Genomic DNA, 56,907 nt, shown 5'->3' on the forward strand with positions numbered 1-56,907 from the left:
CTAAACGAGCGCGCGCAGGCGGCCTCCCTGGCCCAGGCGGCGAAGCAGGCCGGGCTGGACCTGCCGCGCGCGGTGGCGCTGGAGACCCTGCAGCGCGTGCACCAGGAGGGCGCTTTCGCCAACCTCATCCTGCCGCGGGCGCTGCGGGAGCAGAAGCTCAGCGGCCGCGACGCCGCCTTTGCCACCGAGGTCGCCTACGGCACGCTGCGCGCCGAGGGCGTGGTGGACGCGGTCATCGCGCGGTGCTCGAGCCGAGAGCTTTCGGCCATTGCTCCGGCCGTGCTGGATGCCCTGCGGATGGGTGTCTACCAGGTGCTTTACACCCGGGTCGAGGACCACGCCGCTGTGGATACCACCGTGCGTTTGGTTGAGGCGGCCGGGGAGACCAAGGCCAAGGGCTTTGCCAACGGCATCATGCGCTCGGTGACCCGCCGCAGCCGCGAGGACTGGATCAACCTGCTGGCCCCAGACGATGAGGTTGCCCGCCTGGCCTTCGAGCACGCCCACCCGGAGTGGATTGCCCGCTCCTTTGCCCGCGTGGTCGGTCGCGAGGAGCTACCCGCCGCACTGGCCGCGGACTCCGAGCGGCCCGTGGTGCACCTGGTGGCGCGCCCCGGGGAAATCACCGCCGAGGAACTCGCGCTGATGACCGGCTGCGAGCAGGGGCGCTACTCGCCTTATGCGGTCTACTTGGAGCACGGCGACCCGGCTGACCTGGAGCCGGTCAAGGAGCGCATGGCCGCCGTCCAAGACGAGGGCTCCCAGCTCATTGCCCGTGCCGTGGTCGAGGCCGAGGTCAGCGGCGAGGATCATGGCCGCTGGCTGGACCTGTGCGCCGGCCCGGGCGGCAAGGCCGCGCTCATGGGCGCGCTCGCGCGCATCGAGGGCGCGAAGGTGGACGCCGTCGAGGTCAGCGAGCACCGTGCCAAGCTCATCGACCGCACCGCCGGGGATCTGCCGGTACGCGTCCACGTGGCCGACGGCCGCGACCCGGGCCTCGAGCCCGGCTACGACCGCGTGCTGGTCGACGCGCCCTGTTCCGGTCTGGGCGCCCTGCGCCGCCGCCCGGAGGCGCGCTGGCGCAAGGAGGAGGCCGACCTGGCTGAGCTTAGCCGCCTGCAGTTCGAGCTGCTGCGCTCCGGGCTGGAGCTGCTGCGCCCGGGCGGGATCCTCATCTACTCCACGTGCTCGCCGGACCTGCGCGAGACCCGCGCAATCGTAGACAAGGCCGTCGCGCAGCTGGGCGCCGTGGAGGAGGACGCGCACGCGCTCCTGCCGGAGGCAATGACCGACGTGGGCGAGGAGAAGTCCGTCCAGATGTGGCCGCACCGGCACGGCACGGACGCGATGTTTTTCGCGGCCCTGCGCCGCAAGGACACGTAGGATAGTAGACATGTCAGCACCGATCATTTCGCCGTCCATCCTGGCCGCGGATTTCTCGCGGCTCGGCCAGCAGATCGCCGCTATTTCCAACGCGGATTGGATCCACGTGGACATCATGGATGGCCACTTCGTCCCCAACCTGTCCTTTGGCCCGGGTATCACCTCCACGGTCAACGGCCTGACCGGCCAGCACCTGGACGTGCACCTGATGATCGAGCACCCCGAGAAGTGGGCGCAGACCTATATCGAGGCCGGCGCCGACTGCGTGATCTTCCACGTCGAGGCCATGGAGAGCACGGCCGCCGTGGTGGAGCTGGCGCGCGATCTGCGCAGCCAGGGGGTAATGGCCGGCATTTCCATCAAGCCGGACACTCCCATCGAACCCTGGCTGGAGATCTTGGAGGATATCGACCTGGTCCTGGTCATGAGCGTCGAGCCCGGCTTCGGTGGACAGAAGTTCATGCCGGAGATGTTGGACAAGGCCCGTGTGCTCCGCGCGGCTATCGACGAGCGCGGCCTGGTGACCCTCATCGAGATAGACGGCGGCATCGACGCCACGACCATCTCGGAGGCCGCCGCGGCCGGGGTTGATGCCTTCGTGGCCGGCTCCGCCGTCTTCAAGCACGCCGATCCGGGCCAGGCCGTCGACGACCTGCGTGCGGCCGCCACCCAAGCCGCCGCCTCTTAATAAGACAGCCACCTACCGCGTACCCATTCATCTACCACGCACGCAGCCGCCGGGCTGGGCCGCAAAAAGGCGAAGAACACAGACTTTTTGGAAAGGAATCGCATGCCAGAAGGACTCGCAGCGGGCATCGGGCGCGCCATTGAACGAGCAATCGAATTGGGCGCCGACGTGAGGGGGACTACCAGCCCGAACCCGCCGGTGGGCGCGGTCGTGCTCGGCCCGAACGGCGAGGTTGTGGGCGAGGGAGCCACGCAGCCGGCCGGCAGCGACCACGCGGAGGTCGTGGCCCTGCGCGCGGCCGGGGAGGCCGCCGCGGGCAGCACCGTGGTCGTGACCCTGGAACCGTGCAACCACACCGGGCGGACCGGGCCGTGCGCGCAGGCGCTCATCGATGCCCAGGTGGCGCGGGTTATCTACCTGCACGCGGACCCGAGCGGCGCGGCCGGCGGGGCAGAGGCCCTGCGCCAGCACGGCATCGAGGTGGAAAAGCAAGACGTGCCAGCGGCCCTGCGCACCCGGGACGCCGTGGTCCCGTGGCTGACCGCCGTGCGCCTGGGGCGCCCGCACGTGACCGTGAAATTCGCGCAGACCCTGGACGGCTACACCGCGGCGGCCGACGGCACGAGCCAGTGGATCACGGGCACCGCCGCCCGCGAGTACGCGCACCGGGACCGCGCCCACCGCGACGCGATCGTGGTCGGCACCGGCACGGCGCTCGCGGATAACCCCTCACTGACCGCGCGGCGGGCCGACGGCAGCCTGTATGAGCACCAGCCGCGACGCGTGGTCATCGGCAAGCGCGACCTGCGCGCCGCGGGCCCGGCGTCGACCAACCTCCGGGAGCTGGGCTATACCCAGTACGGTGACCTCGAAGAAGCCATGGAGGAAATGTACGACGACGAGATCCGCGACGTGCTCGTCGAGGGCGGTGCCGGGCTGGCCAGCGCCTTGTTCTACGGCGGCTACGTGGACGCCATCAACGCCTATATCTCGCCCATGTTGCTGGGCGAGGGGCTCGGCATCCTGGCCCACCCGCTGGCCGACACCCTGGCGGACGCCCCGCGCTTTCACCACCTGGGCACCCGCCAGCTGGGCGAAGACGTCCTAGTGGAATACGTCACCAGCGACGCGGCGTTGGAGAGCATGAAGCTCTAGCACAACCGAATACCTTTAAACCCAACGAAGACGCAGTGAGTGGCGCCGCGAAAGGCGGCAGCTAACGGCGAAGGAGATACGCACCAGAAGTGTTTACCGGCTTGATTGAAATAACGGGGGCAGTCGAGTCCCTCGAGCAGCTGGGGGATGCCATCCGGCTGTGGGTTCGCGCCCCGCACGTAGTCCAGGACGCGAGCCTGGGGGATTCCATCGCCGTGAACGGCGTGTGCCTGACCGTAGCGGAACTCAACGCGGACCGGACCGGCTTTGCCGCGGACGTGATGCAGGAATCCCTGAACCGCAGCGCGCTGGGGCAGCTGGGCGTTGGCGACCGGGTGAACTTGGAGCGGGCCCTGGCGGCCTCCGCGCGGCTGGGCGGGCATATCGTCCAAGGCCACGTCGACGGCACCAGCCGCCTGCTCGATCGCACACCCTCTAAGCACTGGGAGGTCTTGCGCTTCGAGCTGCCGGAGCAGCTGGCGCGCTACGTCGTGGAGAAGGGCTCCATCGCCATCAACGGAACCTCGCTGACCGTCAGCGCCCGCGGAGAGGACTGGTTCGAGGTCTCCCTTATCCCGGTGACCCTGCGGGATACCACTCACGGCGACCTAGCGCCCGGAGACGTGGTGAACCTGGAGGTCGATATCCTGGCGAAATACGTGGAAAATATGCTGGCCTACCCGAAGGCCGGCGGCGGTTTCGACCCGACTAAGGTTGAGCACTATGAGCGTTGAGGAGCAGCAGACCGCCGCGGGTAGCGTGCGGTTGGATTCGGTGGAGACCGCAATCGCGGAGATCGCGGCCGGCAAGCCCGTCGTTGTGGTCGATAACGAGGATCGGGAAAACGAGGGCGATCTGATTTTCGCCGCCGAGCTGGCCACCCCGGAGCTGGTTGCTTTCATGGTGCGCTATTCCTCCGGCTATATCTGCGCCCCGCTGATGCCGGCCGACTGCGCCCGGCTGAACCTGCCGCCCATGGTCGCGCGCAACGAGGACGTGCGCGGAACCGCCTACACCGTGACCGTCGATGCCGCCACCGGCACCACGGGCATTTCCGCCACCTCCCGTGCCGAGACCATCCGCCGCTTGGCGGATCCGGAATCCACCACGCTAGACTTTACCCGGCCTGGCCACGTGGTGCCTCTCGCCGCCCGCCCGGGTGGGGTCTTAGAGCGCGAGGGCCACACGGAGGCCTCGGTGGACCTGGCCCGCCTGGCGGGCCTGCGCCCGGCCGGCGTTTTGTGCGAGATCGTCTCCGAGGAGGATCCGACGGACATGGCGCGCTCGCCGGAGCTCCGCCGCTTCGCCGACGAGCACGGGCTGGCGATGATCTCCATCGAGCAGCTCATCCAGTGGCGCCGCCGCCACGAGTCCCAGGTCGAGCGCGTCGTGGACACCCAGCTGCCCACCGACTACGGCCGCTTTACTGCCATCGGCTACCGCCACGCGGTGGACGGCCAGGAGCACGTGGCCCTCATCGCCGGTGATCCGGAGCAGCTGGTCGGGGCGGAAAACGTCACCGTGCGGGTGCATTCGGAGTGCCTGACCGGGGACGTGCTCTCCTCCCGGCGCTGCGACTGCGGCCAGCAGCTGCACCGCTCGCTGGAAATCATCCAGGAGGCCGGTAGCGGCGTGGTCATCTACCTGCGCGGCCATGAAGGCCGCGGCGTAGGCCTGCTGCACAAGCTGCAGGCCTACCAGCTCCAGGACCAAGGGCTGGACACCGTGGACGCGAACCTGGAGCAGGGCCTGCCGGAGGACGCGCGAGAATACTCCGTGGCGGGCCAGATACTACGGGACCTGGGGATTGTCTCCGCCCGCCTGCTGACCAACAACCCGCACAAGGGCGAGGGGCTGGCCGGCTTCGGCGTGGACGTGAGCGCGCACCAGCCGCTCGAGGTCACGCCGAACGCGGACAACATCAAATACTTGCGCACCAAGCGCGACCGGATGGGCCACGACCTGCCGCAGGTCGCCGCCTGGGACGCCGAGCACGGCGTAACCTCCTAGGCAGTACCAGCTGCCGCGCACGGCGCAGCACCACTGCTAAGGCAGCACCACCGACAGCAAAGACCACCGACCGGAAAGAGGTACCGAAATGAGTAAGGAAGGCTTGTCGGCAATCGACTCGATCGATGCGCGCGGGATTTCCGTAGCCGTCATCACCGCCACCTGGAACGCGGACATCTGCGACCAGCTGCACGAGCAGGCGCTGGCCGCCGCCGAGCGCAACGGCGCGCGCGCCGAGGGCTTCCGGGTCGTCGGGGCGCTGGAGATCCCCGTGGCCGTGCAGGCCGCCGCGCGGCGTTTCGATGCCGTGGTGGCGCTGGGCTGCGTCATCCGCGGCGGAACCCCGCACTTCGACTACGTCTGTGACTCCGTCACCCAGGGGCTGACCCGGATCGCGCTGGATGAGTCCACGCCGGTGGCCAACGGTATCCTCACCGTCAACGACCACGACCAAGCCGTGGACCGGGCGGGCTTTGCCGGCTCCGCCGAGAACAAGGGATCCGAGGCCATGGTGGCGGCCTTGGACACCGTGCTGAAGCTGCGGGCGATTAACCAAACCGGCAGCGCGGACGTAGACTATGAGGGCGCAGAAAAAGGAGTGGAGTACTGATGACTGACAGCACTGGCAAGCCGGCGAAGCCACAACTGTCCGAAGAGGAGTTGCTGGCCTATACCCGCATCGACCCCTTCGCCCAGACCAGCAAGAAGCCGTGGGAACTGGAGGTCAAATCCCCGTACCTGCGCAAGCTGGCGGTTATCGTCGTCATTGTGGTCATGGCTGTCCACATCTTCATGGGCCTTACTCTGGACGTCGAGTTCACGGGCGCTACCGTGACCACCATTGACAAGTTCGCCTTCCCGGGCGTGGGCGTGCTGTTGTCCATCCTGTTCTGGCTCATTTTGACTCGGCCCCGCGTGCGGGCCAACGAGGACGGGGTAGAGGTCCGCAACATCGTGGGCACCCGTTTTTACCCGTGGGCGGTCATCTACGGGCTGTCTTTCCCCGAGGGCGCGCGCATGGCGCACCTGGAGCTGCCGGAATTCGAATATGTACCGATGTGGGCCCTGCAGGCCGGTGACAAGTCCACCATCATGGACTCCGTCAACAAGTTCCGCGCCCTGGAAGCCCGCTACATGCCGCAGGATTAGGCGCCGCTGTGGCTGATCCAACTACCTATCGGCCAGCCCCCGGAACCATCCCCACGGAACCGGGGGTCTACAAGTTCCGAGACGACAACCGCCGCGTCGTCTACGTGGGCAAGGCGAAGAACTTGCGGGCTCGGCTGTCCAATTACTTCCAGGACATCACCCAGCTGCACCCGCGCACCCGCCAGATGGTGCTGACCGCCGCCTCGGTGGAATGGACCGTGGTGGCTAGCGAGGTAGAAGCGCTCCAACTCGAGTACACCTGGATTAAGCGCTTCGATCCGCGGTTCAACGTGATGTACCGCGACGACAAGACCTACCCGATGCTCGCGGTATCGGTGGGCGAGCGTTTCCCGCGCGCTTTCTTCTACCGCGGCCCGCGGCGTAAGGGAGTACGCTATTTCGGCCCCTATTCGCACGCGTGGGCCGTGCGCGAGACCCTCGACCTGCTCACCCGTGTGTTCCCCATGCGTACCTGCACCAAGGGCGTGTTTAACCGGCACGAGGCGCTCGGCCGGCCCTGCCTGCTGGGCTATATCGGCAAGTGCGATGCTCCGTGCATCGGCCGCGTCAGCGAGGACGAGCACCGCGCCACGGTCCAGCGCCTGGTCTCCTTCATGAACGGCAACACCGCTCCGGTCACCCGTCAGCTGACCCAGGAGATGGAGGAGGCCTCCGCCAACCTGGAATTCGAGCGGGCTGCGCGCCTGCGGGACGACCTGGGCGCCATCAACAAGATCATGGAGCAGCAGTCCGTCGTCTTCGGCGACGGCACGGACGCCGATCTCATCGCCTTCCACACCGACGAGCTCGAGGCCGCGGTGCAGATCTTCCACGTGCGCGACGGTCGCATCCGCGGCCAGCGCGGCTGGGTCGTGGAAAAGGTCGGGGACCAGGCGAGCACCGAGACGGTGGCCGAGGGTGAGGAGGACCCGGCGCTGCCGGCGCTCATCCAGAACTTCCTCATCCAGTTCTATTCCGACGCCGTGGAGCGCGAGAAGCAGGAGGCCGCAGAGGACGCGGCCATTGACCCGGGCGTGCCGCGCCGCGGCGTCGACCAGGAGTCTCACGCGAAGTCGCGCACGGTCAAGGTGGTCCCGCCCGAGATCTTGGTCCAGCACCTGCCGGCCGAGGACGCGGAGGTCAAACAGCTGCTGGAGGAGCTGCGCGGGGCGCGGGTGGACCTGCGCGTGCCGCAGCGCGGGGACAAGCGCGCCCTGATGGAGACGGTCACGCGCAACGCCAAGGACGCCCTGCGCCAGCACAAGCTCAAGCGGGTAGGCGACCTGACGGCGCGTTCCGCCGCGCTGCAGGACATCCAGGAAGCCCTGGGCATGGAGCAGGCGCCCCTGCGCATTGAGTGCACGGACATCTCCCACATTCAGGGCACGGACGTGGTGGCCTCCCTGGTGGTCTTCGAGGACGGCCTGCCGCGCAAATCGGATTACCGCCGTTACCGCATCAAGGAGGCCGCCGGCGACGGCCGCTCCGACGACGTCGGCTCTATCGCGGAGGTCACCCGCCGCCGCTTCAAGCGCCACCACGTGGACAAGCTGGCGAACCCGGACGAGGAGTCGGAGGAGCAGACCTTCTCCGACGAGCAGGTCGTGGAGGAATCCGCGGAGGCCGGGCGCCGCTTCGCCTACCCGCCGCAGCTGTTCATCGTCGACGGCGGCGCGCCCCAGGTGGCCGCGGCTCAGGAGGTCTTCGACGAGCTGGGCATCAACGACGTCGTGCTCGTGGGCCTGGCCAAGCGCCTGGAGGAGATCTGGGTGCCCGGCGACGACGAGCCGGTGATCCTGCCACGCAACTCGCAGGCGCTCTACCTGCTGCAGCAGATCCGCGACGAGGCCCATCGCTTTGCCATCACGTACCACCGGCAACAGCGCTCGGCGCGGATGCGTTCGTCGGTGCTGGATGCCATCCCAGGCCTCGGGCCGCAGCGGCGCAAGGATCTGGTCAAGCACTTTGGCTCGGTCAAAAAACTCAAACAGGCCTCCGTCGAGGAGATCGCCGAGGTCAAAGGCTTCGGTCCGAAGCTGGCCCAGACCGTCTTCGACGGCCTGCAGACGCGCTAGGCTTCCGGGCAGGCCGGAAGCGGCGGCGAACCAGATAGAATGGCCCCATGGCACAATTTGTCACCCCTCCCATCCTGCTGACCGGCATGTCCGGCGGCGGGCTCAGTTCGGCTGCCAAGGTCTTAGAAGACAAGGGCTACTTCGTCGCGCACAACCTGCCCCCGGTGCTCATCGTGGAGCTGCTGGAGCTGTGCGCCCAGGATGACTCGCCCGTCGATAAGGTGGCCGTCGTCACCGACGTGCGCAGCCGCATGTTCCCCGGCTCCTTGCTGGAGACCTTCGACCAGTTGCGCGAGCGGGACATGCAGCCCACCGTGCTGTTCATGGATGCCCGGGACGACGTACTGATCCGGCGCTTCGACTCCGTCCGGCGCACCCACCCGCTGCAGGGGGAGGACACCCTTAAGATGGGCATCCGCCGGGAGCGCGACGCTATTGCGAGCGTGCGCGCCGGCGCCGATATTATCCTGGACACCACGAACCTGTCGGTTCACGATCTGCGCCGCGCGATCGAGGCCTCCTTCGGGCCGCTGGGCAGCCAGAAGCAGCACGTCACCGTCGAGTCCTTCGGCTTCAAGCACGGCTCGCCGCGCGACGCGGACTTGGTCGTCGACGTGCGTTTCCTCCCGAACCCGTACTGGGTCCACGAGCTTCGGCCCTACCGCGGCACGGACGCGCCGGTGGCTGATTACGTGCTCTCCCAACCGAGCGCGGAGGAGTTCATCAACCGCTTTATGTCGATGTTGGATTCCATGCTGGCCGGCTACCACCACGAAGGCAAGAACTTCATCACGGTCGGCGTCGGCTGCACCGGCGGGCACCACCGCTCCGTAGCGGTGGCCGAGGAGATCGCCCACCGCCTTCGCGAGGCGGGCAAGGTGGACGTGAGCGTGCTGCACAGAGATATAGAGAGGGACTAAGCCACCTAGCCACCCATCCACTGGCGGGCGGCGATGTTGCCAAGTAAGTCCCAGCACAAGCTTTCCAATAACTGAATATTCCCACTACGAACGCGGGCGACTACCGCCCGCGCAGTCGGTGGTTCGCAGCAGGCCGGGCGCCCCGCGCCCCGATACTAGGCAAGGACCTGTGCGATCTTCCGGGCCCTGGGCATTGAGCGCCAAGGAGCGACGGAAGCTGTCACCGGCGATGAAACGAAAGAAAGGCGGCAGGGATCTTTTCCGATGTCTAATCCCTTCCACGTAGCCTGCCTGGGCGGCGGGCACGGCTTGTACCAAACCTTGCTCGCAGCGCAGGAGACCGGCGCGGCGAAGGTGACCGCTATCGTGACCGTGGCGGACGACGGCGGCTCCTCCGGGCGCCTGCGTCGGGAGCTGGCGATCATCCCGCCGGGAGATCTGCGCATGGCCTTGGCGGCGCTGTCCGACGGCGAGGACGAGGGTCGGTTCTGGGCGACTACGCTCCAGCACCGCTTCGGCGGGCACGGGGCCTTGGCCGGGCACGCCCTGGGCAACCTGCTCATCGCGGGGCTGACGGAGATCCTGGGCGATAGCCAGGCCGCCCTCGACAAGGTCGCAGAACTGACCGAGTCGCACGGCCGGGTCCTACCGGTGGTCAACCAGCCGCTGGAGATCGAGGCGGAGGTCGCCGGCCTCGATGAGGACCCGCGGGTGGTGCGCTCGGTCCGCGGCCAGGTGGCCGTGGCCTCGACGCCGGGGCAGGTCCGCCGCGTGCGGATCATCCCCGAGGACGCCGAGGTCAACGATCTGGTCCTGGAGGCCATCGGCCAGGCCGACCTCATCACGTTGGGGCCGGGCTCGTGGTTTTCCTCCGTGCTGCCGCACGTGGTCATCCCGCGCTTGATGGAGGCCATCAGCGCCGCCGATGCCCTGCGCGTGGTGGTTCTCAACCTGTCCGCAGAGCCAGGGGAGACCCAGGGCTTTTCGGCGGAGCGCCACCTGCACGTGCTCGCTCAGCACGCCCCGGGCCTGCGGATCGACAAGGTCCTGGTGGAGGAGAAGATACTCACCGCGCCCAGCGAGCGGGAATACCTGCAGCGCGCCGCCCGCGCGCTGGGGGCCACGGTCGAGTACGCGGATCTGTGCCGGTTGGACGAGAACGGCCAGCCCACCAGCGTCCACGACCCGGATAAGCTGTCTGCTGCGCTTTCCCGGATGCATTCCGACTTCCTCGAGGCCGGGCGCTAGAATAGGCATTCTGTTTTAATATTTTTCATCTCCATTTCGATTACCTGACGACAACCGGTGAGCCGCTGCAGGGCCCGGAAGCTGGGCTCGGCAGAATAGAAAGGGCAGGAAGGCATAGAAGATGACTCTTACCGACGCGGTCAAAAAAGAGTTGACGGCGGTGCACGCCACCCGCACTAGCGCGCGGGCAGCAGAGCTGGCGGCCATCTTGCGTTTCGCTGGCGAGCTGACCGTCTCGGGCAGCTCCATGATGTACGAGGTACAGCTGCCGGACCAGGACACGGCCGACCGGGTAATTGCGGCCCTGGACGAGCTTTACGGGATCAAGGTGGGCAGCCACGTGGTGGGCCCGACCGCCGCCCAGGCCCACAAGCGGGCCCGGATCCATATCCGGATCACCGACGGCACTCCTGACCTGGTTCGCCGCCTGGGGCTTATTACCCGCTCCGGGCACCCGGTGGTGGGGCTGCCGCCGCAGGTGATTTCCGGCTCCATCGCCGACAACGAGGCCGCGTGGCGCGGGGCCTTCCTGGCCGCCGGTTCCCTGACCGAGCCGGGCCGGTCCTCCTCGCTGGAGGTTGTCTGCCCGTGCCAGGAAGCCGCCCTGGCCCTGGTGGGCTGTGCCCGGCGCCTGGGCCTGTCCGTCAAGACTAAGGAGACCCGCGGGGCCGACCGCGTGGTGGTACGCGACGGCGACGCCATCGGCGCGCTGCTGACCCGCATGGGCGCGCAGGTTACCCGCCTGAAGTGGGAGAAGAAGCGCCTGCGCAACGAAGTGCGCATGAGCGGGGAGCGCCTGCAGAATTTCGACGACGCCAACCTGCGGCGTTCGGCGCGCGCGGCCGTGACCGCGGCGGCCCGCGTGGAACGCGCCATGGAGATCCTGGGCGACGACGTACCGGAGCACTTGGCGGACGCCGGCCAGCTGCGCGTGCAGCACCGCGAGGCCTCCCTGGAGGAGCTCGGCCGCCTGGCCGATCCGCCGATGACTAAGGACGCGGTGGCCGGCCGTATTCGGCGCCTGCTGTCCATGGCGGATAAGCGGGCCGAAGAACTAGGCATCCCGTCGACCAGCGAGGCAGTCACCGAGGATCTCTTCGACGCGGACGGCACCGGACACGGCGAGGACCAGGCCGGCGGGGAGAGCTAGGGCGGCCGGAACCGACCGGGGGCGTGGTTTAACCCGTTCCGTGCGGGGTTCTGTGCCCAGAATCACGCCCCCTATCTTTCCCTCGGTGCTCTGCGGGCCCAACCGGGCATCACCTTCTAACCTGCGGGTATGCGCGGTTTTTGTGGCCGTGTCCAAGATTATTAGTCACCGGATGTGAGAATATGTGTGGTTTTGTTGTTTTGCTTTCCGTTACCCGTGCGCGCTAGCGCGAGCGCCGGTAGTATCGGTCTTGTTGGAAGTTGTCGAGGAGAAGTCAAGCTACCTCACGTAGCCCTCGGTGAGTTCCACCAGGCGTAAAAACCTTACGTACATCCAAATTTCTAGGAGAACATCAAGTGACTATCCGCGTAGGCATCAACGGCTTCGGGCGCATCGGCCGCAACTTCTTCCGCGCAGTCGTCGAAGGCGAGCACGACCTGGAGATCGTCGCGGTCAACGACCTGACTGACAACCAGACCCTGGCAAACCTGCTGAAGTACGACTCCGTCTTGGGGCGCTTCCCGGGCGAAATCACCTACGACGACGAGTCCATCACCGTCGATGGCAAGCGTGTGGTCGTCACCGAAGAGAAGGATCCGAAGGAACTCAACTGGGGCGAACACGGCGTTGACATTGTCATCGAGTCCACCGGCAAGTTCCGCACCGGCGAGAGCGCCCGCGCGCACATCGAGTCCGGCGCCAAGAAGGTCATCATCTCCGCTCCGGGCAAGGAGGTCGACGCCACCTTCGTCTACGGCGTTAACTCCGAGGACTACGATCCGGCTAACCACGACGTCATCTCGGCTGCCTCCTGCACCACCAACTGCCTGGCGCCGATGGCCAAGGTCCTGGACGAGAAGTTCGGTATTGAAAACGGCCTGATGACCACCATCCACGCCTACACTGGCGACCAGCGCCTGCAGGACGCTCCGCACAAGGACCCGCGCCGCGCCCGCGCTGCTGCCGTCAACATGGTTCCGACCTCCACCGGCGCTGCCAAGGCCGTGGCTAAGGTCCTGCCGAACCTGGAGGGCAAGCTGGACGGCTACGCCATGCGCGTGCCGATCATCACCGGCTCCGCTACCGATCTGACCTTCACCGCCTCGCGCGACGTCACCGTCGAGGAAATCAACGCTGCCATCAAGGAAGCCTCCACCGGCGAGTTCGCCGACGTCCTTGGCTACACCGAGGACCCGCTGGTCTCCACCGACATCGTCACCGACGGCCACGGTTGCATCTTCGACTCCGGCATGACCAAGGTCTCCAACGGCAACCTAGTTAAGGTTCTCGGCTGGTACGACAACGAGTGGGGCTACACCGCCCAGCTGCTGCGCCTGACCGATCAGGTAGCAGCCAACCTCTAAGGAACAGTTTCTTAAGGAGACAGTTGTCTGTGACACCGACCCAGCGCAGGCCCAGCCCACTTTACGGCGGCGCCCGCACTGGGTCGGTATTGTTTTAGGTGCATCAAAATTCGCCAAAGGAGTAGGAAAAACTATGGCTTTCAAGACGCTAGACGAACTGCTTTCCGAGGGCGTGGAGTCCCGCCACGTGCTCGTGCGCTCCGACTTCAACGTCCCGCTGGACGACGAAGGAAACATCACGGACCCGGGCCGCATTACCGCTTCGCTGCCGACCATCCGCGCGCTGGTCGACGGCGGCGCCAAGGTCATCCTGACCGCCCACCTGGGCCGCCCGAAGGGCGAGGTCAACCCGAAGTACTCCCTGGCTCCGGTCGCGGAGGCCCTGTCCGAGGCCCTGGGGCAGTACGTCGCCCTGGCCGGTGATGTCTGCGGCGAGGATGCCCACGAGCGCGCCAACGGCCTGAATGACGGCGACGTCGTCCTGCTGGAAAACGTTCGCTTCGACCCGCGCGAGACCTCCAAGGACGAGACCGAGCGCGAAGCCTTCGCCGCTGAGCTGGCCGCCCTGGCCGCCGACAATGGCGCTTTCGTCTCCGACGGCTTCGGCGTGGTCCACCGCGCCCAGGCCTCCGTCTACGACGTCGCCAAGAAGCTGCCGGCCTACGCTGGCAAGCTGGTCCAGAAGGAGCTGGAGGTGCTTTCCACCGTGGCAAAGGAGCCGGAGCACCCCTACGTCGTCGTCCTAGGCGGCGCCAAGGTCTCCGACAAGCTGGGCGTCATCGAGGCGCTGGCCGGCAAGGCCGACAAGATCATCATCGGCGGCGGAATGTGCTACACCCTGCTCGCGGCCAAGGGCTACAACGTGCAGAAGTCCCTGCTCCAGGAGGACCAGATCGACAACTGCCGCGACCTGCTCGAGCGCTTCGGCGACAAGATCGTCCTGCCGGTCGACCTGGTCTCCGCCACCGAGTTCGCCACCGACGCCGAGCACGAGACCACCTCGGTCTCCGAGATCCCGGAAGGCTGGATGTCCCTGGACATCGGCCCGAAGACCGTCCAGGAATTCGCCTCCGTGCTGGCCGAGTCCAAGACCGTGTTCTGGAACGGCCCGATGGGCGTTTTCGAGATGGAGGCCTTCTCCCGCGGCACCGCCGGCGTGGCCCAGGCCATCATCGACGCCACCAAGGCCAACGGATCCTTCACCGTGGTCGGCGGCGGCGACTCCGCGGCCTCTGTGCGCGCCCTGGGCCTAGACGAGGACGGCTTCAGCCACATCTCCACCGGCGGCGGCGCTTCGCTGGAGTTCCTGGAAGGCAAGGAACTGCCGGGCGTTTCCGTCCTCGAAGCCTAGCTTGCGCACGCCCCGCGTGACCGCGCGGGCAGCCTCCGTTTAAACCCCTAAGAAAGGACCACCACGTCATGGCACGTAAACCGCTTATCGCGGGCAACTGGAAGATGAACCTCGACCACATTGAGGCCATCGGTTCGGTGCAGAAATTCGCCTTCTCCTTGCCGAAGGAATACTACGAGAAGGCGGACGTGGCCTTCCTCGTGCCGTTCACGGATCTGCGCACCATCCAGACCCTGGTCGACGGGGACAATCTGAAGATCACCTACGGCGCGCAGGACGTCTCCCGCCATGAGTCCGGCGCCTTCACCGGCGAGGTTTCCGCCCACATGCTGTCCAAGCTGGGGGCTAGCTGGGCTATCGTCGGCCACTCCGAGCGGCGCCAGTACCACTACGAGACGGACGAGACCGTGGCGCAGAAGGCCACGGCGGCACTGAGCCAGGGCATTAGCCCGATCGTCTGCGTCGGCGAGCCACTCGACGTGCGCGAGGCCGGCACCCACGTGGACTTCGTGGTCAACCAGACGCGCAACTCCCTGGCCGGCCTGGACAAGGAGCAGCTGGCCAAGGTCGTCGTGGCCTACGAGCCGGTCTGGGCTATCGGCACCGGCAAGGTTGCCTCCGCCGCCGACGCGCAAGAAGTCTGCGCCGCCATCCGCGGCGTGCTGAGTGAGCTGGCCGGCGAGGAGACCGCGCAGGAGATGCGCATCCTCTACGGCGGCAGCATGAAGGTCGACTCCGCGGCCGAACTGGTCAGCCAGCCGGACGTGGACGGCGGCCTAGTCGGCGGCGCCTCCCTGGTGGGCGAGGACTTCGCCAAGCTGGTGGCCAACGCCGGCAACGCCGTCAACTAATACAGCCACCCGCCCCGGGGCCACCTCTGCGGTGCCGGGGCTTCGGCGGGGCACTACTACTGCCATGGTGGCAGGTGGTGTAGACTAGCCGGAGTACAAAAGCGCTGGAGCGTGCCGCGCGTTGACCGCGCCCGCTGGCCGGCGCCCAGACCTTTCGGCCTCTTCGAGAAGCAAGGAATTTTAATGACCCTGGCATTGCAGATCATCCTGGTTATCGCAGCAGTCTTGATGTCTGTATTCGTCCTGCTCCACAAGGGCAAGGGCGGCGGCCTCTCTAGCCTGTTCGGCGGCGGGGTGCAGTCTAACCTGTCCGGTTCCACCGTCGTGGAAAAGAACCTGGACCGCGTGACCGTCGTGCTGGTCATCATCTGGCTCGGCTGCGTGATCGGTCTGAACCTGATCACCGCCTACAGCTAAACCGTGTCCGCGGGGCGCTTCCGCGCCGCCGCACACGCCGCGCATATAAAAGCATCGCCTAGCTGGTATCCCCAGTTAGGCGGTGCTTTTGTCGGTAGTGACTGGCTTTCCTGGCTACTGCGCGGCGGCGTCGTCGGCCAGGTAGAGGCGGGTGGCGCGCTCGCCCTGGGCGCCGGCGGCCGGCCAGTCGAGGGCGTCCGCTCGGTCGATGACGTGCTGGGCGGCCTCGGCCTTTTCCTGCCCGCTGACCAGCAGCCAGACCTGCTCGGCGCGGCGGATGGCCGGCAGGGTCAGGCTGGCACGCTCGGCTGGGGGCTTGGGGGAGTCGGTCACTGCGACCACCAGGCTTTCCTGCTCCCGCACCGCCGGGGTGTGGGGGAAAAGCGAGTTGATATGGCCCTCACCACCCATGCCCAAAAGGTGGAGGTCGAAACCGCGCGGGGCGTACTCGTTTAACACCGCGGCGTAATCCGCGGCGGCCTGCTCAAGGTCGGCCTCGCCCAAGCCGTAGCCGTGGATGTGGGAATCCGGGATGTCGACGTGATCGAGCAGGGCGGCGCGGGCCTGGCCCTCGTTGGACTCGGGATCATCGACGGCCACGTTGCGCTCGTCGCCGAAGAAGACGTGCACGCGGGACCAGTCCACCTGCAAGGCCGGGAAATCCTCGCCTTGGGCTTGCGCGGCGGCGGCGAAGCGGCGCAGCTGCTCGAGCATCCCGATGCCGGCGCTGCCGCCGGTCAGCACCACGCGGGCAACCCCGTCGCCGTGGCGTCCGCCGCCGGGCGCCTGGCAGGCGGCGACCAGATCGATGAAATCGAGTGCGGCCTGCTCTGTGAGGGCGGCCTTGTCCGAAACGCGGTGAATATCGACCATCTGCGCGTGCCTTCCTTTCTAGACGTAGCTCACGCGCGGCAGGGCGCGCAGAGCGTTGGCGAAAATCTGATCGGTGTCCAAGTGGCGTAGCTCCTCGGCGAGCACCTCGGCCTGGGAACGCACGCTCAGTGCCACCAGCGAGGTGGGCGAGTTCGGCACGGCCAGCTCGACGCTGCCGTGGTCGACCACCGTCAGGCTGATGTCCCCGGAATCCCGGTGGAAGATGAGCTTAGAGATGGGGAAGTGGTGGTGCAGGCTCGGGTCGTCCGCGGCGCGGCGCACGGCCACGCCCAGGCGGTCGGCCAGCCAGCCGGCGGCCAGATCCACGGCTGGGTGCGACTGGGGCCCGGAGATGGTCACGGAGCCGACTGGCTCGTGCGGCAGGCGGTCCAGGGCGGAAGCCACGATGCCGCGCCACAGAGTGATCATCGCCCAGGACATGTCCGAATCGCCCGGCTGGTAGCCGTCGGAGAGCTGCTGGAGCATCTGCGGGGTGGGGCCTTCCGAATGGGCGATATCCGTGATGCGGCGCTGCGCCAGGCCGCCGATGGGGGCTTCGGCCGGCGAGTCCGGGTAGCGCGTCGGCCACCAGGCCACGATCGGGGTATCAGGCAGTAGCAGCGGGGTGACGACGGCCTCAGCCTGGTGCGCGAGCTCGCCGTGCAGGCGCATGATGACGATCTCGGAGGCGCCGGCCTCGCCGCCGACGCGCAGCTCGGCGTCCAGGCTGGTTTCGGCCGCCGGGTCCTCGGAGATGACAACCAGCACGCGGGCCGGATGCTCGTGGGAGGCGTCCCGGATGGAGTCGAGGATGACGTTGATGTCATCGCCCTGGTATGCGGAGACAATCAGGGTCAGCACGCGGCCGGTGGTCAGCGTGTAGTGCTCCTGGGCCTCGACCAGCTTCTTGGAGATGTCGCGCGTGGTGGTATCTGGCAAGGGGATAATCATGGCAAATGTCTCTTTTCGCTCGAACTCTTAAGGACGGCGCCAGGAGTGACCCCGGCGGCGCAGCATCTTGTCGGCGGACTCCGGGCCCCAGGTGCCGGCCGGGTACTCGTCCGGGCGGCCGGCCTCGGCCCAATAATCGAGGATGGGGTCCAGGATCGCCCAGGACAGCTCGACTTCCTCATTGGTGGGGAAGAGTGAGGACTCGTCCAGCAGCGCGTCGAGGATAAGCCGCTCGTAGGCCTCCGGGGATTCCTCGGTGAAAGCCTCGGCGTAGGCGAAGTCCATGTTCACGTCGCGGACTTCCATCGTGGAGCCCGGCACCTTGGAACCGAAGCGCATGGTCACGCCCTCGTCCGGCTGCACGCGGATCACCACGGCGTTCTGGCCCAGCGCATCCGCCTGGCCGTTCTGGAAGGGCTGGTGTGGTGCGTGCTTGAAGACCAAGGCGATCTCGGTCACGCGGCGCCCTAGGCGCTTGCCGGTGCGCAGGTAGAACGGCACGCCGCCCCAGCGGCGGGAGTTAACCTCCAGCGTGCAGGCCGCGTAGGTCTCCGTCGTCGACTCCGGATCGAAGCCTTCCTCCTCGCGCAGGCCCTTGACGTATTCCGAGCCCTGCCACCCGGAAGTGTATTGGCCGCGGGCGGTGGTCTTGTTCAGCGGGTGCACCGGCGTCGTGGCGCGCAGCACCTTGGTCTTCTCCGCCTGCAGGGCCTCCGGCTCGAAGGAGGAGGGCTCCTCCATGGCCACTAGCGCCAGCAGCTGCAGAAGGTGGTTCTGGATGACGTCGCGGGCGGCGCCGATGCCGTCGTAGTAGCCGGCGCGGCCGCCCAGCCCGATGTCCTCGGCCATGGTGATCTGCACGTGGTCGATGTAGTGGGCGTTCCACATTGGCTCAAAGATCTGGTTGGCAAAGCGCAGCGCCATGATGTTTTGGACCGTTTCCTTGCCCAGGTAGTGATCGATGCGGAAGACGGATTGCTCCGGAAAGACCGCGTTGACGACCTCGTTGAGCTCCCGGGCCGACTTCTGGTCGTGGCCGAAGGGCTTTTCGATGATGACGCGGCGCCACGTGTTGTCCGAGCTTTTGGCCATGCCGACGCGCTCGAGCTGGTGGCAGATGCTGGAGAAAAATTCCGGCGGGACGGACAGGTAATAGGCCCAGTTGCCGCCGGTGCCGCGCGCGGTGTCCAGCTCGCTCAGGCGGGTCGAGAGATTGTCGAAGCCGGCGTCGTCGAAGCCGCCGGTGACGAACTCTACGCCCTGGGCCAAGTGCTGCCAGACGTGTTCGCGGAACTCGGTGCGAGCCCCGGCCTGGACGGCGTCCAGGACGTAGCTGGCGAACTTTTGCTTGTCCCAATCGCGGCGGCCGTAGCCGATCAGGGTGAACCCGGCCGGCAGCAGGCCGCGGTTAGCCAGGTCGTAGATGGCCGGCAGGAGCTTCTTCCGTGCCAGATCGCCGGTAACGCCGAAGATGACCATGCCGGAGGGGCCAGCAATGCGGGGTAGGCGTTTGTCTCTTTCATCCCTTAACGGGTTGTCCCAGGAGCTGGGGTCTGACACGGGAAATCCTTTCGCCGGAGATTAAGAAGACATTATTTATTTTAAGGTTGCGGTAACCCATTGTAGCGAGGAGCGCACCGCCGGTTAACGTCGGCGGTGCGCTGCGAATCGCGGCCCTAGGCAGGGACACCATGCCCACCTTCGGGCGAGCGAAGGGCGGGTTCTAGAGCTTCGCGGACATGGTCTCCAGCAGCTCGTTCCAGGAGGCCACGAACTTGTCGACGCCCTCCTGCTCGAGCTGCTCGTAGACCTCCTCGAGGGAGACCAGCTGCCCCGCGCGCCCGCAGGTGCTGTTGGCGGTCTCCAGCATGCCGGTCAGGGCGTCACCCAGGCGCACGTCCGCGTCCAGGAATGCGTCCAGGGTAGCCCCCGGCATGGTGTTGACGGTCTCCGGGCCGGCCAGCTCGGTCACGTACAGGGTGGCCGGGTACTCCGGATTCTTCACGCCGGTAGAAGCCCACAGCGGGCGCTGGAAATTCGCGCCCGCCGGCAGCGGATCCGGGGCGGGCAGGCGCTCTGGGTGGAGGAAGGCGGACTCGAAGAAGCCGTAGCAGAGCTTGGCCTCAGCCAGGCCGACCTGGCCGCGCAGCTCCAGTGCTTCGGGGGTGCCGATTTCCGACAGCCGCTTGTCGACCTCGGTGTCGATGCGGGAGATGAAAATCGAGGCGACCGAGAAAATCTTGGTGACGTCCAGGCCGGCGGCCTCCGCGCGGCGGATGCCCTCCTTGTAGCGGTCGACGACCTTGACGTAGCGCTTCAGGGAGAAAATCAGGGTCACGTTGACGCAGATACCCTCCGCCAACGCGTCCTCGATGGCCTGCAGCGAGCCGTCGGTCGCCGGGATCTTAATCATCGCGTTGGGACGATCGACCTTCTTCCACAGGTCGCGGGCCTGATTCAAGGTAGCCTCGGCGTCGTCAGAGATGCGCGGGTCGACCTCGATGGACACGCGGCCGTCCTCGCCGTTGCTATCGATGAAGACGTCGTGAAGCTCGTCGCAGGCGGCGCGCACGTCGTCTATGGCCAGGCTGTAGACGGCCTCGTCTACGGCCGCGCGCTGCTCCTTGAGTTTGGCAATGTCGGCATCGTAAGCCGTGCCCTGGGACATGGCTTTGGCGAAGATGGTCGGGTTGGTCGTGACCCCTACCACGCTCTTGGTGTCGATGAGTTCGCGGAGGTTGCCGGACTGCAGACGCTGGCGGGACAGGTCGTCCAACCACGTCGAGGTGCCCATCTGGGCGAGCTTGTCAACGTTGTTCATGTGCGCTCTCCTTTAAGAAATGCTCGGATTAGCTAGTTCGATCGGGCTGGGCAACAACTAGCCGCGGGCGGCGGCCAGGGATTCCTGGGCGGCCTCTACGACGGCCTGGGCGGTGAAGCCGAACTTCTCGAAGAGCTCTTCCGCCGGGGCCGAGGCGCCGTAGTGCTCGAGGGAGATGTTGCGGCCGAAGGTGCCGGTGTATTTGTGCCACGGCTGGGCCACCGCGGCCTCCACAGACACGCGGGCCCGGACCTTGGCCGGCAGCACCTGCTCGCGGTAGTCGGCGTCCTGCTCCTCGAACCACTCGAGGCACGGCGCGGAGACCACGCGGGTGGGTACGGACTGTTCCTCGAGGACCTTGGCAGCCTCGACGGCGTACTGGACCTCGGAGCCGGTGGCGATCAGGATGACCTCGGGCTCCCCGCCGGTCGCCTCGACCAGGGTGTAGGCGCCGCGGCGCACGCCCTCGGCGGCCTTGTCGGCGGTGCCGTCCAGGATGGGCAGGTTCTGGCGGGTCAGCGACAGGCCCTTCGGGGCGGCCGGGCGCTCCAAGGCGGCGGCCCATGCCTGGGCGGTCTCATTCGCGTCCGCCGGGCGGATCACCGCCAGGTTGGGCACCGCGCGCAGGGCCGCCAGGGTCTCGACCGGCTGATGGGTCGGGCCGTCCTCGCCCAGACCGATGGAGTCGTGGGTCCAGACGTAGTAGGTGTCCGTGGACATCAAGGCGCCCAGGCGGATGGCCGGGAACTGGTACTCGGAGAAGATCAGGAAGGTGCCGCCGTAGACACGGGTGTTGCCGTGCAGGGCGATCCCGTTCATGATCGCCGCCATCGCGTGCTCGCGGATGCCGAAGTGCAGGTTGCGGCCGTAGGGCTGGGCGGACCACGCGTCGGTGGTGATAGCAGTCGGGCCGAAGGAATCCGCGCCCTTGATCACGGTGTTGTTGGAACCGGCCAGGTCGGCCGACCCGCCCCACATCTCCGGCAGGGCAGCGGCCAGCGCCTGGATGGCCGCCTCCGAGGCCTTGCGGGTAGCCAGCGGCTTGTCCTCGGTGGACCAGGTCGGCAGCTCGGCCCCGAAGTCCTCCGGCAGCTGGCGGGCCTGCATCCGGTCGAAGAGCTGCTTGGCCTCGGGGTTCTTCTCGGCCCAGGCGTCGAAGCGCTCCTGCCAGGCAGCGTGGGCCTGCGCACCGCGCTCGACCAGGCTGCGGGTGTGCTCGAGCACGTCGGCGTCGATGTGGAAGCTCTCCTGCGGATCGAAGCCCAGGATCTCCTTGGTGGCGGCGACCTCGTCGTCGCCCAGTGCGGCGCCGTGGGCGCCACCGGTGTTCATCTTGTTCGGCGCCGGGTAGCCGATGACGGTCTTGACGCGGATGAAGGAGGGCTTGTCGGTGACCTTCTGGGCCTCGCGCGCCGCCTTTTCGATGGCCACGACGTCCTCGCCGGATTCGACGGTTTGGACGTGCCAGCCGTAGGCCTCGTAGCGGGCCACGACGTCCTCGTTGAAGGCGATGTTGGTGTCGTCCTCAATGGAGATACGGTTGTCGTCCCAGAAGACGATTAGGTTGCCCAGCTGTTGCGTGCCCGCCAGGGAGGAGGCCTCGGCGGTCACGCCCTCCTGCAGGTCGCCGTCGGAAGCGATGACGTAGACGAAGTGATCGAAGGGGGACTCGCCGGCCGGTGTTTCCGGGTCGAAGAGCCCGCGCTCCTTGCGGGCGGCCATGGCCATGCCCACTGAGGAAGCCAGGCCCTGGCCCAGCGGGCCGGTGGTGATTTCGACGCCGTCGGTGTGGTGGACCTCCGGATGACCCGGGGTGCGCGAGCCCCAGGTGCGCAGGGCCTTCAGGTCGTCCATCTCCAGGCCGAAACCGCCCAGGAAGAGCTGGATGTACTGGGTAAGGGAGGAGTGGCCCACGGACAAAACGAAGCGGTCGCGGCCGGCCCAGTCCTTATCCTGCGGGTCGTGGTGGAGGATCCGCTGGTACAGCGTGTAAGCCAGCGGCGCCAGCGACATCGCGGTACCCGGGTGCCCGGAACCGCAGTTCTGTACGGCGTCGGCGGCAAGCACGCGGATGGTGTCGACCGCGCGGGTGTCACGGTCGCTCCAATCCTCGGGGTAACGGCGCTCGGTCATGGCCTGCAGCTCAGGCGACAAGGTAATTTCCGACACGGTAAATGGTCCTTACTAGCTCGGTGTCTTAAGTGCTTAGAAAATTCCTCCCTCAGTCTAGTGAACTTTGCCTCCCCAAGGGAGCACCTGCCGAGGCATCCACCGAAGCCGGGGGAGAAATGGTTGGCGGCGCCACGACGTTGGGGAGAATTTAAGGTTTATCCGCCAAACGTTGTAGGCTGGCAGGGATAGGGAAGGCTGGGGCTGGATCAGCACACCCCCTTGCGGGGCGCGGCTGGGCCGCCAGATGCCCTAATAATCCTGCCCACCCGCCGGCGTTGTGAAGTTGGTAACGAATCACGGCGTGCGCGGAACTATCGCCCGCGTAGGGGCGACCATTTAACTGCGGCCTTTTCGGCCGCCTTTTGACCACCAACCCGCTCGTGCCCAGGACGCTGGAGGATGATTCCTTGGAGACCATCAAGGCCTATGTTGCGCTGACTAAACCGAGGATCATCGAACTCCTCCTCGTCGCAGCAATTCCGGCGATGCTCCAGGCGCAGCGCGGTTTCGAGGCCGTCAGCGACAACATCTGGCTCATCCTCTCCACGCTCTTCGGCGGCTGGATGGGCGCGGCGGCGGCCCACACGTTCAACAACGTGGTGGACTACGACCTCGACCAGAAGATGCAGCGCACCCGCGCCCGCCCGCTGGTCCGCGCCAAGATCAGTAAGCGCAACGCCGCCATCTTCGCCTGGATCATGCTGGGGCTGTCCATCTTCTGGCTCGGCGTCATCGCCAACTCCTGGCTCGCCGCCTTCTTCGTCATCCTGACGAACCTGTTTTACGTCTTCGTTTACACGAAGTTTTTGAAGATGCGCAACGCCCAGAACATCGTCTGGGGCGGGCTGGCCGGCTGCATGCCGGCGATGGTCGGCTGGGCCGTGATCAAGGACAACGCCGCGGCCGACGAGCCGGGCCAGTGGTGGCAGGCCATCGTCTTGTTCCTCATCATCTTCTTCTGGACCCCGCCGCACACCTGGGCGCTGGCCATGAAGTATAAGGAGGACTACCGCCGCGCCGGCGTGCCGATGCTGCCCGTGGTGGCCTCCGACCAGGAGGTCACCCGTCAGATCGTCTGGTACACCATCGGCACCGTCATCGTGTCCTGGCTGATTGTCCCGGCCACCTCCTGGATCTACCTGGTGGTCGCGGTGATCTCCGGCGCCGCCTTCCTGTGGATGGCCATCCGCCTGCACCAGGGCGTCAAGAGCGGGCAGACGGTCAAGCCCATGCGCTTGTTCATCTACTCGAACAACTACCTGTCCGTGCTCTTTATCGGCCTGTCCATCGACGCCGTGCTGGGCTGGCAGACTGTCGGCGAGGCCCTCGGCTTCTAAACCGAGCGGAAGCTTGGGAGCAGCAGCACGAAACCCAGCCCGTCTACCATCCGGTGGATTCTTCCACCAGGGGTAGGACGGGCTGGGTTTTAAGCGTCTAATGCGTTAGGCGCGGGGGTTTAAGACGATGGAGCCGGTGGTCTTGCGGGCCTGCAGGTCGCGGTGGGCTTGCTCGGCCTGCTCGAGTGGGTACTCGTTGCTCACGCGCAGGGTCAGGTGGCCGCTGCGGATCATCTCGACGACGGCCTGGGAGCGCTTCTGGAACTCGGCATCGGAAGCCGTGTAGGCGGCTAGCGAGGGGCGGGTCAGGAAGATGGCGCCGTGGGTGTTGAGCACCTGCGGGTCGACGGGCTCTACCGGGCCGGAGGCCGCGCCGAAGAGGCAGACGGTGCCGCGCGGGCGGACGACCTCGAGGGACTCCTGGAAAGTGGCCTGGCCGACGCCGTCGTAGACCACGTCGACGCCCTGGCCGCCGTTGAAACGGCGGACCTGCTCGGCCAGCACGTCGGAGTAGCGGAAGACCTGGTCCGCGCCGGCCTCGTAGGCCAGCTGTTCCTTCTCATCGGAGGAGACCACCGAATAGACCGTGGCGCCTAAGTACTTGGCCATCTGGGTGGCCAGCAGGCCCACGCCGCCGGCGCCGGCGGTGATCAGGCAGGTGGAGCCTTCCTCTAGCTGGTAGACGCCGTGGGTGAGATAGTGCGCCGTCATGCCCTGCAGCATCATGGACGCGGCGATATTCAGCGGGAAATCATCCGGCACCTGGGCCATGCGGTTACGGTCCACGCAGACCTGCTCGGCGTAGGAGCCGAAGGCGTGGTGCCAGGCCACCAGCGTGCCTTCGGCGATCTCGCCGCGGGGATCGTGGCTGACGCGGCCGACGCCTTCCAGGCCGAGGATGAACGGGACGTTGGCGTTGTAGATGCCCTCGCGGTAGTAGGTGTCGATGTAGTTAACCCCCGCCCGCTCGACATCCACGAGAACCTCGTTGTCGGTGGGGGCGGGGGCGTCCACGGACACGTACTCCAGCCCTTCCGGGCCGCCGGGCGCTTTACTTGAATAGCATGCATACACCCACGTTAACTGTTTTTAGCGCGCGGCGAGGGCAGCTTGGCGATCGGCGTAGCGCTTATCACCCTCGACCGAGCCCGTTTCCAGGTTCTCGGTGCCGCCGGTACGAACGAAGCCGTAGGCGTAGAGTGCCGCGGTCAGCGCGGTGACGAGGGAGGACATCCCGATGTGGACCGGGATGGTCCAGCGGGGAATACCCAGGCGGAACTGGATGACGCCGATGGCCCACTGAATCAAAATAGCCACCACCAGGTACCAGCCGATGTTGCGTGGCCGGCGGGAAACGCGGTTGCGGTAGAGCAGGATGATGACGACCAAGGTCAGGGCCAGATAGACGTACATGCACATCGCGTGGACGACGGCCATGGACTCGGTGTCCAGATGGAGGCGGCCCAGCATGCCCTCCTCGGCGTCGCCGGCGTGGCGGCCCGAACCGGTGACGAAGGTGCCGGTGATGAGCACGACGGCCAGGGCGGCCGCGGCGACGGCGGCCAGGTTGCGGATGGTGCGCGGGAAGGCCTGGGTCGGGGTGCCGTCGTCCGGCTGGCGCAGGCGGGTGTACAGCAGCGCGGCGATCCAGACCAGGACCATCGACGGCAGGAAGTGGATGGCCACGGCCCACCACTTCAGCTTCAGGAAGACCGACAGCGCGCCGATCAGCGCCTGGACGAAGATGCCGGCGACCGAAATCCAGGCGTAGACCTTGAGCTCCTTGCGGCGGCGCGCGCGGTGCATGGCGAAGGCGGCGGCCAGGGCGGCCGCCAGCACGACGAAGGTCAGCAGGCGGTTGCCGAACTCGATGAACTGGTGGATCAGCGGCGCGGTGCCCTCCAGCGGGACGAGCGAACCGGGGTGGCAATTAGGCCACGTCACGCAGCCCAGGCCGGAGCCGGTCACGCGGACGATGGAACCGGACACCGTAATGCCGCCCTGGCACAGCAGCAGGATAAACGCGATGATGCGCTGCTGGCGCAGGCTGGGCACGCCGTTGCGGACGAAGTCGCCTAGGCGGGAAAAGAACCCGGGGCGGGTATCACCCGAGGTGGGGGAAGCAGGGGTTGTCACGTTGTCACTCACGGTCATTAGGGTACTCCGTACTCACGTCGAACTAAAAAGAAAAGTAGGTCTCAAGCTGGGTTTTTAGAAATAACTCACACTTAGCCTTCGAACCGGAACCATTTGGCCGCCGCCAACGACGCGGCACCCGCCCAGGCGGCCAGGACAAGCATCTGTACCCAGGGTAGGTCACCGGCGAACGCGTCGGCCAGTCCACCGGCCAGGGCCACCGTGGGCACCACGTTGAGCAGGCCGTTGGAACCTAGGCCCTGGCTGTACATCGTCCAGCCGACCACACCGAGCAGCAGGAACCAGATAAGGTTGGCCAGCGCCAGGACGATCTCGGAGGACAGCGTGCCGCCCAGGATGAGGCCTAGGGCGGTGAAGGTGGCCACGCCGAACAGCAGGATGACTAGCGCCAGCAGCACGCCCAGCCAGCTGGTCCGAAAGCCCAGGAGCACGGCGATGACGCCGAGGATGACTACCTGGACGGTGACCATCGACAGCACCGCCATGATTTTCCCGGTCACGATTGTCCAGGCGGGCACGCCGGAGGCACCGGTGCGCTTCAGAGCGCCGTAGCGCCGGTCGAAGGCCAGAGAGATGGCCTGCCCGGTGAAGCCCGCGCTGGTGGCGGCCACGGCGAGCACCATCGGGAAGATCTGATCGAGGCTCATCTCGTCCGCCAAAAGCGGCATCCGGGCCGCGCCGAAAAGCAAAAGCGCCGGGATGATGATGCTCAGCAGTAACTGCTCGCCGTGGCGGAGCATCAGCTTGGACTCGATGACCCCCTGGGCCCAGGCCAGCTTGGCCACCGAGGCCCGCTGCGGGGCCGGCCGGAAGGTACCCGGCGGGAAATCACCGGCGTGCCCCGCGGCCCGGGTGGAATCAGCAGGTGTAGTTGGTGTATCCATGGCTTTCCCCTTAGCTGCGTAGTTCTCGGCCGGTGAGATCGAGGAAGACATCCTCGAGGTTCCGGTGGGCGGTGTCGATGCGGTGCGCCAGGACCCCCTGGCGGGCCAGGGCCTCGGTCAGCCGGACCAGAAGTTCCGGGGTGCCCGCGGCGTGCACGCGGTAGTGCAGGGGGCGGACCAGGTCGAGGCCGATGCCGGAGTCACGGGCGAAGCGCTCGACGTCGATGGCCTCATTGGTCGAGACCGTCACCTGCGGGTTCGCGGTACGCGTCATCAGCTCGCTGGGGGTGCCCTCAGCGATCAGTTCGCCCTGGTCGATGATGGCGATGTAGTCCGCCAGGGCCTCGGCCTCGTCCATGAGGTGGGTGGTCAGCACGATGGTGGTGCCGTCGCGCTTGAGGGCATCGATAAGCCGCCAGACGGCCAGCCGGGATTGGGCATCCATGCCCGCGGTCGGCTCGTCGAGGAAGACCAGCTCGGGCCGGGAGATGACTGCCAGCGCCAGGGACAGGCGCTGCTTCTGGCCGCCGGAGAGCCGGCGGTAAGTATGGCGGGCCACGCCCTCGAGGCCGAGCAGCTCCATCAGCCAGTCCGGGTCGTGCGGGTTCTGGTTGTAGCTGGCGGCCAGGTGCAGCATCTCGCGCACGCGGATGCCGGAATAGGATCCGCCGCCCTGGAGCATGATGCCGATCCGGGCGCGCACTTGGTCCGCCTGCGTGGTGGGATCCAGTCCCAGCACGCGGATGGTCCCGGAGGTGGGGGAGATAAACCCCTCGCACATTTCAATGGTGGTGGTCTTGCCGGCACCGTTCGGCCCGAGCAGACAGAGCATCTGCCCGCGCGGAACCCGCAGGTCGAGCCCGTTGACAGCGGGTTTGCCGCCGTAGGTCTTGTGTACCCCGCGGAGCTCTAACGCTAAAGATCCATCGAAAGTTTTAGTCACACCGCACTACCTTAGGAGATCGACCCGCGATCGGCGTAATAACACCCACCAGATTCCGCCGACTATGACGAACATTACCGCCGCGGCAAGGTAGATGAGCAGGATGGTCATCGGCGGCAGCCCCAGGCCGCGGGGCAGGACGAAGAAGCTGACGATGGCCGAGTAGCCGACCACCGTGGCGCGGAAGACCAGGCGGTTGGCCCAAGCGGCCAGCGGAAAGACCGCCCACAGGATGTACCAGGGGTGGACCACCGGGAAGAAGACGACCAGCACCAGGGTGGAGACCCCGAGCCCGCCGACCGAGTGGATGGAGCCGCGGAAGGTGGCAAAGAGCATGCGCATCATGAACACGCCGGCCACCAAGACGCCCAGGGTGCGGGTGACTGAGAGGATGGCGTCGGTGTGGTCGCCCAGCCCCAGTTGCATTCCCAGGAAGCCGGTGCCCACGCCCACCGAGGTGGTCGCCGACATCCAGGACCGGATGGTGGCCGCGCCGCCCTGGCCGGTGATCCAGCCCAGGCCGATGCCCGTGAGCAGGGTGACCGCGGCGATGGTCGCAATGAGGAGGACCAGGTGGAGGGCGGCAGAGCAGGTGATGGCCCGCAGGGGGCTGGCGCCGCGTTGGCGGCCCAACGTGCGGGCCAGGGTCATGCCGACGAAGCCCAGGGCGATAAAGCCGGTGACCTTGACCATGCCGGCGCAGGATATGAGCGCGACGGACAGGGCCAGGTAGCCGGCGATAGCGCGCCCGGCGGGGCTGTTCAGCCCCGCGTCAGCCGGCAGGTCCGCCACCCGGTCGGCGGCGCGGAGGCCGCACTCGACGCCGGCCAGGATGAGCCCCAGCATGATGGACTCGTTGTGAATGCCGCCGATGAGGTGGAGGACCGTCAGCGGGTTGAGGATGCCCAGCCACAGGGCCGTGGCGACCTTCACCCGGCAGCGCAGCGCCAGCCGGGTCAGCGCCCAGCCGGCGGCGCCGACGCCCAGGATGGACAGTAGGCGGTGGGCGATAACGCCCAGGAGGATGGAGTCTTGGGTCAGCCAGCTGACCGCGCCCGCCAGCCCCAGGGCGACCGGGCCGTACGGAGAGGGCGAATTCGCCCAGATGAACGGCACGGACCGGGCCAGCTCGTTTTCCGGTCCCAGCAGCTGCACCGGGCCCGCCGAATAGGGGTCCAGTCCGGCGACGACGATGGAGCCGTTGGCCAGGTAGGAATAGATGTCCTGGGTGAACAGGGGAGCGGTCAGGATAAGCGGGATGACCCAGCCGGCGAAGGTGCGCCAAATAAGGTGCGGGGCGATGGCTGGGTGAGTCCACTGCGCCCGGCGCAGGGGCGCGCCCACGTAGGGCGCCATTAGCACCCAGGCCACCACCAGCAGGGCCACGCCCAGAAAGACCAGGGCGGAGGCGGTCTGCAGCATGCGGGACATCAGTGACCCGAAGGGGACGTTGTCGTAAGGGTTGCCGACCACGGGCACCGCGCCCGCGCCCAGGCCGCCGAAGGCGATGAGTAAGGCGCCTACGGTGCCCATCCAGCGCAGAACGAAAAAGCCGCGCAGGTGGCTGACGGGATATCGCCCCCGGCTACCCCCCACGGGGTCGACCGGCAACAGGTCGAAGCGAGCGGCTTTCTCGCCGCCTTCTGCGCGTTCCGCGCGGGAGGTCGGCTCGTCGCTGGTGTGCAGCAACGCCGACCGGGAACCGGCCGTGCCCAGGCGGGGAAGTGCGGATCTCAGCGAGGCGAGACCGGCGGCGAACATCTTTTTCATCGGCGTCTACTTTACGCACTCGGGCTGCGGGAGCCGGCGGGCGGCACGCCGATAACCAGCGTTGGTGGCATTCGGGAATGAATTAGGGAACACTAGTGTTGTCTAAAGTGTTAGCCCGGGTACCGACGGGGCTGACTCGGATACGACTTGTTAAGTGTGCACGGCGAGTGCGCAAGGAGGTGGAAGACATGACTGAGAAGGCGCGAGCTGCCGCGGCGGCCAGCCGGGCAAAGGAGTCTCGCTCCACGGAGGGGGATACCCGTCGCCAAGTCATGCTTTTGCTGCTCAAGGACGGTCCGGTCACCGCTTCGTACCTGGGAAAGCGCCTGGGGCTGTCCGCCGCGGGCGTGCGACGCCATCTAGACATCCTGGTGGGAGAGGATTTGACGGAGGTGGTCCACCGCCGGCCGCATCCCAAGTACGGGGAACCGGCCGGCCGTGGGCGCCCCGCCAAACATTTCCGCCTCACCGACAAGGGACGGGCCCAGTTCGGGCACGCCTACGACGAACTCGCCTCCGAGGCGCTGACAGCCCTTCGGGAAGTCGGTGGCTCTGCGGCCGTCAAGCAATTTGCGAAAGCCCGTATGGAGCGGTTGCTGGCGGACGTGGAACCCTTGGTCCAGGAGGACGAATCCGTGGAAGAGATCGCGGCGGAGCTCGCCGCGGCCTTGGACAACCACGGTTACGCCGCCACCGTGACCAGCGCGGGACACGGAGTGCAGATTTGTCAGCACCATTGCCCCGTGGCTCACGTGGCAGCGGAGCACCCCGAGTTGTGTGAAGCGGAGCAGGAGGTCTTTTCCGCCCTGTTAGGCAAGCACGTGCAGCCTTTGGCCTCCATCGCGGACGGCCACGGGATCTGCACGACTAACATCCCCTTGACACCAATTTTTAATCAACGCAACTAATCTTCACACGCAGTGAGAAAGGAGCGGGTCATGACTCAGGCACAATCTGCGCCGGGTACCGAGGCCAAGATGACCGATGATGAAATCATCGAGTCGATCGGTGCGTACGAATATGGCTGGCACGACTCGGACGTGGCCGGCGCATCGGCACGTCGTGGGCTGAGCGAGGAGGTCGTTCGTGACATCTCGCGTCAGAAGAACGAGCCCGAGTGGATGCTCAACCAGCGGCTCAAGGCCCTCAACATTTTCGAGAAGAAGCCGATTCCGACCTGGGGCGCGGATTTGTCCGGCATCGACTTCGACAACATCAAGTACTACGTCAAGTCGACCGAGGAGCAGGCCCAGACCTGGGATGATCTGCCCGCCGACATTAAGGAGACCTACGACAAGCTGGGTATTCCGGACGCCGAAAAGCAGCGCCTGGTGGCTGGCGTCGCCGCCCAGTACGAGTCGGAGGTCGTCTACCACCAGATCCGCGAGGACCTAGAGCGCCAGGGCGTTATCTTCGTTGACACCGACACCGCGCTGCGCGAGCACGAGGAGCTGTTCAAGGAGTACTTCGGCACGGTCATCCCGGCCGGCGACAACAAGTTCTCCTCGCTGAACTCCGCCGTCTGGTCCGGTGGCTCCTTTATCTACGTTCCGCCGGGAGTCCACGTGGACATCCCGCTGCAGGCTTATTTCCGCATCAACACGGAAAACATGGGGCAGTTCGAGCGCACCCTCATCATCGTCGATGAGGACGCCTACGTGCACTACGTCGAGGGCTGCACCGCGCCGATCTACAAGTCGGACTCCCTGCACTCCGCCGTCGTGGAAATCATCGTCAAGAAGGGCGGCCGTTGCCGCTACACGACCATCCAGAACTGGTCGAACAACGTCTACAACCTGGTGACCAAGCGCACCAAGTGCGAAGAGGGCGCGACCATGGAGTGGGTCGACGGCAACATCGGCTCCAAGGTGACCATGAAGTACCCGGCCGTCTGGCTGACCGGCGAGCACGCCCGTGGCGAGGTGCTCTCCGTGGCCTTCGCCGGCGAGGACCAGTTCCAGGACACCGGCGCGAAGATGACGCACATGGCGCCGCACACCTCCTCGAACATCGTGTCCAAGTCCGTCGCCCGCGCTGGCGGGCGCGCGGCCTACCGCGGCCTGGGGCAGGTCAACCAGAACGCGCACCACTCCACCTCCAACGTGGAGTGCGACGCCCTGTTGGTCGACAGCATCTCGCGTTCGGACACATACCCCTACAACGATATCCGCAACGACCACGTGACCCTGGGCCACGAGGCGACCGTCTCGCAGGTGTCGGAGGAGCAGTTGTTCTACCTGATGTCGCGTGGCATCGCGGAAGAAGAAGCAATGGCAATGATCGTGCGCGGTTTCGTTGAGCCTATCGCCAAGGAGCTCCCGATGGAGTACGCCCTAGAGCTCAACCGCCTCATCGAGCTACAGATGGAAGGATCGGTGGGCTAGTCCCGATGGTGAACTCAAACGAATTTTCTGCTCGTAAGAACCCGAACCAGGTCACCAAGGGTGATCTCTTCGGTTCCTTCGACGTGGCGGACTTCGACATCCCGAAGGGTCGCGACGAGGTGTGGCGCTTTATCTCCCTGCGCAACCTCCGCGGCCTGCACAACGGCGAGTTTGCTGAGGCCGTAGCCCAGGACGTGAAGGTCACCGGTCCGGATGAGGTCCGCACCGAGACGGTCGCTCCCACCGACGAGCGGCTGGGTCGGGCCGGCAAGCCCACCGACCGCGTGGCAGCCCAGGCGTGGACCTCCATGCCGGAGGCCCAGATCGTCACCATCGAACCGGAAGCACAGCTTAGCGAGCCGACCATCGTGACGATCACCGGCCGCGGCGACGGCGTCACCAGCTTCGGCGCCACCTCCATCGAGGTCGGCCACCACGCCGAGGCCACCGTCGTGCTCAAGTACGAGGGCTCTGGCACCCACGCTGACAACGTCGAGTTCGTCATCGGCGACGGCGCCCACGTCACCGTCATTGTCGACGCCGACTGGAACAACGACGCAGTCCACCTGTCGCACCAGGCGATCAAGATGGGCCGCGACGCCACCCTGCGCCACAACTCCGCCATCTTCGGCGGCGAGATCGTGCGCATCGTCCCGCGCGTGACCTTCAGCGCCCCGGGCGCCGACGTCGAGCTGCTCGGCGTCTACTTCGCGGACTCTGGCCAGTACTTCGAAAACCGCATGCTGGTCGACCACTCCGTGCCGAACTGCCGCTCCCGCGTGCTCTACAAGGGCGCGCTGCAGGGCGATAAGAAGGCCGAGTCCCGCACCTGCTGGGTGGGCGACGTTCTCATCCGCGCCGACGCGCAGGGTACCGACACCTATGAGACGAACAACAACCTCATCCTGACCGACGGTGCGCGGGCCGACGCGATCCCCAACCTGGAGATCGAGACCGGGGAAATCACCGGCGCCGGCCACGCTGCCACCGTCGGCCGCTTCGATGACTTGGAGCTGTTCTACCTCATGTCCCGCGGTATCCCGGAGGCCGAGGCCCGCCGGCTTATCATCCGCGGCTTCTTCAACGAGGTCATCAACCGCATTCCGGTCGAGTCCCTGCGCGAAGAGCTGGAAAACCGTGTTTCTGACGAGCTAGCGAAGATCAACGCCTAGCGCCCCTGCTGAAACCCACGCAACAGAAAGATTAAATCGCTATGTCAACTCTGGAAATCAAGAACCTCCACGCCCAGGTGCTCCCGAACGAAGAGGGCGAAGAGCCCAAGGAGATCCTCAAGGGCGTGAACCTGACCATCAACTCCGGTGAGACCCACGCCATCATGGGCCCGAACGGCTCCGGCAAGTCCACCCTGTCTTACGTCATCGCCGGCCACCCGAAGTACGAGGTCACCGAGGGTGAAGTCCTTCTCGACGGCGAGAACGTGCTGGACATGGAAGTCGACGAGCGCGCCCGCGCCGGCCTCTTTCTGGCCATGCAGTACCCGACCGAGGTCCCGGGCGTGAAGATGAGTCAGTTCCTGCGCTCCGCCGTCACCGCTACCCGCGGCGAGGCCCCGAAGCTGCGCGAGTGGAACAAGGAACTGACCGCGGCCCGCGAGCAGCTGCAGATCGACAAGTCCTTCGCCCACCGCTCTGTGAACGAGGGCTTCTCCGGCGGCGAGAAGAAGCGCCACGAGGTCATGCAGCTGGACATCCTGAAGCCGAAGATGGCCATCATGGATGAGACCGACTCCGGCCTCGATGTGGACGCGCTGCGTATTGTCTCCGACGGCATCAACCAGTACCAGGAAGAGACCAACGGCGGCATCCTGCTGATTACGCACTACAAGCGCATCCTCAACTACGTGAAGCCGGATTACGTCCACGTTTTCGCCCACGGCCAGGTCGTCAAGACCGGCGGCGCCGAACTGGCAGACCAGCTCGAGGCCGAGGGCTACGACAAGTTCGTCAAGTAAAGCCGGAGACTATGTCAGCACTAGATACTCAAGCTATTCGGGCGCAGTTCCCCGTCTTAAACCGCACCGTGCGCGGGGATAAGCCGCTGGTCTACCTCGACTCCGGGGCGACCTCGCAGCGGCCCCTGCCGGTGTGGAAGGCGGAGGAGGACTTCGTCCTGCACACCTTCGCACCTGTCCATCGCGGCGCCTACCAGCTGGCCGAGGAAGCTGACGACGCCTACGAGTCGGCCCGCCAGGCGATCGCCGCCTTCGTGGGCGCCGACCGAGACGAGATCGCGTTCACCAAGAACGCGACTGAGGCCCTCAACGAGGTGGCCTACGTACTGGGCGACGACCGCGCCGGCGACTTGGCCGTCACGGCCGATGACACCATCGTCATCACCGAGCTGGAGCACCACGCCAACCTGGTTCCGTGGCAGGAACTGGCGCGGCGCACCGGCGCCACCCTGAAGTGGTACTCGGTCACCGAGGACGGCCGGATCGACCTGGACTCCCTGGAGCTGGACGAGTCCGTCAAGGTTGTTGCGTTCACCCACCAGTCCAACGTGACGGGTGCCGTCGCCGACGTCGCGGAGATCGTTTCCCGCGCGAGGGCCGTGGGAGCACTCACCGTCTTGGACGCCTGCCAGTCCGTCCCGCACATGCCGGTCGACTTCCACGCGCTCGATGTGGACTTCGCCGCCTTCTCTGGGCACAAGATGTGCGGGCCCTCCGGCATCGGCGCGCTCTACGGCAAGGCCGAGCACCTGAAGGCCCTCCCGCCGTTTTTGACGGGCGGCTCGATGATCGAGGTCGTCAAGATGGAAGGCACCACCTTCGCGGAGCCGCCGCAGCGCTTCGAGGCCGGTACCCAGATGACCAGCCAGGTCGTCGGCTTGGGCGCGGCGGTCAAGTACCTGTCCGAGATCGGCATGGACAACATCCAGGCCCACGAGCGGGAACTGACCGAGTACGCGCTGGAGCAGCTGAACCAGATCGACGGCCTGACCATCGTGGGGCCGAAGACGGCGGATCGCCGCGGCGGGGCCATTTCCTTCCTCGTCGACGGCGTGCACCCGCACGATATGGGCCAGGTGCTCGATGACCAGGGCATCGCCATCCGCGTGGGTCACCACTGCGCGTGGCCAGTGCACCGCGCGGTGGGCGTGCAGTCCACGGCGCGCGCGAGCTTCTACCTGTACAACACGCGCGAAGAAGTCGACCAGCTGGTCGCCGCCATCAAGAAGGCGCAAGAATTCTTTGGAGTGGTGTAGATGCTGGATTCGATGTACCAAGAGGTGATCCTGGATCACTACAAGAACCCGCAGTACAAGGGCCTACGGGAGGGCCACCAAGCCGAGGTTCACCACGTGAACCCGTCCTGTGGCGACGAGCTGACCTTGCGCGTCAAGCTGTCCGAGGACGGTAATACCGTGGAGGACATTTCCTACGACGCGGAAGGGTGCTCGATTTCGCAGGCCTCTACCTCGGTCATGGCCGAGGAGATCGTGGGCCAGCCGCTGGAGGTGGCTAACCAGAAGCTCGCCGAGTTCGAGAAGATGGTGACCTCCCGCGGCAAGGAAGAGGGCGACGACGAAATCATCGGCGACGGCGTGGCCTTCGCCGGGGTTTCTCAATACCCAGCCCGAGTCAAATGCGCGTTGCTAGGCTGGAAGGCATTCCAAGCCGCTGCAGGCGACGCACTCAACGAATTGGAGCACTAATGACCCAGCCCACTGACCCGTACCAGAACGAGTCTTCGAGCTTCGACGGGGGCCGCGAGCGCCCCGAGCAGACCGAGGAGCAGATCGCGAAGGCCTACGACGTCGCTGAGTTCCTCCGTGACGTCATCGACCCCGAGCTCGGCATCAACGTCGTCGACCTCGGCTTGGTCTACGAGATCTGGATGGAAGAAAACGAGGGCAAAGAAAAGGCCGTCGTTAACATGACGCTGACCTCTCCGGCGTGCCCGTTGACCGACATTATCGCCGAACAGGCCGAACAGGCGGTCGTGGGCAACAAGGTAGCCGACCAGTTGGAAATCAACTGGGTCTGGATGCCGCCGTGGGGTCCGAACATGATCACCGAGGAGGGGCGCGAACAGCTCCAGGCCCTCGGGTTCGCTGTCTAAGCTAGACTGCTTTTCTCACACTCCGCCAGGTTCCTCTGCTCGTCCAGGGGGCCTGGCTTTGTGCTGCGCGGAAGTTGATAGACTAGCGGGTTGTGATTGTTACCAATGACTTGGAAGTTCGCGTCGGCGCCCGCACTTTGCTCAACGCCCCGGGGCAGCACCTGCGCGTCCAGCCGGGGGACCGCATCGGGCTAATCGGCCGCAACGGCGCCGGAAAGACCACCACAATGCGCATTTTGTCGGGGGAGACGGAGCCTTACGGCGGTTCGGTGACTACTTCTGGGCCCATCGGCTACCTGCCGCAGGACTCCCGGGAGGGCAATATTGAGCAATCCGCCCGCAACCGCGTGCTCTCTGCCCGCGGCCTAGATGAAATCCAGCGTTCCATGGAAAAGCAGCAGCACATCATGGAAAACACGGACGACGACATCAAGCGCGACAAGGCAATCGCCAAGTTTTCGCGCCTGGAAGAGCGCTACCAGGCGCTGGGCGGCTACGAGGCCGCAGCCGAGTGCGCCCAGATCTGCGATAACCTGGGTCTGCCGCAGCGCGTGCTGGACCAGCAGCTAAAGACCCTGTCGGGCGGCCAGCGCCGCCGCGTGGAGCTGGCTCAAATTCTCTTCTCCGCCACCGCGGGCGCGGGCAAGTCCAACACGACCCTGCTGCTGGACGAGCCCACCAACCACCTGGACGCGGACTCAATTACCTGGCTGCGCGGCTTCCTGGCCAAGCATGAGGGCGGCCTCATCATGATCTCCCACGACGTGGAGCTTCTTGATGCCGTTTGCAACAAGATCTGGTTTTTGGACGCGGTCCGCGCCGAGGCCGACGTCTACAACATGGGGTACAAGAAGTACCTCGACGCGCGTGCTACCGACGAGGCCCGCCGGCGCCGCGAGCGCGCCAATGCGGAGAAGAAGGCCGCCGCGCTGCACAAGCAGGCCGCGAAGCTGGGCGCGAAGGCGACGAAGGCCGCGGCCGCGAAGCAGATGCTCGCTCGCGCCGACCGCATGATGAACGAACTGGACGAGGTGCGCGTGAGCGACAAGTTCGCCAGCATCAAGTTCCCGGAGCCCGCGCCCTGCGGCAAGACCCCGATGAACGCCAAGGGGCTGACCAAGATGTACGGCTCCCTGGAGGTTTTCGTCGGCGTTGACCTGGCCATCGACAAGGGCTCCCGCGTGGTGGTGCTGGGTACTAACGGCGCGGGCAAGACCACCTTGCTCAAGCTGCTGGCCGGGGTGGAGCGCACCGACGGCGAAGGCGGTATCGTCAGCGGCCACGGCCTGCGGATCGGCTACTTCGCCCAGGAGCACGACACCATCGACGGCGACAAGACCGTGTGGGAAAACACCATCGAGGCCTGTCCGGAGGCCGGCCAGCAGGACCTGCGCGGTCTGCTGGGCGCGTTCATGTTCTCCGGCGACAAGCTGGAGCAACCCGCCGGCACGCTTTCCGGCGGTGAGAAGACCCGCCTGGCCCTGGCCACGCTGGTCTCCTCACGCGCTAACGTCCTACTGCTGGACGAGCCGACCAACAACCTGGACCCGATCTCCCGCGAACAGGTCCTAGACGCCCTTCGCACCTACACCGGTGCCGTCGTCCTCGTGACCCATGACCCAGGTGCGGTCAAGGCCCTTGAACCCGAGCGCGTCATCATCATGCCCGACGGCGACGAGGACCTTTGGTCGGACGAGTACATGGAGATCGTCGAGCTGGCCTAAACGCCTTAGCTCTTACGCCCCCTGCCAGCCGTGTGGCCAGGTGGCAGGGGAGTAGCGGGGAAGCTCGAGACAAAAAGCACCGCCGCGGGTTGCCATGAAGGCAGCCGCGGCGGTGCGTCTTTTGGCGGTTGGGCTTAGCGCAGCCAACCGAAGCTCAGTAGGAATGCTTCGAGCTGGATCATCTCGTCGGTATCGGGGGCGTGGCCGGCGATAGCTTCGAAGGCCGTGGCGGCCTCTTTCGTGTTTGCCGGGGTCGAGTCGGCCTCGACCAAGTATTCTGCCACCGCGGCCTCGACCGGGGTAGCGGAAATGGTATCCACGCCGGTACCGGTGAGAGAATCCTTGAACGTATCAGCAATGCCATCCAGGATGGTGCGCATTGTCGTCTTCATGACTCACCTCCACGTGAATACGGATCGTCTCTTTTGTTGATACCTCAATTGTAGGACGCCCATACTGCGAAAGCAACCCTTACGTAACTAGGAATTTACTTTCTGTTCACTTTGGATGTGTCTGGAATCACGAACCAGTGTTTATAGGCCGCCGAAGAATTCCATGCCGAAGTAATGGGCGATGGTGTCGCGGGCAATCCAGACGATTGCCAGGATGATGATGGCGGCTAGAACGGCGTAGACGGTCCAGCCAAGCACCTTCATCTGCGGGCTCGCCGGGGTGTCGTCTACCACGACGCCGTCGGCGTTGCGGATGGGATCGCCGGTCATGCAGCGCATGCCGAGCGAAAACAGGAGGGGGATGCCGGCGCCGAAGAGGAGGGCGAGGCCGGCGACGTGAAGGATGGACTGGAAAATCTCGGTGACGGTCATGGCGTTTATCGACCTTCCTGCGGGCTAGCGGAATCGGAGGCGGCGACCGGCTCAGCGGCCGCGGTGGGGGCGGGGACCGGCTCCTTGGCGCGTGCCATGGAGGAGTCGACGGACTCGGCGTCCTTGTCCCAGTCTTCGTTGACGTTGGAGGCATCCACCGGGTTCATGCGCGAGCGGATTACGATGAGGGCTGCCATGGCGATCAGGAGGACGAAGTCGACGATGGCGCCCACGGTCAGCGAGGAGAAAGCGGACACGCCGCGGGCGAGCCACCAACTGACGAAGCCGACGAAGGCGGCGCAGGGCAGCGTAATCAGCCATGCGGCAGCCATGCGCATGGCCACGCCCCAGCGGACGTCGGCGCCGCGCTTGCCGATGCCGGTGCCCATGATGGAGCCGGTGGACACGTGCGTGGTGGACAGCGCCATGCCGCCGGTGGCGGAGGTCAGAATGATGGCGGCCGAGGTTGCCTCAGCGGCCATTCCTTGCAGGGATTCGATTTCAACCAGACCCTTGCCCAGGGTGCGGATAACGCGCCAGCCGCCGGAAAGGGTGCCGGCTGCGATGGCGATAGCACAGGCGATGATGACCCAGGTCGGGATGCGCGCCTCGGCGGAGGTTTCGCCGGCGGCGACCAGTGCCAGGAAGATAACACCCATCGTCTTCTGTGCGTCGCCGGCACCGTGTGCCAGGGAAACCAGGCAGGCGGTGACGATCTGGCCGTGGCGGAAGTGCTCGTTCTTGACCTTTGTCGGGATGGTGTTGGTGACCCAGTAGACTAGGGCGGTGGCGCACGCGGAAACGAGTGCGGCGATGACGGGGGAGGCCAGGGCCGGGATGATGATCTTGCCGGCGATGGAGGACCACTCCACGCCGCCGGAGCCCATGGCGGCAAACGCCGCGCCAATCAGGCCGCCAAACAGGGCGTGGGAGGAGCTTGACGGCATGCCCAGCAGCCAGGTGAATAGGTTCCACAGGATGCCGCCGATAAGGCCGGTGAAGACCACCATCAGCAGTGCCTGGCCGTCGGCCGGCACGCCGTCGGTGCCAGCGCCAGAAAGGTCATAGGAGTCTAGGTTGACGATTCCCTTGGCCACCGTGGCGGCCACGTTAACGGAAAGGAACGCGCCCACCAGGTTCAGTGCCGCGGAGATTGCTACCGCGGTAAAAGGCTTGAGCGCTCCCGTGGCGATGGAGGTCGCCATGGCGTTGGCCGTGTCGTGGAAACCATTGGTGAAGTCAAAAGCAATGGCGGTAATCACCACGATCGCCAGGATGATAAGAGTCGCTGTCACAGTGTCGGCCCTTTGCAGTGCATGATTTGAGTAGTGCAGAGTGCATCTGCGGCGCCCAAGCGTCGCGGACGGTCCGAAACTTTACTCCTGCCTGGAAATTTAAACAATTTAGTTCATGGACCTATCTAAATTGTCACACTAAATTAATTCCTAGGTCGCATGGAGTTAACCCGATGTTAACCTTAATGCTTTCTTCCCCCTAGCCGGAGGTGGCTAACGCAACATTTAAAGCCCCGAATTCTCCCGAAGCAAACACTAAAATAGGGGAAAACATTTCACTACTTTGCGCCTACCGTGACGCAGGAAAAGGAGTCAACCATGGCCTGTTCGTGGGATAAGTGCCAACGCGATCTGAACAAGCGCTGGTCGCAGCTTTCTTCAGCCGAGCAAAAGGGCGTTATCGGCGCCCTCATCCTGGACGGCGTCCTCAAGGCGACTGCGTGGCACTACCTCTACCACCTGCCCAGCCGCAAAATCCGCGGACCGAAGTGGCTCTGGGCCATCATCACCGCCGTCATCGGCACCTTCGGCCCCGCCGGCTTCCTCCTCGGCGGCATCCGACGTCGTTAGAACGTAGCGCACTTAGTGGCAGCCCTGGTTTCGGCCCGGCTGCCACTTTTCTTTGTTCGGGGAGCGGTCCTCTCTATCCCCGAGCAGGTCGTGGCGCTTCGTGCTTTTCCTACTAGAAACCCCGCGGTCCACGGTCGCCTGTGAACTGGCCGGGTTGGGCGGGGTGGTCTGCCTGGTTGGGGTGGGCGCCTATAAGGCGGCTGAGCCCGGGGACCAGGCGGACTAGGAGAATGGCTCCTAGTTGCGGAAGCCGTGAACCGGGGCTGGGATGAAGCCGCCACGGTTGATGAACTGGGAGTTGCCCACGGTGTTGACCGGGATGACGGGGGCGTAGCCCAGCAGACCGCCGAAGTTGACCTCGTCGCCGATCTGGGCGCCTGGGACAGGGATGACGCGCACCGCGGTGGTCTTATGGTTCATCATGCCGATGGCCGCCTCGTCGGCGATCATGCCGGCGATGGTGGTGGCAGAGGTATCACCCGGCAGGGCGATCATGTCGAAGCCGACGGAGCAGATGGAGGTCATCGCCTCCAGCTTGTCCATGGAGATGGCCCCGGACTTGACCGCGTCGATCATGCCTTTGTCCTCGGAGACCGGGATGAAGGAACCCGATAGGCCGCCGACGCGGGAGCAGGCCATCATGCCGCCCTTCTTGACGGCATCGTTAAGCAGCGCCAAGGCAGCGGTGGTGCCGTGGGTGCCGACCTGGTCCAGGCCCATGTGCTCGAGGATGTGGGCGACGGAGTCGCCCAGCTCGGCGGTAGGCGCCAGGGACAGGTCCACGATGCCGAAGGGGACGCCGAGGCGCTCCGCGGCGAGGTTGCCCACCAGCTGGCCGGCGCGGGTGATCTTGAACGCGGCCTTCTTGACCTCTTCGGCGACCTCGTTGAGGGTCGCGCCTTCCAGCGAACCCAGGGCACGGTCGACTACGCCGGGGCCGGAAACGCCCACGGAGACCACACAGTCGGGCTCCTCGATGCCGTGGAAAGCACCCGCCATGAACGGGTTATCGCCCACGGAGTTCGCGAAGACCACCAGCTTGGCGCAAGCGATGGCGGAGTTGTCGCGGGTCAGTTCCGCGGACTCCTTGATGACCTCACCCATGCGCTTGGCGGCGTTCATGTTGATCCCAGCTCGGGAGGAGGCGATGTTGACCGAGGAGCAGACGAGCTCGGTGGTGGACAGGGCCTCCGGGATGGAGTCGATGAGCTTCTTCTCCGCGGAGGTGGCGCCCTTTTCCACGAGGGCGGAATAGCCGCCCACGAAGTTGACGCCGACTTCCTTGGCGGCGCGGTCGAGGGCCTCGGCGACCTCGACGGGATTGCCGTCGACGCCGGCGACCACGAGGGAGACCGGGGTGACGGAGATACGCTTGTTGACAATCGGGATGCCCAGCTCGGTCTCGATACCGCGGGCGACCTCGACCAGGCGCTCGGCGCGCTGGGTGACCAGGTCGTAGACAGCCTCGGCGGTGGCGGACATCGTGGGGCGGGTGCAGCCGAGCAAGGAGATGCCCATCGTGACCGTCCGGATGTCCAGGCGGTACTTGTCGATCATCTCGATGGTCTCGAGGACCCGGTGAGTGTTGAACGTGTTAACCATGAATCCAGACTCTCCTTAGACCTCGTTCATGGTGGTGAACAGTTCTTCGGACTGGATGCGAATGGACTGCTTCTTCGCCTCCGCGACCGGGTCCATCTTCGACTGGATTTCGGCAATGGAGGTGGCAGAATCATCGAATTTGACCCGCAGGATCATCGTGAAAAAGCCCGACATCAACGTCTGGGAGATGTCAACAATATTCACATCGAGCTCGGCAAGCTGGGTCGACACGGAGGCAACAATACCGGTGGAATCCACACCGGTCACGGTCATAATCGCAAACATGCCCTTATTGTATCTGTCACTCCACAGGTGGCGGGGCAATGGGCACAATCGGCAAGGTAATTCGCCTCACTTTGGTACGGTGGGGCCTATGACGATCAACCACAAACCCAAGGTCCTCATCATCGGCGGACACGGCAAGGTCGCCCAGCTCGCCGCTCCGAAGCTGCGCGAGGCCGGCGCCGACGTCACCTCGCTCATTCGTAACCCGGAGCAGCAGGCCGACATCGAAAAGCTGGGGGCGACGCCGTACCTGGCGGACGTCACCCAACTGACCGTGGAGGACTGGGCCGAGCTGGAGACCCAGTTCGACGCGGTGGTTTGGTCCGCCGGCAACGGCGGCCGCGGCGGCGAGCAGGTGACCATCGACGTCGACCAGGACGCCGCGCTGGCCAGCATCCACGGTCTGGAGCAGCTGCGCGACCAGGGTGCGAAGGTCCCGCGCTACGTCATGGTCTCCTACAAGGGCGCGACGCAGGCCCAATTCGATCCGGACCACGACCTCTACACCTACTCACTGGCCAAGAAGGTCGTGGACGACTACCTGAACTCCACCGACCTGGACTACGTCATCCTGGGGCCGGCAGTGCTTACCGAGGAACCGGCCGCTGGCATCGAGCTCGTCGCCGATCAGCCTGCCACCTCCACCGATGAGCACACCTCCCGCGAACTGGTGGCCGCGGTCATCGCTGAAGTCGTCACTCGCGAGCAGACCCCGCACAGCCCGGTCTCCTTCGTCGACGGCGAAGGCGCACTCAGCGAGATCGCCTAGAACGGGAGAAAGGCCGTCGGCTCCACAGATCCTGTCGGGCCGACAGACTTCGTAGACCGTGAAGATATCCAAAAGCATTGGAGATTTTGGAGACTTTGCGGGCTGTGCAGACTCGGGAGACTGTAGACGGGGAGCACAAACCCGAGGTGGGGTGGGAGACGAGATGGGGGACGAGCGAGTGATCACAACGGCGGGGCAGGGGCTGCGCAGGGTCCTGCTGGACTGCGACCCCGGCATCGATGATGCCGTGGCGATCCTGTACCTGGCCGGGCGGCACCACGCCGGGGAAATCGAGCTGGTCGGGATTAGCACCACGGGCGGTAACGCCAGCGCCGACCAGACGGCGCTCAACGCCCGTTGGCTGTTGGACGCGTGCGGGCTGCCCGAGGTTCCCGTGGGCGTGGGGGAGGCCGGCCCCGCCGACCGAGAGCTGGTCACCACCCCGGAGACCCACGGGCCCAGCGGCCTGGGGCACTTCGACGCGCGGCTATCCGACTGGGGAGCGCCGCGGCTCCCGTGGCGAGAGCTGTGGCAGCAGTGCTTGGACGAGGACGGGCCGGTAGACCTCATCGTGACCGGTCCGCTGACGAACGCGGCGCAGTGGGACAAGCTCGCGGAATTTCGCCAGGTAACCGTCATGGGCGGGGCCGTTAACTACCGCGGCAACACCACGCCCACTGCCGAGTGGAATTTCTGGGTGGACCCTCTGGCCGCTCACCGTTTCTTCCGCGCCCAGCTGCCGCCGGTGGTGCTGTGCTCGCTGCAGGTAACCGAACAATTCCTCATCACCCCGGAGCGCGCCGCGCGGTTGGCAGGCGTGCTTGCCGACGCGGACCTGGCCGCGTCGATGCTCGAGATGCTCCGGTTCTACTTCGAGTTCCACGACGCGCAAGGCGAGGGCTACCAGGCCCAAGTCCACGACGCCGTGACTGCGATCGTGGCGCTGAGCGCCTGCGGCTACGATTCCGTGCCCACGACCATGGACGTCGAGGTCGACAGCCCGCTGCTGCGGGGAACGAGCGTGGCGGATCTGCGCGGGCACTGGGGCCGCGATGCCAACGCTTCCTTGGTCAGGACGATAGACGTCGAGGGCGCGCACGCGGAATTGGAGCGGGGCTGGCGGCTGCTAGCCCAATTCGGGCCGCAGGAGTCGAAGACGCTAAGATAACCTGCGTACGTGTGCTGGCTCGAGGTGACATAGAGCAGGCAGCGCGGCGCACGCCGTGCTTTTCCTATCCACTACCAACCCCGCAGGTGGTCAATTTCTATGTCTCCGCTGTTTTCGAAGTACGCTCAATCTGCTAACTCTTCCGCGCCGCGAACTCCCGGCCCGGCTAAACTCAGCGCCGGCCGCCGCGCCCTGATGGTAGCCGGCGCCCTAGTCGTCGCCGGGACCTGGAGCTACCTGGTCCTGCTGCGGCCCACCGATTGGGAGTCCGTGGCCGGCAGCCCCGAGGCGTTTATCACCCTGGCCGGCTATTTCGGCGGGGCAGCGCTGCTGCTCGCCGGCGCGTTGCCCTCCCTGACCGCCGGGGCCATCGCCCTCATCCCCGGCTGCTTGGTCATCAACATCGTCATCGGTGAGCTCATCGGCTCAATCGGCGTGCCGCTCTACCTGGATTCCCTGGGCACCGTTCTGATGGCGGCACTTTTGGGCCCGGTGGCAGGCCTGGCCACCGGCACGTTGTCGTCCGTGGTCTGGGGATTTATCAACCCGGCCGCCTTGCCATTTGCGGCGGTGTCGGCGGCCACGGGTTGGATGGCCGGGTGGGCCATCCAGCGCGGCGCCCTCCAGCGCATCTGGCGGATCGTGGTCAGCGGCGCCATCATCGGCATCATCAGCGGCATGCTCGCCGCTCCGGTGGCGGCCTTCGTCTACGGCGGCACGGCCGGGCTGGGAACCGGGGCCCTAGTCTCGGTCTTCCGCGAGTTCGGCAATTCCCTCTTGGCCTCGGTGACCATGCAGTCGCTGGTCTCCGACCCACTCGACAAGATCGTCGTCCTTTTTTTCGTCGCCCTCACGGTCAAAGCGCTGCCGCAACGAGTCCTCAAGCGCCTGCACCCGGCAGTGCAGCCACGCCCGGACGCCGAGAAGAAGTCCTAGTCGCCGGGGGAGACGGTCCAGAGTGGGCATGGGTACGGACGCGGTCCCGACCGCGGGTATGAGTGGCGGCGAGGGCGCGGCGGCCGGGGTGCTACGCGGCAGGCTGCACCCGGCTACACCAGCCACCTGTGCCGCGGTGGCGTGGTTGCTCGTCATCGCGCTGAACCACCCGGTGGTCTCCGCGGTGGTTCTGCTGCTCGCGCTTGTCGCCGGTGCCGTCACTGGCCGCGGGCTAGCGGTTGCGTTGACGACCTGCGTCATTTCTTTCCCTGCGGCGCTGTCGATGGTGGCCATCCACGCCCCGCACGGTCAGGACCAGATCTTTGCATTTGTGGCCCGCGACGGGCTGGCACTGGCCGGGGCTTTGTCCCTGCGGTTTTTCGCTCTCGTCGCGGTGGTGCTGGCCGCGGTTGCCTGTGTCACCGTGCCGGATGTGGCCAAGGCTATCCAGGCCTCCCAGGCCGGCCACAAGGTGGCCTATATCGTGGGCGCTTCGCTACAGCTGCTGCCCCGGGGCACGCGGGTCGTTGGCGTGGTGCGGGACGCCAACCTCCTGGAAGGCCGCAGACCCGGGTGGCGGAACCTGGCGGTCCGGTATATCGGTCCGGTGGTCTCCCTGCTTTTGTACCAAGCCACCGCGCAAGCCAAGGCGCTGACCGCCGTCGGCTTCGACCAGCCCGGCCCGCGCACGGTGCTCCGCCCGGTGCCGGACAGCCGCGGGCAACGGGCCTTCCGCTGGGCAGTCGCGTGCATGGGCCTGGCCGTCGTGGGGTGGTCGCTATGGACTTAGCGCAGGTGGTCGCCCACGTTCGGAAGTCCTCCGCGCCGCTCGTGCAGGTGGTGGTGCCCGCTACCCACCAGGCCGAGGACGTTGCCGAGACGGTCTCCGCCGCGCTGGAAATCCGGGCGGTGTTAGGAGCGGACCCGCAGGTGCATATCTCCGGTCTGCGCTCCACGGTCATTGAGGAACTGGCCATCCCGCTGGAGCACGCCGGCTGGATGCGGGAGCGAATGGAGCGCCGCTGCACGGAAACACTCGCGCAGGTGGGGCTTAGCGAACACGCGGAGCGCCATCCGCTGCGCCTATCCGGCGGCCAGACCCGCCGCTTGGCCATAGCCGCGCTGACCATCGTCTCCCCGGCAGCAGTCGTGCTGACCGAACCGCTGGCGGGACTGGACCGGGCGTCGCGGGCTGGCATCGTCGAGCTTCTCCACGCCATGGGAGGCAGCCGGGTGGTGACGGTGAGCCACGCTGTGGAAGAAGACCTGGGCGGCGAGGTTCTCAGCATCGACCCGGCGGCAGACGCGCCCGACCTGGCGGCTGCGGTGCAGGTCCTCGAGCTGCCAACCCCCGGTATAGCCGAGCACGGGGAGCCGCAGACACAGGCAGAGCAGGTGCTAAGACCAGTGCCGTCGCTGGACGGGGAAAGCTTGGTGGTGCGGGACCTGGTTGTGCGGCGCGGGGTGGGCCGGCGGCGCTGGTGGCAGTTCCGGCGGGCTAGCGGCGCGGATTTCCGGGTCGGACCGGTGGACTTCGACCTCGTGCCCGGCCAGGTCCTGTGGGTGCGCGGGGATAACGGCAGTGGGAAGACCACGCTGGTGCGGGCGCTGGCCGGCCTGGACGGGTACGCGCCGGTGTGCGACTCGGTCGCGGCCTGCCTGCAGTCGCCCTTCGACCAGGTGGCAGCCCCGACCGTGGGGGTGATGCTGGGATCCGGGCAGGCCTGCGCGCGGCTTGGCGTGGACCCGCAGGCGCACCCGCTCGACCTGCCGGTTTCTCAGCTGCGGGTGGTCCAAGTCCTCGCCGCGGCCCGGCGAGGAGGACGCGTGGCCATCTTTGACGAGCCCGATACCTACCTCGCGCCCGAGTACCGAAAGCTGGTCAGGGGGCTTATCGCGCGGGCGGCCGCCAATGGTTCGGCGGTGGTGCTGACCTGTCATAACGAAAAATTCGTGCACGACCTGCCTGCGGGGCTGGCCGTACACGAACTGTGGCTCGGGCGGGCTGGGGGAGAGCTCAGCTAGTCGACGCCGTCCTTACGGATGGAGTGCTCGACGATATCGAGGACGCTGCTGAGCCGCTGGGTGTCACCCATGGCCAGGCGGTTGATGAAGCCGTCCATGAAGGTCTCCAGGTAAATGACGAGGGTCTCGACAGGGACGTCGTCGCGCAGCCGGCCCTTCTCCGCATTGGAGTAGAGGCGCTGGCGCACCGCGTCATCCAGGATGGACTGGTGATCCTTCCAGCGGGCCCGGAAGGAGGCATCCGTGCGCAGCAGCGAGATGATCTCCAGGCGGGTGGCCAGCCAGTCGTAACGCTCCGGCTGGTTGAGCATGTTCCGCATGACCTCAACCAAACCTTCGCGGGCGACGACCTCCGCCTGGCGGGCGGCGTCCTCGCGGGCCAGGGCCAAAAACAGCGACTCCTTATCACCGAAGTGGTGGAAGATAGCGCCGCGGGACTTGCCGGTCGCTTCCTCCAGCAGGCGCACGGTGGCCCCTTCGTAACCATGCTCAGCGAAGCAACGCCGAGCGCCTATCAAGATGTCGTGGCGGCGCCGATTGAGTTCGCTATCGCTGACGATGGGCATGTTGTGACCTCTTGCTCTGTGGGGTGGACGTGGACAGGAAAATGCACGCGTGAAGCGCTAACACCGGCTACCGGTGGACAAGGAGAGGGGACGGCAAAGGGGGCCGCGAGGCTCCCGCGGGCTTATCGCGGAAGTGCAGCCCCCTTTTATTCTAAGGTGCGGCTAGTGGCCTAGCTGTCTTAGGACTTGACCATCTGGCGCAGCACGAACTGCAGGATGCCGCCGTGGCGGTAGTAGTCAGCCTCACCAGGAGTGTCGATGCGCACGTCGGTGTCGAACTCGACGGTGGAGCCGTCCTCCTTGGTGGCGGTGACGTGAACTTCCTTCGGGTGACCATCGTTGTTGAACTCGCTCAGGCCGACGATGTCGAAGGTCTCGGTGCCGTCCAGGCCGAGGGACTCGTGGGAGTCGCCGTCCTTGAACTGCAGCGGAGCCACGCCCATACCGATGAGGTTGGAGCGGTGGATGCGCTCGTAGGACTCGGTGATAACAGCCTTGACGCCCAGCAGGTTGGTGCCCTTAGCAGCCCAGTCACGCGAGGAACCGGTGCCGTACTCCTTACCGGCCAGCACGACCAGCGGGGTGCCCTGCTCCTTGTAGTTCTGAGCGGCGTCGTAGATGAACGCCTGCGGGCCACCCTCCTGGGTGAAGTCGCGGGTGTAGCCGCCGGTGACGTCCACCAGCTGGTTAGCCAGGCGGATGTTGGCGAAGGTACCGCGGACCATGACCTCGTGGTTACCACGACGGGAGCCCAGGGAGTTGTAGTCCTTGCGGGCCACACCGTGCTCGTCCAGGTACTGCGCGGCCGGCGTGCCCGGCTTGATGGCAGAAGCGGGGGAGATGTGGTCGGTGGTGACCGAATCTCCCAGCTTCACCAGGACGCGAGCGCCCTTGATATCCTCGACGTCGCCCGGCTCGAGCTCCATGCCCTCGAAGTACGGTGCCTTGCGGACGTAGGTGGAGTTCTCGTCCCACTCGAAGGTCTCGCCTTCCGGGACGTCCAGGTTGCGCCATGCGTCGTCGCCCTTGAAGACGTCGGCGTAGTCGGCCTCGTACATCTCGCGGGAGATAGCGGACTGGATGGTCTCCTCAATCTCCTCGGTGGACGGCCAGATGTCCTTCAGGAAGACGTCGTTGCCGTCCTGGTCCTGGCCCAGGGCCTGGTTCTCGAAGTCGAAGTCCATGGTGCCGGCGATAGCGTAGGCGATGACCATGATCGGGGACGCCAGGTAGTTCATCTTGACGTCCGGGGAGATGCGGCCCTCGAAGTTACGGTTACCGGACAGGACTGCGGTGGCAGCCAAGTCGTGCTCGTTGATGGCGTTCGAGATCTCGTCCGGCAGCGGGCCGGAGTTGCCGATGCAGGTGGTGCAGCCGAAGCCGGAGAGGTAGAAGCCCAGAGCCTCGAGGTCCTTCCACAGGTCGGCGCGCTGGAAGTAGCCGTCGACAACCTGGGAACCCGGGGCGCAGATGGTCTTGACCCACGGCTTGGAGTGCAGGCCCTTCTTGGCCGCGTTTCGGGCGATCAGGCCGGCACCGACCATGACGGACGGGTTCGAGGTGTTGGTGCAGGAGGTGATGGAGGCGATAGCCACCATGCCGTGGTCCAGGGTGTACTCGCCACCGTTCGGGGAGTTGACCACGACCGGGTGGGACTGACGTCCGGAGGAGCCCTTGGCAGCGGACTCGTTGTTGCCGGCGCGGGACTGGTTCAGGCCGCCGGTGACGTCGACGTCGTCTTCCGGAGCGCCGCCCTCGTCGGTCATGCGCTTGGCCTCAACGGTGGTCTCGTCGACGATAACCTCGTCGGTGGTGTAGTTGCCCAGGTCCTTACGGAACTGTTCCTTGGCCTCGGACAGTAGGATGCGGTCCTGCGGGCGCTTCGGGCCGGCGATGGACGGGACCACGGTGCCCAGGTCGAGCTCGAGGTACTCGGAGTACTCGGCCTCCGGAGCGTCCTGCTCCAGCCACATGCCCTGTGCCTTGGCGTACTCGCGGACGCGATCGATCTGCTCTTCCGGACGGCCAGTGAGCTCGAGGTACTTGATGGTCTCTTCGTCGATCGGGAAGATGGCCGCGGTGGAGCCGAACTCAGGGGACATGTTGCCGATGGTGGCGCGGTTGGCCAGTGGGACGGACTTGACGCCGTTGCCGTAGAACTCGACGAACTTGCCGACAACGCCCTGCTGACGCAGCATCTCGGTGATGGTCAGAACGACGTCGGTAGCGGTCACGCCGACCGGGATCTCACCGGTCAGCTTGAAGCCGACGACCTTTGGGATGAGCATGGAGACCGGCTGGCCCAGCATGGCAGCCTCGGCCTCGATGCCGCCGACGCCCCAGCCCAGGATGCCCAGGCCGTTTTCCATGGTGGTGTGGGAGTCGGTACCGATACAGGTGTCCGGGTAGGCCAGGCCCTCGTTGTCGAAGACGACGCGGGACAGATACTCGATGTTGACCTGGTGGACAATACCGGTTCCCGGGGGCACCACGCGGAAGTTGGAGAAGTTCTCGGAGCCCCAGCGGAGGAACTGGTAGCGCTCCTCGTTGCGCTGGTACTCGATCTCGACGTTCTTCTCGAGAGCGTCGGAGGAACCGAAGGCCTCGGTAATAACGGAGTGGTCGATGACCATCTCGGCCGGGTTCAGCGGATTGACCTGATCCGGGGTGCCGCCCAGAGCGGACACGGCCTCACGCATGGTGGCCAGGTCGACCACGCAGGGAACGCCGGTGAAGTCCTGCATCAGAACGCGGGCCGGGGTGAACTGGATCTCGGTGTCCGGCTCAGCCTTCGGGTCCCAGTTGGCCAGGGCATCGATGTGCTCCTTGGTCACGTTCTTGCCGTCTTCGTGGCGCAGCAGGTTCTCGCCGAGGACCTTCAACGAGTAGGGCAGCTTAGACATGCCCTCGACAGCGTTGATGTCAAAGTAATCGTAGGACTTGCCGTTGACGTCAAGAGTCTTCTTGGCGCCGAAAGAGTTCAAGCTTTCAGTCACAGGGAGCTCCATTCCTTGTTTGAGAACTAAGATGTTCGCCATCGTCGCTCAGGTATTAGTTCCGCATACTCGCCCGGGGTACCCCGCGCTAGCGGGAAACGAGGGCAAAGTTAATAGTCATGGGATATATACTTCGGAGACGACGTGAACGCGATGGTTCATCTATCCATCATAGATGGCTGAACCGTCGACTGCCTTAACTATAACAGTACGCGCGTTTTGTTTCCACCATTTTGGCGCTGCGCGGCGAGTCGGATGCCCGCGGGGGATAGATGAGTGCGTAATCTGACCCGGTACACAAACCGGACGGGTTTTGCCTATTCCCAGCTCAGCGCGCTGCTGTGTGGGGCTGGGGGCGCGATTGGGAGAGAGCAAGGAGGCGTGGCGATGATTCCTCAGGGGGTAGATGTTCCGGACTTGGCGGAACAGCTTTCCGAAGATTCCGTTGCTTTTACTAACCCCGTTTTAGCGGGGGACCCGGCTGCCCAGACTGACGCGCAGGCCGCCCTACGTGACGGCGACGGCATTGCGGTCGTCGACGTGGCGGGCGGCATGCCGGCCGATTACCGTGACGTGGCTCAGGAGCTACAGGACGCCACTGGCCTAGACACGGTCATCGTCCAGTCGCCGGGGACAATCTCAGTGGTCAGTGATTCCTTGTCCCGAGCAGAAATTGAGTCCGCCCAGTCCGGGGTGCCGGCAGGGGTCACCCAGGCCGAGGCCCTCGGAGCCTTCTATGGCGGTGTCGACCAGACCCCGTCCTTTTACCTTCCGGCGGCAACACTCGTGGCCCTTGTGGTCGCCCTCGTCGGCGGAGTGTGGGCCTTCCGGCGGGCAGCCGGCGCGGCGGCAGGGGGGCATCTCCGCGGGTGCGGCTGTCCGTGTGGGGGCACCGGGGGCCTAGGCTGAAAGTAGAAATACACGGAAAGTTGAACCATAACGGCACAGTCACTTCTGGCCGTGGGAACCCGGGAATAAAACGGCACTGGTCGGCGTTAGTGGGCGCCCGTTACACGGAAAGCGGTCAATCCTAGAAGGTTGACCGCTTTTCTGATCTGTCGGGTAGCTAACGGGCTGGGAGCGGGCGGCGGGGCGAAACTAGGCGGAACGTGACGAACCGCACAGACAAAATCTCAAGTTGGTAACGGCGCTGGTAACGGCGGAATGTTAAGTGCTGTGGCTTTACTTAACTCCTGTGGTTTGTGGGAAATATATGCGAGATGTGGTGTATGTGCTCTATGGTTTCTATAGCAACTCATGAGGTGAATTGTGGAACATGGTTCACGGATTGAGGCTTGACTGGAACGTCTAAGCGCACGTGGTACGGGCATGTGGGGAAGCACGCCAAGACCCGGCGAAGGGCAGTTGTGGTCGGGGTTCAACCGTTGTGCCGCGTTTGCTATTTGGCTCATGGGTTGGAGTTAATGTCCAATCTTTGTATTGCCAGCAGGCTAGGAGGAGACAAGTCTTAAGCCTTTACCGTTTTCGATAAGTGTCGCACCCACATCAGGGGCCATCCCGGAGGTCATCCGGCCGGGGACGTGCCCAGAATCCAAGGGCTGCTGTGCGAGGAACTCATGCCGATGGGGAAGTCTGTGCCTGAGTCCGTACGCCAGCCACGCGGATCGCGTGAGTGGGCGAGCGCGCGTATGTGTTGACGGTCGAGGAGGAGAGGCTTCGGCATACCTTTGTGCGAGGTAGGTCTGTCTCAACACGCCTAGGTTGCTGGCCAAGGAGCATATTCGTGGCCACCACATCCAATGTGAACGCGCGGAGTAATTCCGGCCGTTCTGTCAAGTCCCGTTTCCGGGCGGCGTTTTCCGCTGTTGCCTGCACGGCAACGCTGTCTACCGTCGCCACCTTGACCCCTACCGTTGCCAACGCCGATGAGCCGGGGGATGACCTCCAGCGGCTGACCCGTGAACTGAGCCGGGGCAGCAGCTCAATCTCCGATGTCGCCGGCGCCATCGCCGACGTCCAGGGCGAGATCTCCCGCCTGGAAGGCGAAATCGGCCGCTACCGCGAAATCGTCAACCAAGCCCTGGTCGATCTCCAGGACGCGCGCACCGAGGCCCAGCAGGCCCGCGATGGCGCGGCCGCCGCCAAGGATGAGCTCAACGGCGCCCAGGTGGACGTCGAAAAGGCCCAGGAGAAGCTCGACGAGATTTCTCGCTCGGCCTACCGCCGCTCCGGGACCTCGGACGCGGTGACCAACGCCGCCGGCGCTGACGCGCGCGCTGAGAAGCTGGAGCGCCAGAGCTACCTGGCGGGCCAGTCGGACAAGCAACGTGCCGTCGTCGAGGACCTGGAAAAGGTCCGCACCCAGAAGGCGAACAAGGAATCCCAGCTGCGCCTGGCCAAGGAACTGGCCGACCAGCGCGAAGAGCGCGCGACCTCCGCCGAGGAAGACGCGCGCAAGACCCTGGAGGATTCCCTGGCCGAGGTCGAAAAGATCTCCGCTGAGCGCAACGAACTGGCCCTCCAGGAAGAAGACGCCCAGGAAGCGTTAGATGAGGCCCGCGGCCACTCGCCGCGCGGCAACCACGGCTCCACCAGCGAAGCCAAGGACGACAAGGACGACAAGAAGGCTTCCGGCAGCGACCGCTCCCAGTCCGCCACGGCTACCTCTTCGGCCGCCCCGCGGGAGGAGTCCTCCTCCGCCCGCTCGGGCGCGCAGAACAGCACCTCGGCGCAGACGTCGACCGCGGAGAACGCTTCGGCGTCGGAGTCCTCTACCGCGGCGGAGTCCAGCGAGTCGACCGAGTCTAGCGATTCCTCGGCTACCTCCACCAGCGCGGAGAACTCCGGCGCGGGCCACGGCGACTCGAAGCAGAACGAGCCGACCGTCCAGGGCTTGGAGCCGGCCCAGCGTTCCGGCGCGGGCGACGCGGCCTCCGGTGACCAGCTGAGCTCTAACGAAAACGGCTCTTCCGAGGAAGACATGGCGCTGCTGTCGAGCGCGGCCATGGCCGTGGCCCAAGGCATCGTCGCCGGCTCCCAGCCGGTGCACACACAGCTGGAAGAGGCGACCGCGGACGAGTCCACCGGTAGCCTGCCGGCCCTGCAGGGCGAAGGCCAGGGTGACCAAGACGCGGACCTGACCAGCCAGCTGGACGGTGTTCTGGAGGACCTCGAGACCTCTGACTCGGTGACGGAAGAAGCCAGCGACGCGGTCTCGGACATGGGCCGCGAGGCCCAGATCGAGGCCGTCATCGCCCGAGCCGAATCCCAGATTGGCGTGCCCTACGCCTGGGGCGGCGGCGACGCCAACGGCCCGACCCAGGGCATCCGCGACGGCGGCGTGGCCGACTCCTTCGGCGACTACAACAAGGTCGGCTTTGACTGCTCCGGCCTGGTGATCTACGCCTTCGCCGGCGTCGGCATCTCCCTGCCGCACTTCACGGGCTACCAGTACAACCACGGCGAGAAGATCCCGACCTCCGAGATGGAGCGCGGCGACCTAATCTTCTACGGTCCCAACGCCTCGCACCACGTCGCCATCTACCTGGGCGACGGTATGATGCTGGAAGCCCCGCAGTCGGGCCAGAACGTGCAGAAATCCCCGGTGCGCTACGGGGGTATGGCACCGTATGCCGTACGTCTCATCTAGCGTCGCCAAATATTAAGCCACCAACTTTAGTTGGTACTGTCAGGATTATGACTGACGCACAACAGACTAATCCTGGCTATGACGCCCTCCTCGTTCTTTCTTTCGGTGGCCCGGAAGGAAACGAGGAGGTCGTCCCGTTTCTGGAGAACGTCACTCGCGGCCGCGGCATCCCCCGGGAGCGCCTGGTCAAGGTCGGGGAGCACTACTTCCACTTCGATGGTGTCAGCCCCCTAAACGGGCTCAACCGCGAAATCATCGACAACGTCAAGGGCGAGCTCGCCCGCCGCGGGATGGACCTGCCGGTGTACTTCGGCAACCGCAACTGGCACCCCTTCGGCAACGAGGCCGCGGAGGAGATGGCCGCCGACGGCGTGCGCCGCGTGCTCGTCTTCGCCACCTCGGCGTGGGGCGGCTACTCGGCCTGCAGGCAGTACGACGAGGACATCGTCGCCATGCGCCAGCACCTGGCGGACAAGGGGCTGCCCGAGATCGAATTCACCAAGCTGCGGCAGTTCTACTCCCACCCGAAGTTCGTCGGGGAGATGGCCCGCGCGCTCAAGGAAGCGTGCACCGAGATCCCGCAGGAGAAGTGGGAAAGCACCCGGGTGCTGTTCACCGCCCACTCCGTGCCGAACGCCCACGACGCCGTCGGCGGCGCAGTAGGCGACAAGAATCTGTACTCCCGCCAAGTGGCGGAGGCGGCCAAACTCATCGCCGAGCAGGCGGGGATCGGCCGTTACGACCTGGTGTGGAACTCCCGCTCCGGCAACCCGGCCACGCCGTGGCTGGAGCCCGACATCGTCGACCACGCCACCGACATCCACAACGACGAGGGCGTGGACGCGATCGTCGTGTGCCCGGTCGGCTTCATCTCCGATCACATGGAGGTCATTTGGGACCTGGACTCGGAGCTGGCCGAGGCCTGCCGCGAGATGGGCGTCGCAATGTCGCGCACCCGCACCGCCGGGCCGACCCCGGCCTTTACCGAGATGATCGTCGATCTCATCGAGGAAATGACCACCGGCGCGCCGCGGGAAGACCTGGGAGAGGTCACTACCCAGGGCTGCACCGTCAACGGCGAGCCCTGCGCCCCGGGCTGCTGCGACATCTGGTCGCTGCGCAAATCCAGCTAGCGGGCGAAGTCGCTGAGCGCGTAGGCTACCCCGGCCATGCGCGCCTGGCGGATGTGCCGCCACAGGCGCAGCAGCTGCGGAGCCAGGCTGTGATCCCCCAGGCGATCCGTGACCGTTTCGATAATGGCCGCGACGCGATCGGCGCGGGCAAAAAGCTTGGCCGTGCGTCCCGGCACGCACGACGGCAGGCCGGGGGTGTCGTAGAAGTCCGCCAGCGTACCGACGGTCAGCCGGGCGTCGGCGGCGTTTATCTTGCGCTGCCCGCTGGCCTCGATAAGCTGCGCGGATTCCTCCGTCGCAGCCGATAACACAGCGTTGGCCTCCCCGGGGCTAAGCCAGGCCGGCTCGGGTAGGCGCCCGGTGACCTCGTAATCGAACCACCAGGTCCCCCGTCATGGAACTCGGGGGCCAAGACCACGTGGCGGTCGGGGTCTACGGTGCGCACGACGATGCCGCCGGCCCCGTTCGCCACCACGTGCTCTGCGGCTGCCGTACCCGCGGGCAAGGCGGGCGGGTCCCCGGGCCCGGAGAGAATGAGCCGCAGCGCCGGCTCGGGCCGGGCGCCGGGCGAAAGCTCGGTCTCGCCCGCGGCGTTGTCGCGGATAAGCCGCAGAAGCTCGATCCCGGGTTCGCCGTGACGGACGTAGACCGGCCCGCCCAGCTCTTCGAGGGCCTGCAGGGTCGCATCGGCGGACTCGTGGTGGTAGAGCCAGGCCCCCAACCAGACGGCCGTGTTCTGCAGGGGTGACCATACCTCGGCGCGCATATCCATGACGGCACAGTGTAATAGATAAAATGTAGCTCCATGAGCTTCAACTCCCGAGACCCTTACGGCGGCGATATTTTCGCCGGACACGCGCGCAAGCAGCCGAAGAGCTACCCGGAAGTGCCTGCCGAACCCGGACTCGTGGTGGAGGTCCGCGGGGACGAGCAGGAATTCACCGGCGCGGTCCAGGGCGTGGACAAGACGGTTTTCGGTGAGGTCGTCCGGCTCGCCGACCGCCACGGCAACGAGCGCGTCTTTAACCTGGTCAAGGGCGGCTTCCTTATTGAGGGCGAGCCCGTGACCCTGGTGCGCTACGTGGAAAAACAGGCCCCACGCCGCTCCAACTCCGGCTCCCGCCGGGTGGAAAACGTTGAGGCCAAGGTCGCCGCGCCTTCGCGCATCTGGGTCGAAGGTATCCACGACGCCGCCATCGTGGAGAAGGTCTGGGGCCACGACCTGCGCGTCGAGGGCGTGGTCGTCGAATACCTCGAGGGCTTAGA

50 protein-coding genes and 2 pseudogenes (1 of these 52 only partly in view) are annotated in these 56,907 nt (G+C 65.8%); 34 read left to right on the plus strand and 18 right to left on the minus strand.

From position 1 onward, the window contains the following. Positions 1-27 precede the first annotated feature (27 nt). The 15 genes from HMPREF3067_RS01565 to secG all read left to right on the plus strand — a co-directional run bounded on the left by HMPREF3067_RS01565 (position 28) and on the right by secG (position 15,761). The gene (locus tag HMPREF3067_RS01565) at positions 28-1,383 is read left to right on the plus strand and encodes an RsmB/NOP family class I SAM-dependent RNA methyltransferase (protein WP_141759302.1); all 1,356 of its coding nucleotides are present in this window, start codon (positions 28-30) and stop codon (positions 1,381-1,383) included. Positions 1,384-1,393: 10 nt separating this feature from the next. Continuing rightward, positions 1,394-2,071, plus strand: a complete 678-nt coding sequence (rpe, locus tag HMPREF3067_RS01570) for a ribulose-phosphate 3-epimerase (protein WP_070767991.1) — start codon at positions 1,394-1,396, stop codon at positions 2,069-2,071. Between the two features lie 102 nt (positions 2,072-2,173). Next, complete coding sequence (gene ribD, locus HMPREF3067_RS01575; RefSeq protein WP_070767992.1) at positions 2,174-3,226, plus strand: bifunctional diaminohydroxyphosphoribosylaminopyrimidine deaminase/5-amino-6-(5-phosphoribosylamino)uracil reductase RibD; 1,053 nt, start codon at positions 2,174-2,176, stop codon at positions 3,224-3,226. Positions 3,227-3,315: 89 nt separating this feature from the next. Continuing rightward, on the plus strand, positions 3,316-3,960 hold the full coding sequence (locus tag HMPREF3067_RS01580) for a riboflavin synthase (protein ID WP_070767993.1): 645 nt from the start codon (positions 3,316-3,318) through the stop codon (positions 3,958-3,960). Further along, a complete protein-coding gene (locus HMPREF3067_RS01585) occupies positions 3,950-5,236 on the plus strand; it encodes a bifunctional 3,4-dihydroxy-2-butanone-4-phosphate synthase/GTP cyclohydrolase II (protein ID WP_070767994.1) in 1,287 nt (428 codons plus the stop codon). Before HMPREF3067_RS01580 ends, HMPREF3067_RS01585 begins: the two co-directional genes overlap by 11 nt. Positions 5,237-5,324: 88 nt before the next feature. Beyond that, the gene (gene ribH, locus HMPREF3067_RS01590) at positions 5,325-5,846 is read left to right on the plus strand and encodes a 6,7-dimethyl-8-ribityllumazine synthase (protein WP_070767995.1); all 522 of its coding nucleotides are present in this window, start codon (positions 5,325-5,327) and stop codon (positions 5,844-5,846) included. Then, complete coding sequence (locus HMPREF3067_RS01595) at positions 5,846-6,385, plus strand: PH domain-containing protein (RefSeq protein WP_070767996.1); 540 nt, start codon at positions 5,846-5,848, stop codon at positions 6,383-6,385. Before ribH ends, HMPREF3067_RS01595 begins: the two co-directional genes overlap by 1 nt. Before the next feature lie 8 nt (positions 6,386-6,393). Continuing rightward, on the plus strand, positions 6,394-8,460 hold the full coding sequence (gene uvrC, locus HMPREF3067_RS01600) for an excinuclease ABC subunit UvrC (protein ID WP_070767997.1): 2,067 nt from the start codon (positions 6,394-6,396) through the stop codon (positions 8,458-8,460). Positions 8,461-8,507: 47 nt separating this feature from the next. After that, the gene (gene rapZ / locus HMPREF3067_RS01605) at positions 8,508-9,380 is read left to right on the plus strand and encodes an RNase adapter RapZ (protein WP_070767998.1); all 873 of its coding nucleotides are present in this window, start codon (positions 8,508-8,510) and stop codon (positions 9,378-9,380) included. A gap of 264 nt (positions 9,381-9,644) precedes the next feature. Further along, positions 9,645-10,628 (plus strand): gluconeogenesis factor YvcK family protein, encoded by a 984-nt coding sequence (gene yvcK / locus HMPREF3067_RS01610; protein WP_070767999.1) that lies wholly within the window; start codon positions 9,645-9,647, stop codon positions 10,626-10,628. A 121-nt stretch (positions 10,629-10,749) separates the two neighbouring features. Next, positions 10,750-11,778, plus strand: coding sequence for a DNA-binding protein WhiA (whiA, locus tag HMPREF3067_RS01615; RefSeq protein WP_070768000.1), 1,029 nt, complete (start codon positions 10,750-10,752; stop codon positions 11,776-11,778). Between the two features lie 356 nt (positions 11,779-12,134). Beyond that, complete coding sequence (gene gap, locus HMPREF3067_RS01620; protein WP_070768001.1) at positions 12,135-13,142, plus strand: type I glyceraldehyde-3-phosphate dehydrogenase; 1,008 nt, start codon at positions 12,135-12,137, stop codon at positions 13,140-13,142. A gap of 133 nt (positions 13,143-13,275) precedes the next feature. After that, a complete protein-coding gene (gene pgk, locus HMPREF3067_RS01625) occupies positions 13,276-14,493 on the plus strand; it encodes a phosphoglycerate kinase (protein WP_070768002.1) in 1,218 nt (405 codons plus the stop codon). Between the two features lie 68 nt (positions 14,494-14,561). Continuing rightward, positions 14,562-15,344: a triose-phosphate isomerase gene (gene tpiA / locus HMPREF3067_RS01630; RefSeq protein WP_070768003.1), complete on the plus strand. Its 783-nt coding sequence runs from the start codon at positions 14,562-14,564 to the stop codon at positions 15,342-15,344. Positions 15,345-15,527: 183 nt separating this feature from the next. Beyond that, positions 15,528-15,761, plus strand: coding sequence for a preprotein translocase subunit SecG (gene secG, locus HMPREF3067_RS01635; protein ID WP_070768004.1), 234 nt, complete (start codon positions 15,528-15,530; stop codon positions 15,759-15,761). A 114-nt stretch (positions 15,762-15,875) separates the two neighbouring features. Here the strand turns inward: secG and pgl are convergent, their stop codons facing one another. The 5 genes from pgl to tkt form a co-directional block, all read right to left on the minus strand. Next, the gene (gene pgl / locus HMPREF3067_RS01640) at positions 15,876-16,634 is read right to left on the minus strand and encodes a 6-phosphogluconolactonase (protein WP_070768005.1); all 759 of its coding nucleotides are present in this window, start codon (positions 16,632-16,634) and stop codon (positions 15,876-15,878) included. 18 nt (positions 16,635-16,652) lie between these two features. Next, positions 16,653-17,585, minus strand: a complete 933-nt coding sequence (locus HMPREF3067_RS01645) for a glucose-6-phosphate dehydrogenase assembly protein OpcA (RefSeq protein WP_070768006.1) — start codon at positions 17,583-17,585, stop codon at positions 16,653-16,655. Positions 17,586-17,612: 27 nt separating this feature from the next. Next, entirely contained in the window at positions 17,613-19,064 is a 1,452-nt protein-coding gene (zwf, locus tag HMPREF3067_RS01650; protein ID WP_070768007.1) for a glucose-6-phosphate dehydrogenase, read from the minus strand. Between the two features lie 244 nt (positions 19,065-19,308). Next, complete coding sequence (tal, locus tag HMPREF3067_RS01655; RefSeq protein ID WP_070768008.1) at positions 19,309-20,406, minus strand: transaldolase; 1,098 nt, start codon at positions 20,404-20,406, stop codon at positions 19,309-19,311. Between the two features lie 57 nt (positions 20,407-20,463). Beyond that, positions 20,464-22,539 (minus strand): transketolase, encoded by a 2,076-nt coding sequence (gene tkt, locus HMPREF3067_RS01660; RefSeq protein WP_210400069.1) that lies wholly within the window; start codon positions 22,537-22,539, stop codon positions 20,464-20,466. 446 nt (positions 22,540-22,985) lie between these two features. On the opposite strand from tkt, the gene HMPREF3067_RS01665 reads away from it, so the two are divergent. Beyond that, positions 22,986-23,915, plus strand: coding sequence for a heme o synthase (locus tag HMPREF3067_RS01665; protein ID WP_070768112.1), 930 nt, complete (start codon positions 22,986-22,988; stop codon positions 23,913-23,915). Positions 23,916-24,020: 105 nt separating this feature from the next. On the opposite strand, the pseudogene HMPREF3067_RS01670 reads toward HMPREF3067_RS01665, so the two are convergent. The 5 genes and pseudogenes from HMPREF3067_RS01670 to mptB all read right to left on the minus strand — a co-directional run bounded on the left by HMPREF3067_RS01670 (position 24,021) and on the right by mptB (position 29,669). Continuing rightward, a pseudogene (locus HMPREF3067_RS01670) lies at positions 24,021-24,985 on the minus strand (quinone oxidoreductase). Between the two features lie 19 nt (positions 24,986-25,004). Further along, on the minus strand, positions 25,005-26,069 hold the full coding sequence (locus tag HMPREF3067_RS01675; RefSeq protein ID WP_083319087.1) for a COX15/CtaA family protein: 1,065 nt from the start codon (positions 26,067-26,069) through the stop codon (positions 25,005-25,007). A 74-nt stretch (positions 26,070-26,143) separates the two neighbouring features. Further along, the gene (locus HMPREF3067_RS01680) at positions 26,144-26,956 is read right to left on the minus strand and encodes an ABC transporter permease (RefSeq protein WP_070768011.1); all 813 of its coding nucleotides are present in this window, start codon (positions 26,954-26,956) and stop codon (positions 26,144-26,146) included. A gap of 10 nt (positions 26,957-26,966) precedes the next feature. Next, the gene (locus HMPREF3067_RS01685; RefSeq protein WP_070768012.1) at positions 26,967-27,899 is read right to left on the minus strand and encodes an ABC transporter ATP-binding protein; all 933 of its coding nucleotides are present in this window, start codon (positions 27,897-27,899) and stop codon (positions 26,967-26,969) included. Between the two features lie 6 nt (positions 27,900-27,905). Next, a complete protein-coding gene (mptB, locus tag HMPREF3067_RS01690; RefSeq protein ID WP_070768013.1) occupies positions 27,906-29,669 on the minus strand; it encodes a polyprenol phosphomannose-dependent alpha 1,6 mannosyltransferase MptB in 1,764 nt (587 codons plus the stop codon). A 188-nt stretch (positions 29,670-29,857) separates the two neighbouring features. On the opposite strand from mptB, the gene HMPREF3067_RS01695 reads away from it, so the two are divergent. The 8 genes from HMPREF3067_RS01695 to HMPREF3067_RS01730 all read left to right on the plus strand — a co-directional run bounded on the left by HMPREF3067_RS01695 (position 29,858) and on the right by HMPREF3067_RS01730 (position 37,862). Next, complete coding sequence (locus HMPREF3067_RS01695) at positions 29,858-30,577, plus strand: helix-turn-helix transcriptional regulator (protein WP_070768014.1); 720 nt, start codon at positions 29,858-29,860, stop codon at positions 30,575-30,577. Between the two features lie 30 nt (positions 30,578-30,607). Further along, on the plus strand, positions 30,608-32,053 hold the full coding sequence (gene sufB / locus HMPREF3067_RS01700) for a Fe-S cluster assembly protein SufB (RefSeq protein ID WP_070768015.1): 1,446 nt from the start codon (positions 30,608-30,610) through the stop codon (positions 32,051-32,053). Between the two features lie 5 nt (positions 32,054-32,058). Further along, positions 32,059-33,225 (plus strand): Fe-S cluster assembly protein SufD, encoded by a 1,167-nt coding sequence (sufD, locus tag HMPREF3067_RS01705; RefSeq protein WP_070768016.1) that lies wholly within the window; start codon positions 32,059-32,061, stop codon positions 33,223-33,225. A 41-nt stretch (positions 33,226-33,266) separates the two neighbouring features. Beyond that, entirely contained in the window at positions 33,267-34,025 is a 759-nt protein-coding gene (gene sufC, locus HMPREF3067_RS01710; RefSeq protein ID WP_070768017.1) for a Fe-S cluster assembly ATPase SufC, read from the plus strand. An 11-nt stretch (positions 34,026-34,036) separates the two neighbouring features. Beyond that, complete coding sequence (locus HMPREF3067_RS01715; RefSeq protein WP_070768018.1) at positions 34,037-35,281, plus strand: cysteine desulfurase; 1,245 nt, start codon at positions 34,037-34,039, stop codon at positions 35,279-35,281. Further along, a complete protein-coding gene (gene sufU, locus HMPREF3067_RS01720; RefSeq protein ID WP_070768019.1) occupies positions 35,282-35,731 on the plus strand; it encodes a Fe-S cluster assembly sulfur transfer protein SufU in 450 nt (149 codons plus the stop codon). Further along, entirely contained in the window at positions 35,731-36,138 is a 408-nt protein-coding gene (locus HMPREF3067_RS01725) for a metal-sulfur cluster assembly factor (RefSeq protein ID WP_070768020.1), read from the plus strand. Before sufU ends, HMPREF3067_RS01725 begins: the two co-directional genes overlap by 1 nt. A gap of 92 nt (positions 36,139-36,230) precedes the next feature. Next, on the plus strand, positions 36,231-37,862 hold the full coding sequence (locus HMPREF3067_RS01730; RefSeq protein WP_070768021.1) for an ABC-F family ATP-binding cassette domain-containing protein: 1,632 nt from the start codon (positions 36,231-36,233) through the stop codon (positions 37,860-37,862). 134 nt (positions 37,863-37,996) lie between these two features. Here the strand turns inward: HMPREF3067_RS01730 and HMPREF3067_RS01735 are convergent, their stop codons facing one another. From HMPREF3067_RS01735 to HMPREF3067_RS01745, 3 genes are all read right to left on the minus strand, one after another. Beyond that, complete coding sequence (locus HMPREF3067_RS01735; protein ID WP_070768022.1) at positions 37,997-38,254, minus strand: hypothetical protein; 258 nt, start codon at positions 38,252-38,254, stop codon at positions 37,997-37,999. Between the two features lie 141 nt (positions 38,255-38,395). After that, the gene (locus tag HMPREF3067_RS01740; protein ID WP_070768023.1) at positions 38,396-38,686 is read right to left on the minus strand and encodes a hypothetical protein; all 291 of its coding nucleotides are present in this window, start codon (positions 38,684-38,686) and stop codon (positions 38,396-38,398) included. 5 nt (positions 38,687-38,691) lie between these two features. Next, positions 38,692-39,981, minus strand: coding sequence for an inorganic phosphate transporter (locus HMPREF3067_RS01745; RefSeq protein ID WP_070768024.1), 1,290 nt, complete (start codon positions 39,979-39,981; stop codon positions 38,692-38,694). A gap of 318 nt (positions 39,982-40,299) precedes the next feature. Between HMPREF3067_RS01745 and HMPREF3067_RS01750 the strand changes: the two genes are divergently transcribed. Next, positions 40,300-40,551, plus strand: coding sequence for a hypothetical protein (locus HMPREF3067_RS01750; protein ID WP_070768025.1), 252 nt, complete (start codon positions 40,300-40,302; stop codon positions 40,549-40,551). 237 nt (positions 40,552-40,788) lie between these two features. On the opposite strand, the gene HMPREF3067_RS01755 is transcribed toward HMPREF3067_RS01750, so the two are convergent. Next, a complete protein-coding gene (locus HMPREF3067_RS01755) occupies positions 40,789-42,153 on the minus strand; it encodes a PFL family protein (protein WP_070768026.1) in 1,365 nt (454 codons plus the stop codon). Between the two features lie 15 nt (positions 42,154-42,168). Continuing rightward, positions 42,169-42,438, minus strand: coding sequence for an ACT domain-containing protein (locus tag HMPREF3067_RS01760; RefSeq protein ID WP_070768027.1), 270 nt, complete (start codon positions 42,436-42,438; stop codon positions 42,169-42,171). Positions 42,439-42,526: 88 nt separating this feature from the next. Here HMPREF3067_RS01760 and HMPREF3067_RS01765 point away from each other — a divergent pair, with 88 nt between their 5' ends. The 5 genes from HMPREF3067_RS01765 to HMPREF3067_RS01785 all read left to right on the plus strand — a co-directional run bounded on the left by HMPREF3067_RS01765 (position 42,527) and on the right by HMPREF3067_RS01785 (position 47,336). Beyond that, complete coding sequence (locus HMPREF3067_RS01765; protein ID WP_070768028.1) at positions 42,527-43,207, plus strand: NAD(P)H-binding protein; 681 nt, start codon at positions 42,527-42,529, stop codon at positions 43,205-43,207. A gap of 178 nt (positions 43,208-43,385) precedes the next feature. Next, the gene (locus HMPREF3067_RS01770) at positions 43,386-44,375 is read left to right on the plus strand and encodes a nucleoside hydrolase (RefSeq protein WP_371259758.1); all 990 of its coding nucleotides are present in this window, start codon (positions 43,386-43,388) and stop codon (positions 44,373-44,375) included. 195 nt (positions 44,376-44,570) lie between these two features. Then, positions 44,571-45,311: a glycosyl transferase family 9 gene (locus HMPREF3067_RS01775; protein ID WP_070768029.1), complete on the plus strand. Its 741-nt coding sequence runs from the start codon at positions 44,571-44,573 to the stop codon at positions 45,309-45,311. A gap of 28 nt (positions 45,312-45,339) precedes the next feature. Further along, complete coding sequence (locus HMPREF3067_RS01780) at positions 45,340-46,101, plus strand: energy-coupling factor transporter transmembrane component T family protein (RefSeq protein ID WP_246819202.1); 762 nt, start codon at positions 45,340-45,342, stop codon at positions 46,099-46,101. Then, a complete protein-coding gene (locus tag HMPREF3067_RS01785; protein ID WP_070768030.1) occupies positions 46,092-47,336 on the plus strand; it encodes an ATP-binding cassette domain-containing protein in 1,245 nt (414 codons plus the stop codon). Before HMPREF3067_RS01780 ends, HMPREF3067_RS01785 begins: the two co-directional genes overlap by 10 nt. Here the strand turns inward: HMPREF3067_RS01785 and HMPREF3067_RS01790 are convergent. Together HMPREF3067_RS01790 and can are read right to left on the minus strand one after the other, a co-directional pair. After that, positions 47,333-47,902, minus strand: coding sequence for a TetR/AcrR family transcriptional regulator (locus HMPREF3067_RS01790; RefSeq protein ID WP_070768031.1), 570 nt, complete (start codon positions 47,900-47,902; stop codon positions 47,333-47,335). The genes HMPREF3067_RS01785 and HMPREF3067_RS01790 overlap by 4 nt on opposite strands. A gap of 179 nt (positions 47,903-48,081) precedes the next feature. Then, complete coding sequence (gene can / locus HMPREF3067_RS01795) at positions 48,082-50,898, minus strand: aconitate hydratase (RefSeq protein ID WP_210400063.1); 2,817 nt, start codon at positions 50,896-50,898, stop codon at positions 48,082-48,084. 387 nt (positions 50,899-51,285) lie between these two features. On the opposite strand from can, the gene HMPREF3067_RS01800 reads away from it, so the two are divergent. From HMPREF3067_RS01800 to HMPREF3067_RS01810, 3 genes are all read left to right on the plus strand, one after another. Further along, entirely contained in the window at positions 51,286-51,807 is a 522-nt protein-coding gene (locus tag HMPREF3067_RS01800) for an Rv1476 family membrane protein (protein ID WP_070768033.1), read from the plus strand. Between the two features lie 835 nt (positions 51,808-52,642). Next, entirely contained in the window at positions 52,643-54,508 is a 1,866-nt protein-coding gene (locus HMPREF3067_RS11615; protein WP_371259759.1) for a DIP1281 family NlpC/P60 protein, read from the plus strand. 47 nt (positions 54,509-54,555) lie between these two features. Further along, a complete protein-coding gene (locus HMPREF3067_RS01810; protein ID WP_070768035.1) occupies positions 54,556-55,641 on the plus strand; it encodes a ferrochelatase in 1,086 nt (361 codons plus the stop codon). Here the strand turns inward: HMPREF3067_RS01810 and HMPREF3067_RS01815 are convergent. Beyond that, a pseudogene (locus HMPREF3067_RS01815) lies at positions 55,638-56,413 on the minus strand (hypothetical protein). The gene HMPREF3067_RS01810 and the pseudogene HMPREF3067_RS01815 sit on opposite strands and share 4 nt — an antisense overlap. Before the next feature lie 33 nt (positions 56,414-56,446). Here HMPREF3067_RS01815 and HMPREF3067_RS01820 point away from each other — a divergent pair. Next, a protein-coding gene (locus HMPREF3067_RS01820; protein WP_070768036.1) for a DUF3097 domain-containing protein crosses the window boundary here: on the plus strand, positions 56,447-56,907 show its 5' portion. The gene runs 394 nt beyond the window's last position; the window shows 461 of its 855 coding nt (coding positions 1-461); it begins with the start codon at positions 56,447-56,449; the stop codon falls past the right edge of the window.

This window comes from Corynebacterium sp. HMSC04H06 (assembly GCF_001815935.1).
Lineage (GTDB): Bacteria > Actinomycetota > Actinomycetes > Mycobacteriales > Mycobacteriaceae > Corynebacterium.

Bases quoted from the DNA above. Each gene is read 5' to 3' on its own strand.
- rpe (WP_070767991.1), top strand. From the start codon at position 1,394: ATGTCAGCACCGATCATTTCGCCGTCCATCCTGGCCGCGGATTTCTCG.
- ribD (WP_070767992.1), top strand. From the start codon at position 2,174: ATGCCAGAAGGACTCGCAGCGGGCATCGGGCGCGCCATTGAACGAGCA.
- HMPREF3067_RS01585 (WP_070767994.1), top strand. From the start codon at position 3,950: ATGAGCGTTGAGGAGCAGCAGACCGCCGCGGGTAGCGTGCGGTTGGAT.
- ribH (WP_070767995.1), top strand. From the start codon at position 5,325: ATGAGTAAGGAAGGCTTGTCGGCAATCGACTCGATCGATGCGCGCGGG.
- HMPREF3067_RS01595 (WP_070767996.1), top strand. From the start codon at position 5,846: ATGACTGACAGCACTGGCAAGCCGGCGAAGCCACAACTGTCCGAAGAG.
- rapZ (WP_070767998.1), top strand. From the start codon at position 8,508: ATGGCACAATTTGTCACCCCTCCCATCCTGCTGACCGGCATGTCCGGC.
- yvcK (WP_070767999.1), top strand. From the start codon at position 9,645: ATGTCTAATCCCTTCCACGTAGCCTGCCTGGGCGGCGGGCACGGCTTG.
- whiA (WP_070768000.1), top strand. From the start codon at position 10,750: ATGACTCTTACCGACGCGGTCAAAAAAGAGTTGACGGCGGTGCACGCC.
- pgk (WP_070768002.1), top strand. From the start codon at position 13,276: ATGGCTTTCAAGACGCTAGACGAACTGCTTTCCGAGGGCGTGGAGTCC.
- tpiA (WP_070768003.1), top strand. From the start codon at position 14,562: ATGGCACGTAAACCGCTTATCGCGGGCAACTGGAAGATGAACCTCGAC.
- secG (WP_070768004.1), top strand. From the start codon at position 15,528: ATGACCCTGGCATTGCAGATCATCCTGGTTATCGCAGCAGTCTTGATG.
- pgl (WP_070768005.1), bottom strand. From the start codon at position 16,634: ATGGTCGATATTCACCGCGTTTCGGACAAGGCCGCCCTCACAGAGCAG.
- HMPREF3067_RS01645 (WP_070768006.1), bottom strand. From the start codon at position 17,585: ATGATTATCCCCTTGCCAGATACCACCACGCGCGACATCTCCAAGAAG.
- zwf (WP_070768007.1), bottom strand. From the start codon at position 19,064: ATGGTCATCTTCGGCGTTACCGGCGATCTGGCACGGAAGAAGCTCCTG.
- tal (WP_070768008.1), bottom strand. From the start codon at position 20,406: ATGAACAACGTTGACAAGCTCGCCCAGATGGGCACCTCGACGTGGTTG.
- tkt (WP_210400069.1), bottom strand. From the start codon at position 22,539: ATGACCGAGCGCCGTTACCCCGAGGATTGGAGCGACCGTGACACCCGC.
- HMPREF3067_RS01675 (WP_083319087.1), bottom strand. From the start codon at position 26,069: ATGACCGTGAGTGACAACGTGACAACCCCTGCTTCCCCCACCTCGGGT.
- HMPREF3067_RS01680 (WP_070768011.1), bottom strand. From the start codon at position 26,956: ATGGATACACCAACTACACCTGCTGATTCCACCCGGGCCGCGGGGCAC.
- mptB (WP_070768013.1), bottom strand. From the start codon at position 29,669: ATGAAAAAGATGTTCGCCGCCGGTCTCGCCTCGCTGAGATCCGCACTT.
- HMPREF3067_RS01695 (WP_070768014.1), top strand. From the start codon at position 29,858: ATGACTGAGAAGGCGCGAGCTGCCGCGGCGGCCAGCCGGGCAAAGGAG.
- sufB (WP_070768015.1), top strand. From the start codon at position 30,608: ATGACTCAGGCACAATCTGCGCCGGGTACCGAGGCCAAGATGACCGAT.
- sufD (WP_070768016.1), top strand. From the start codon at position 32,059: ATGGTGAACTCAAACGAATTTTCTGCTCGTAAGAACCCGAACCAGGTC.
- sufC (WP_070768017.1), top strand. From the start codon at position 33,267: ATGTCAACTCTGGAAATCAAGAACCTCCACGCCCAGGTGCTCCCGAAC.
- HMPREF3067_RS01715 (WP_070768018.1), top strand. From the start codon at position 34,037: ATGTCAGCACTAGATACTCAAGCTATTCGGGCGCAGTTCCCCGTCTTA.
- sufU (WP_070768019.1), top strand. From the start codon at position 35,282: ATGCTGGATTCGATGTACCAAGAGGTGATCCTGGATCACTACAAGAAC.
- HMPREF3067_RS01725 (WP_070768020.1), top strand. From the start codon at position 35,731: ATGACCCAGCCCACTGACCCGTACCAGAACGAGTCTTCGAGCTTCGAC.
- HMPREF3067_RS01735 (WP_070768022.1), bottom strand. From the start codon at position 38,254: ATGAAGACGACAATGCGCACCATCCTGGATGGCATTGCTGATACGTTC.
- HMPREF3067_RS01740 (WP_070768023.1), bottom strand. From the start codon at position 38,686: ATGACCGTCACCGAGATTTTCCAGTCCATCCTTCACGTCGCCGGCCTC.
- HMPREF3067_RS01750 (WP_070768025.1), top strand. From the start codon at position 40,300: ATGGCCTGTTCGTGGGATAAGTGCCAACGCGATCTGAACAAGCGCTGG.
- HMPREF3067_RS01755 (WP_070768026.1), bottom strand. From the start codon at position 42,153: ATGGTTAACACGTTCAACACTCACCGGGTCCTCGAGACCATCGAGATG.
- HMPREF3067_RS01760 (WP_070768027.1), bottom strand. From the start codon at position 42,438: ATGTTTGCGATTATGACCGTGACCGGTGTGGATTCCACCGGTATTGTT.
- HMPREF3067_RS01765 (WP_070768028.1), top strand. From the start codon at position 42,527: ATGACGATCAACCACAAACCCAAGGTCCTCATCATCGGCGGACACGGC.
- HMPREF3067_RS01775 (WP_070768029.1), top strand. From the start codon at position 44,571: ATGGTAGCCGGCGCCCTAGTCGTCGCCGGGACCTGGAGCTACCTGGTC.
- HMPREF3067_RS01780 (WP_246819202.1), top strand. From the start codon at position 45,340: ATGGGTACGGACGCGGTCCCGACCGCGGGTATGAGTGGCGGCGAGGGC.
- HMPREF3067_RS01785 (WP_070768030.1), top strand. From the start codon at position 46,092: ATGGACTTAGCGCAGGTGGTCGCCCACGTTCGGAAGTCCTCCGCGCCG.
- HMPREF3067_RS01790 (WP_070768031.1), bottom strand. From the start codon at position 47,902: ATGCCCATCGTCAGCGATAGCGAACTCAATCGGCGCCGCCACGACATC.
- HMPREF3067_RS01800 (WP_070768033.1), top strand. From the start codon at position 51,286: ATGATTCCTCAGGGGGTAGATGTTCCGGACTTGGCGGAACAGCTTTCC.
- HMPREF3067_RS01810 (WP_070768035.1), top strand. From the start codon at position 54,556: ATGACTGACGCACAACAGACTAATCCTGGCTATGACGCCCTCCTCGTT.